Source organism: Exiguobacterium sp. s56, assembly GCF_018618255.1.
Classification (GTDB): Bacteria; Bacillota; Bacilli; order Exiguobacteriales; family Exiguobacteriaceae; genus Exiguobacterium; species Exiguobacterium chiriqhucha.
The window spans coordinates 57,378-115,048 of sequence record NZ_JACSLR010000007.1 but is presented as its reverse complement, the minus strand read 5'-3'; the positions used below and the strand labels follow the sequence as shown (position 1 = coordinate 115,048).

54 protein-coding genes (2 of these 54 cut by a window edge) are annotated in these 57,671 nt (G+C 52.8%); 38 read left to right on the top strand and 16 right to left on the bottom strand.

Going from position 1 to position 57,671, the window contains the following annotated elements:
- Window positions 1-1,770 carry the 3' portion of a glycogen/starch/alpha-glucan phosphorylase gene (locus tag KNP71_RS08640; protein ID WP_214830475.1) on the top strand. Its footprint begins 663 nt before the window's first position, so only the last 1,770 of its 2,433 coding nucleotides appear in the window; its start codon lies beyond the left edge, outside the window; the stop codon is at window positions 1,768-1,770.
- A gap of 17 nt (window positions 1,771-1,787) precedes the next feature.
- Here the strand turns inward: KNP71_RS08640 and KNP71_RS08635 are convergent, their stop codons facing one another.
- On the bottom strand, window positions 1,788-2,606 hold the full coding sequence (locus KNP71_RS08635; RefSeq protein ID WP_029595991.1) for a sulfurtransferase: 819 nt from the start codon (window positions 2,604-2,606) through the stop codon (window positions 1,788-1,790).
- Window positions 2,607-2,705: 99 nt separating this feature from the next.
- Between KNP71_RS08635 and KNP71_RS08630 the strand changes: the two genes are divergently transcribed.
- The 3 genes from KNP71_RS08630 to KNP71_RS08620 all read left to right on the top strand — a co-directional run bounded on the left by KNP71_RS08630 (window position 2,706) and on the right by KNP71_RS08620 (window position 5,964).
- Complete coding sequence (locus tag KNP71_RS08630; RefSeq protein WP_029595990.1) at window positions 2,706-4,433, top strand: phospho-sugar mutase; 1,728 nt, start codon at window positions 2,706-2,708, stop codon at window positions 4,431-4,433.
- A gap of 125 nt (window positions 4,434-4,558) precedes the next feature.
- Window positions 4,559-5,317, top strand: coding sequence for a transporter substrate-binding domain-containing protein (locus tag KNP71_RS08625; RefSeq protein ID WP_029595989.1), 759 nt, complete (start codon window positions 4,559-4,561; stop codon window positions 5,315-5,317).
- A complete protein-coding gene (locus KNP71_RS08620) occupies window positions 5,314-5,964 on the top strand; it encodes an amino acid ABC transporter permease (protein WP_021066728.1) in 651 nt (216 codons plus the stop codon). The genes KNP71_RS08625 and KNP71_RS08620 overlap by 4 nt, the downstream gene beginning before the upstream one ends.
- A 55-nt stretch (window positions 5,965-6,019) precedes the next feature.
- Here KNP71_RS08620 and KNP71_RS08615 read toward each other — a convergent pair whose 3' ends face one another.
- From KNP71_RS08615 to KNP71_RS08605, 3 genes are all read right to left on the bottom strand, one after another.
- Window positions 6,020-6,856 (bottom strand): DUF6671 family protein, encoded by an 837-nt coding sequence (locus KNP71_RS08615; RefSeq protein WP_029595988.1) that lies wholly within the window; start codon window positions 6,854-6,856, stop codon window positions 6,020-6,022.
- Between the two features lie 143 nt (window positions 6,857-6,999).
- Window positions 7,000-8,100, bottom strand: coding sequence for an ABC transporter ATP-binding protein (locus KNP71_RS08610; RefSeq protein WP_021066727.1), 1,101 nt, complete (start codon window positions 8,098-8,100; stop codon window positions 7,000-7,002).
- Between the two features lie 103 nt (window positions 8,101-8,203).
- A complete protein-coding gene (locus KNP71_RS08605; protein WP_058765777.1) occupies window positions 8,204-9,055 on the bottom strand; it encodes a PucR family transcriptional regulator in 852 nt (283 codons plus the stop codon).
- Between the two features lie 76 nt (window positions 9,056-9,131).
- On the opposite strand from KNP71_RS08605, the gene KNP71_RS08600 reads away from it, so the two are divergent.
- The 4 genes from KNP71_RS08600 to KNP71_RS08585 all read left to right on the top strand — a co-directional run bounded on the left by KNP71_RS08600 (window position 9,132) and on the right by KNP71_RS08585 (window position 13,072).
- Window positions 9,132-10,223, top strand: coding sequence for a DUF445 domain-containing protein (locus KNP71_RS08600; RefSeq protein ID WP_214755936.1), 1,092 nt, complete (start codon window positions 9,132-9,134; stop codon window positions 10,221-10,223).
- 35 nt (window positions 10,224-10,258) lie between these two features.
- Window positions 10,259-10,630 (top strand): YlbF/YmcA family competence regulator, encoded by a 372-nt coding sequence (locus tag KNP71_RS08595; RefSeq protein WP_021066724.1) that lies wholly within the window; start codon window positions 10,259-10,261, stop codon window positions 10,628-10,630.
- Window positions 10,631-10,760: 130 nt separating this feature from the next.
- A complete protein-coding gene (locus tag KNP71_RS08590; protein ID WP_251132789.1) occupies window positions 10,761-12,536 on the top strand; it encodes an SLC13 family permease in 1,776 nt (591 codons plus the stop codon).
- Between the two features lie 62 nt (window positions 12,537-12,598).
- Complete coding sequence (locus KNP71_RS08585) at window positions 12,599-13,072, top strand: hypothetical protein (protein ID WP_214830473.1); 474 nt, start codon at window positions 12,599-12,601, stop codon at window positions 13,070-13,072.
- Between the two features lie 32 nt (window positions 13,073-13,104).
- On the opposite strand, the gene KNP71_RS08580 is transcribed toward KNP71_RS08585, so the two are convergent.
- The 3 genes from KNP71_RS08580 to KNP71_RS08570 are packed head-to-tail and all read right to left on the bottom strand — an operon-like array spanning window position 13,105 to window position 15,425.
- The gene (locus KNP71_RS08580; RefSeq protein ID WP_251132785.1) at window positions 13,105-13,323 is read right to left on the bottom strand and encodes a YhzD family protein; all 219 of its coding nucleotides are present in this window, start codon (window positions 13,321-13,323) and stop codon (window positions 13,105-13,107) included.
- 39 nt (window positions 13,324-13,362) lie between these two features.
- The gene (dinB, locus tag KNP71_RS08575) at window positions 13,363-14,454 is read right to left on the bottom strand and encodes a DNA polymerase IV (protein ID WP_251132784.1); all 1,092 of its coding nucleotides are present in this window, start codon (window positions 14,452-14,454) and stop codon (window positions 13,363-13,365) included.
- Window positions 14,455-14,513: 59 nt separating this feature from the next.
- A complete protein-coding gene (locus KNP71_RS08570; RefSeq protein WP_214803320.1) occupies window positions 14,514-15,425 on the bottom strand; it encodes a magnesium transporter CorA family protein in 912 nt (303 codons plus the stop codon).
- 172 nt (window positions 15,426-15,597) lie between these two features.
- Here KNP71_RS08570 and KNP71_RS08565 point away from each other — a divergent pair, with 172 nt between their 5' ends.
- Both KNP71_RS08565 and KNP71_RS08560 read left to right on the top strand, forming a co-directional pair.
- Window positions 15,598-16,470, top strand: a complete 873-nt coding sequence (locus tag KNP71_RS08565; protein WP_214830483.1) for an HD domain-containing protein — start codon at window positions 15,598-15,600, stop codon at window positions 16,468-16,470.
- A 277-nt stretch (window positions 16,471-16,747) separates the two neighbouring features.
- Window positions 16,748-16,966: a hypothetical protein gene (locus KNP71_RS08560; RefSeq protein WP_214803325.1), complete on the top strand. Its 219-nt coding sequence runs from the start codon at window positions 16,748-16,750 to the stop codon at window positions 16,964-16,966.
- A 126-nt stretch (window positions 16,967-17,092) separates the two neighbouring features.
- Here the strand turns inward: KNP71_RS08560 and KNP71_RS08555 are convergent, their stop codons facing one another.
- Window positions 17,093-18,079, bottom strand: a complete 987-nt coding sequence (locus tag KNP71_RS08555) for a peptidylprolyl isomerase (protein WP_214803328.1) — start codon at window positions 18,077-18,079, stop codon at window positions 17,093-17,095.
- Window positions 18,080-18,230: 151 nt separating this feature from the next.
- On the opposite strand from KNP71_RS08555, the gene KNP71_RS08550 reads away from it, so the two are divergent.
- Window positions 18,231-18,569, top strand: a complete 339-nt coding sequence (locus tag KNP71_RS08550) for a DUF1878 family protein (RefSeq protein WP_236355805.1) — start codon at window positions 18,231-18,233, stop codon at window positions 18,567-18,569.
- Here KNP71_RS08550 and KNP71_RS08545 read toward each other — a convergent pair.
- Together KNP71_RS08545 and KNP71_RS08540 are read right to left on the bottom strand one after the other, a co-directional pair.
- Window positions 18,553-19,116 (bottom strand): HTH-type transcriptional regulator Hpr, encoded by a 564-nt coding sequence (locus KNP71_RS08545; protein WP_021066715.1) that lies wholly within the window; start codon window positions 19,114-19,116, stop codon window positions 18,553-18,555. The genes KNP71_RS08550 and KNP71_RS08545 overlap by 17 nt on opposite strands.
- Window positions 19,117-19,175: 59 nt before the next feature.
- Entirely contained in the window at window positions 19,176-19,532 is a 357-nt protein-coding gene (locus tag KNP71_RS08540; RefSeq protein WP_021066714.1) for a hypothetical protein, read from the bottom strand.
- Between the two features lie 174 nt (window positions 19,533-19,706).
- Between KNP71_RS08540 and KNP71_RS08535 the strand changes: the two genes are divergently transcribed.
- Window positions 19,707-20,036: a hypothetical protein gene (locus KNP71_RS08535; protein WP_235045179.1), complete on the top strand. Its 330-nt coding sequence runs from the start codon at window positions 19,707-19,709 to the stop codon at window positions 20,034-20,036.
- A gap of 54 nt (window positions 20,037-20,090) precedes the next feature.
- Here the strand turns inward: KNP71_RS08535 and KNP71_RS08530 are convergent, their stop codons facing one another.
- Window positions 20,091-20,519: an HIT family protein gene (locus KNP71_RS08530; RefSeq protein ID WP_214803330.1), complete on the bottom strand. Its 429-nt coding sequence runs from the start codon at window positions 20,517-20,519 to the stop codon at window positions 20,091-20,093.
- Window positions 20,520-20,651: 132 nt separating this feature from the next.
- Between KNP71_RS08530 and KNP71_RS08525 the strand changes: the two genes are divergently transcribed.
- On the top strand, window positions 20,652-21,701 hold the full coding sequence (locus KNP71_RS08525; protein WP_214803333.1) for a hypothetical protein: 1,050 nt from the start codon (window positions 20,652-20,654) through the stop codon (window positions 21,699-21,701).
- 47 nt (window positions 21,702-21,748) lie between these two features.
- Here the strand turns inward: KNP71_RS08525 and KNP71_RS08520 are convergent, their stop codons facing one another.
- On the bottom strand, window positions 21,749-22,003 hold the full coding sequence (locus tag KNP71_RS08520; RefSeq protein ID WP_021066710.1) for a GlsB/YeaQ/YmgE family stress response membrane protein: 255 nt from the start codon (window positions 22,001-22,003) through the stop codon (window positions 21,749-21,751).
- 167 nt (window positions 22,004-22,170) lie between these two features.
- Here KNP71_RS08520 and KNP71_RS08515 point away from each other — a divergent pair, with 167 nt between their 5' ends.
- Window positions 22,171-22,908 carry an ABC transporter ATP-binding protein gene (locus KNP71_RS08515; protein WP_214828008.1) on the top strand — a complete coding sequence of 246 codons (738 nt, stop codon included), beginning with the start codon at window positions 22,171-22,173 and terminating at the stop codon, window positions 22,906-22,908.
- Entirely contained in the window at window positions 22,905-24,035 is a 1,131-nt protein-coding gene (locus tag KNP71_RS08510; protein WP_029595972.1) for an ABC transporter permease, read from the top strand. Before KNP71_RS08515 ends, KNP71_RS08510 begins: the two co-directional genes overlap by 4 nt.
- A 39-nt stretch (window positions 24,036-24,074) precedes the next feature.
- On the opposite strand, the gene KNP71_RS08505 is transcribed toward KNP71_RS08510, so the two are convergent.
- Window positions 24,075-25,373 (bottom strand): ammonium transporter, encoded by a 1,299-nt coding sequence (locus KNP71_RS08505; RefSeq protein WP_035385685.1) that lies wholly within the window; start codon window positions 25,371-25,373, stop codon window positions 24,075-24,077.
- A 129-nt stretch (window positions 25,374-25,502) separates the two neighbouring features.
- On the opposite strand from KNP71_RS08505, the gene KNP71_RS08500 reads away from it, so the two are divergent.
- The 16 genes from KNP71_RS08500 (at window position 25,503) to KNP71_RS08425 (ending at window position 42,995) form a co-directional block, all read left to right on the top strand.
- Window positions 25,503-25,808: a MerR family transcriptional regulator gene (locus KNP71_RS08500; RefSeq protein WP_021066706.1), complete on the top strand. Its 306-nt coding sequence runs from the start codon at window positions 25,503-25,505 to the stop codon at window positions 25,806-25,808.
- A 116-nt stretch (window positions 25,809-25,924) separates the two neighbouring features.
- Complete coding sequence (gene hemE, locus KNP71_RS08495) at window positions 25,925-26,974, top strand: uroporphyrinogen decarboxylase (protein ID WP_021066705.1); 1,050 nt, start codon at window positions 25,925-25,927, stop codon at window positions 26,972-26,974.
- Window positions 26,971-27,900: a ferrochelatase gene (gene hemH, locus KNP71_RS08490; protein WP_021066704.1), complete on the top strand. Its 930-nt coding sequence runs from the start codon at window positions 26,971-26,973 to the stop codon at window positions 27,898-27,900. The genes hemE and hemH overlap by 4 nt, the downstream gene beginning before the upstream one ends.
- Window positions 27,893-29,278 (top strand): protoporphyrinogen oxidase, encoded by a 1,386-nt coding sequence (gene hemG, locus KNP71_RS08485; RefSeq protein ID WP_029595969.1) that lies wholly within the window; start codon window positions 27,893-27,895, stop codon window positions 29,276-29,278. Before hemH ends, hemG begins: the two co-directional genes overlap by 8 nt.
- Before the next feature lie 89 nt (window positions 29,279-29,367).
- Window positions 29,368-30,255 carry a Cof-type HAD-IIB family hydrolase gene (locus KNP71_RS08480; RefSeq protein ID WP_241764605.1) on the top strand — a complete coding sequence of 296 codons (888 nt, stop codon included), beginning with the start codon at window positions 29,368-29,370 and terminating at the stop codon, window positions 30,253-30,255.
- 68 nt (window positions 30,256-30,323) lie between these two features.
- A complete protein-coding gene (gene lplA / locus KNP71_RS08475; RefSeq protein WP_214830471.1) occupies window positions 30,324-31,313 on the top strand; it encodes a lipoate--protein ligase in 990 nt (329 codons plus the stop codon).
- A gap of 157 nt (window positions 31,314-31,470) precedes the next feature.
- Window positions 31,471-31,944 (top strand): PTS sugar transporter subunit IIA, encoded by a 474-nt coding sequence (locus tag KNP71_RS08470; RefSeq protein ID WP_214830470.1) that lies wholly within the window; start codon window positions 31,471-31,473, stop codon window positions 31,942-31,944.
- A 103-nt stretch (window positions 31,945-32,047) separates the two neighbouring features.
- The gene (locus KNP71_RS08465; protein ID WP_214830469.1) at window positions 32,048-33,595 is read left to right on the top strand and encodes a long-chain-fatty-acid--CoA ligase; all 1,548 of its coding nucleotides are present in this window, start codon (window positions 32,048-32,050) and stop codon (window positions 33,593-33,595) included.
- Between the two features lie 96 nt (window positions 33,596-33,691).
- Window positions 33,692-33,994, top strand: a complete 303-nt coding sequence (locus KNP71_RS08460) for a metal-sensitive transcriptional regulator (RefSeq protein ID WP_021066698.1) — start codon at window positions 33,692-33,694, stop codon at window positions 33,992-33,994.
- Between the two features lie 12 nt (window positions 33,995-34,006).
- Window positions 34,007-36,118 (top strand): heavy metal translocating P-type ATPase, encoded by a 2,112-nt coding sequence (locus tag KNP71_RS08455; RefSeq protein WP_214830467.1) that lies wholly within the window; start codon window positions 34,007-34,009, stop codon window positions 36,116-36,118.
- Complete coding sequence (gene copZ / locus KNP71_RS08450; protein ID WP_029595964.1) at window positions 36,115-36,321, top strand: copper chaperone CopZ; 207 nt, start codon at window positions 36,115-36,117, stop codon at window positions 36,319-36,321. Before KNP71_RS08455 ends, copZ begins: the two co-directional genes overlap by 4 nt.
- Before the next feature lie 345 nt (window positions 36,322-36,666).
- Window positions 36,667-37,329, top strand: coding sequence for a response regulator transcription factor (locus KNP71_RS08445; protein WP_029595963.1), 663 nt, complete (start codon window positions 36,667-36,669; stop codon window positions 37,327-37,329).
- A gap of 29 nt (window positions 37,330-37,358) precedes the next feature.
- On the top strand, window positions 37,359-38,705 hold the full coding sequence (locus KNP71_RS08440) for a sensor histidine kinase (RefSeq protein WP_241764604.1): 1,347 nt from the start codon (window positions 37,359-37,361) through the stop codon (window positions 38,703-38,705).
- 122 nt (window positions 38,706-38,827) lie between these two features.
- A complete protein-coding gene (locus KNP71_RS08435) occupies window positions 38,828-39,277 on the top strand; it encodes a competence protein ComK (protein ID WP_021066693.1) in 450 nt (149 codons plus the stop codon).
- A 108-nt stretch (window positions 39,278-39,385) separates the two neighbouring features.
- Entirely contained in the window at window positions 39,386-42,454 is a 3,069-nt protein-coding gene (locus KNP71_RS08430; protein WP_214830465.1) for an efflux RND transporter permease subunit, read from the top strand.
- A gap of 130 nt (window positions 42,455-42,584) precedes the next feature.
- On the top strand, window positions 42,585-42,995 hold the full coding sequence (locus KNP71_RS08425) for a hypothetical protein (protein WP_131472259.1): 411 nt from the start codon (window positions 42,585-42,587) through the stop codon (window positions 42,993-42,995).
- A 27-nt stretch (window positions 42,996-43,022) separates the two neighbouring features.
- Here the strand turns inward: KNP71_RS08425 and KNP71_RS08420 are convergent, their stop codons facing one another.
- Window positions 43,023-43,379, bottom strand: a complete 357-nt coding sequence (locus KNP71_RS08420) for a hypothetical protein (RefSeq protein ID WP_021066690.1) — start codon at window positions 43,377-43,379, stop codon at window positions 43,023-43,025.
- A 55-nt stretch (window positions 43,380-43,434) separates the two neighbouring features.
- Entirely contained in the window at window positions 43,435-43,815 is a 381-nt protein-coding gene (locus KNP71_RS08415) for a truncated hemoglobin (RefSeq protein WP_021066689.1), read from the bottom strand.
- Between the two features lie 159 nt (window positions 43,816-43,974).
- Between KNP71_RS08415 and addB the strand changes: the two genes are divergently transcribed.
- The 4 genes from addB to KNP71_RS08395 all read left to right on the top strand — a co-directional run bounded on the left by addB (window position 43,975) and on the right by KNP71_RS08395 (window position 54,034).
- A complete protein-coding gene (addB, locus tag KNP71_RS08410; RefSeq protein ID WP_029595959.1) occupies window positions 43,975-47,415 on the top strand; it encodes a helicase-exonuclease AddAB subunit AddB in 3,441 nt (1,146 codons plus the stop codon).
- Entirely contained in the window at window positions 47,399-51,001 is a 3,603-nt protein-coding gene (addA, locus tag KNP71_RS08405; protein ID WP_214830462.1) for a helicase-exonuclease AddAB subunit AddA, read from the top strand. The genes addB and addA overlap by 17 nt, the downstream gene beginning before the upstream one ends.
- A 115-nt stretch (window positions 51,002-51,116) precedes the next feature.
- Window positions 51,117-51,479 carry a response regulator gene (locus KNP71_RS08400; protein WP_021066686.1) on the top strand — a complete coding sequence of 121 codons (363 nt, stop codon included), beginning with the start codon at window positions 51,117-51,119 and terminating at the stop codon, window positions 51,477-51,479.
- Window positions 51,476-54,034 (top strand): sensor histidine kinase, encoded by a 2,559-nt coding sequence (locus KNP71_RS08395; RefSeq protein ID WP_214830460.1) that lies wholly within the window; start codon window positions 51,476-51,478, stop codon window positions 54,032-54,034. The genes KNP71_RS08400 and KNP71_RS08395 overlap by 4 nt, the downstream gene beginning before the upstream one ends.
- Before the next feature lie 79 nt (window positions 54,035-54,113).
- On the opposite strand, the gene KNP71_RS08390 is transcribed toward KNP71_RS08395, so the two are convergent.
- Window positions 54,114-55,684 (bottom strand): IS3 family transposase gene (locus KNP71_RS08390; protein ID WP_125317986.1). Its coding sequence is split into 2 segments (ribosomal slippage): window positions 54,114-55,045 and window positions 55,045-55,684, totalling 1,572 coding nucleotides; the frame shifts between segments, so codons are not numbered across the junction.
- Window positions 55,685-55,867: 183 nt separating this feature from the next.
- On the opposite strand from KNP71_RS08390, the gene KNP71_RS08385 reads away from it, so the two are divergent.
- From KNP71_RS08385 to KNP71_RS08375, 3 genes are all read left to right on the top strand, one after another.
- Window positions 55,868-56,248 carry a YisL family protein gene (locus KNP71_RS08385; protein WP_029595956.1) on the top strand — a complete coding sequence of 127 codons (381 nt, stop codon included), beginning with the start codon at window positions 55,868-55,870 and terminating at the stop codon, window positions 56,246-56,248.
- A gap of 102 nt (window positions 56,249-56,350) precedes the next feature.
- Window positions 56,351-57,352: a class I SAM-dependent methyltransferase gene (locus tag KNP71_RS08380; protein WP_214830458.1), complete on the top strand. Its 1,002-nt coding sequence runs from the start codon at window positions 56,351-56,353 to the stop codon at window positions 57,350-57,352.
- 73 nt (window positions 57,353-57,425) lie between these two features.
- Window positions 57,426-57,671 carry the 5' portion of a phytoene desaturase family protein gene (locus KNP71_RS08375; RefSeq protein WP_214830481.1) on the top strand. It continues 1,281 nt past the right edge of the window, so the window shows 246 of its 1,527 coding nt (coding positions 1-246); it begins with the start codon at window positions 57,426-57,428; its stop codon lies beyond the right edge, outside the window.

Below are 57,671 nucleotides of genomic sequence, written 5' to 3'. Positions count from 1 at the left end.
GTCGTCAACACGCTCCGACTTTGGAGCGCCGAGTCGCCGTTTGATGATGAGGAGTATATGGAACGGACGAAAGGGTCGTATAAAGATTTGTTGAAGTATAAGCAGTCGATTGCGACCATTTCTGAATTCCTGTATCCGGACGACACGACGTACGAAGGAAAAGTGCTTCGTTTGAAGCAGCAATACTTCTTCGTCTCGGCGGGCGTCCAGTCGATGATCGCGTCTTATTTACGTCATAATAAATCCTTGAAGCACTTAGGCGACCATTATGCGGTCCATATTAACGACACGCATCCGGTCGTGGCCATTCCTGAACTCATGCGGATCTTGATGGACGATCATGGTTACGGCTGGGACGAAGCGTGGCGTGTGACGAAGAGCGTCATGTCGTTCACGAACCACACACTCCTCGCCGAGGCGCTCGAGAAGTGGCCGGTCGAGATGTATGAACGGTTATTGCCACGCATTTATCAAATCATCACGGAAATCAATCGCCGTTTCTGTAAAGACGTCCTCGTCAACTATCCGCATCTCGAGCCACATATGGGCGAGATTGCAATCGTATCGAACGAACACATCAACATGGCAAACCTTGCCGTCGTCGGTTCGCACTCGACGAACGGGGTGGCCCGGATTCATACGGACATCTTGAAGCAACGCGAAATGCGTCATTTGTACGAGATGTTCCCGCTCCGGTTCAACAACAAGACGAACGGCATCACGCATCGACGCTGGCTCCTCAAGTCGAATCCACGCCTCTCGAATTTGATTACGGATGCAATTGGTCCATCATGGATTGAACATCCGAACGATCTCGAGAAGTTGATGGGTGTCTCGAAAGATGCGAGCTTCCAAGAACAGGTCATGAACGTGAAACAACAGAACAAACTGGATTTGGCAAGTTATATCCAAGCCGAGACGGGCATCGCCGTCGACCCGGACTCGATTTTCGATGTCCAAGTCAAGCGACTGCACGCCTATAAACGTCAATTGATGAACGCGATGCACATTCACGCGCTCTATCAAAAGATTCAAGCCGATCCGACGTTCACGATGGTCCCACGTACGTTCATCTTCGGGGCGAAGGCGGCACCAGGGTATTATTATGCCAAAGAAGTCATTCGCTATATCAACGCCCTTGCGTCGATGATCAACAATGACAAACGGGCGAGCCGCTTCATCAAAATCGTTTTTCTTGAGAACTATCGCGTCTCGATGGCCGAGCGCATCTTCCCAGGTTCGGACTTGAGTGAGCAAATCTCGACAGCGAGCTACGAGGCGTCAGGTACCGGCAACATGAAGTTCATGATGAACGGGGCGCTCACAATCGGGACGCTCGACGGCGCCAATATCGAGATTCGCGACGCGGTCGGCGACGACCACATCTTCATCTTCGGATTGACACCGCAAGAAGTCATGAACTATAAGAAGTTCGGCGGTTACCATGCGGCCGACATCTATCATGCGAACACGGACGTGCGCAACGTCGTCGACGGACTCGTCAACGGGACATTCGACAAGGTTGGAGAATACCAATTCCAAGCGATTTTCGATTCGCTTCTCGTCTATAATGACGACTTCCTCGTCTTGAAAGATTTCGCGTCATACATGCAGGCACAGCGTCGTGTCGATGAAGTATTCGCCGACAAGGCACGCTGGGCCGAGAGTTCGATCGTCAATACGGCCAAATCGGGTATCTTCTCGAGTGATCGGACGATCACAGAATATGCGAACGCCGTTTGGAACATTAAACCGACGAGCGTCAAATAAAAAAAGCGATCCACCCGTTACGGGTGGACCTTGTTTTCTGGATAACTAATCCAATCAGAGTAAGAGCCGGGGTACAGACGCACATCGTCTTTACCGAGGGCGTGTAGCGCCAAAATGTTGACGCAGGCGGTGACCCCGCTCCCGCAATAAAAGATGGGATTCGGGACATCGAGGACGTCGGCGTAATGCTCTTTCAAATCGTGGAAGTCTTGAAGCGTCCCTAAGTCGGTGACGGCCTCGGTATAGGGACAGAGCACGGCGTTCGGGATATGCCCGGGCTTGCGGTCAATCGGTTCATGGCTGCCGTCGTAACGGTCGGCCGTTCTTGAATCGTATAACCCACCAGTGACGGTGGCGGCGCGCACGTCTTCAATCGTCGCGATCATCTCGTCTTGGAAGACGGGTGTATAGTCGGAAACGGGATAGGACGGGACGTCTGTCGTCGTCTCCCCGCAGTAAGTGATGCCGGATTGGATGCCGCCTTCGAGCACGATGACGCGCTCATGGCCGGCCCACTTGAATAACCACCACGCACGAGCGGCGAACGGGAAGCCGTCGTCGTAGATGATGACCAAGTCATCGCGTTGAATCCCGATGCGGCGGAGCGTTTCGGTCCATGCCTGTTTAGACGGCAGCGGATGGCGTCCGCCGTGCTCGGACAACGGTCCGGACAAGTCTTCCATCAAATCAAGGAAGACGGCGTTAGGCAGATGTCCTTGTCGATACGCATACTTTCCGTATGAGGCGTCGTTTAATGAATAGCGGCAATCAATGAAGCGGATCGAGTCCGTATGGACGATGTGTTTCAATTCTTGGGCACGCATAGTTGGAAACATAGTATCACCTCGAAGTTTCGTTACTCCCATCGTATACAAGATGGAACAAATTGGCGAGTACTTCGATTGAATTTTTGAATGTCGAAAGGGGAACTGACCATGACATGGCAACAGACATATGACCGATGGAAACAACACGAGGCGCTCGAGCCGCATTTGCGCGCCGAACTCGAGGTGCTCGAGCAAGACGAGACATCACTCGAGGATGCCTTCTATAAGACGCTCGAATTCGGGACGGGCGGTATGCGCGGTGAAATCGGTCCAGGGGCAAACCGGATGAACATCTATACGATTCGCAAGGCATCGCAAGGCTTTGCCGATTTTATCGCCGCGTCAGGGGAAGAAGCGAAACGTCACGGCGTCGTCATCGCCCACGACTCGCGTCACTTCTCGCCAGAGTTTGCGCTCGAGGCGGCACGCACACTCGCTTCGAACGGGATTAAGACATACTTGTTCCCGAGTTTGCGGGCGACGCCAGAGTTGTCATTCGCCGTCCGTCATTTGAACGCCTTCGGCGGCATCGTCATCACGGCGAGCCACAACCCGCCGGAATATAACGGCTTCAAAGTGTATGGCGCCGACGGTGGACAATTGCCACCGGCCGAAGCCGATGAGCTCGTCTCGTACGTCAATGCCATCGAAGATGAATTGAAGATTGACGTTAAAGATGAGGCACCGCTTCGGTCCGAGGGCACACTCGTCACGGTCGATGCGTCGGTCGATGCGGCATACATGGAAGCTCTCCAATCGATTCGGATTCATACGGACGTCCAAGGCGATCCGCTCAAAATCGTCTATTCACCACTTCATGGGACGGGACGTCGCCCGGTCATGGAAGGATTGAAAGCATATGGGTTCGAACACGTCACCATCGTCGACGAACAGGCTGAGCCGGACGGGGCATTCCCGACGGTCAGTTATCCGAACCCGGAAGAACGAGCTGCCTTCGAGCTCGCGATGCAGTACGGCGACCGCGTCGGGGCCGACTTGCTCATGGCGACGGACCCAGACGCCGACCGTGTCGGCTTCACGGTCCGTGACCGCAATGGCGAATGGTTCGTCTTGACGGGGAACCAGACCGGGGCGCTTCTCATGGATTACATTTTGTCTCAAAAAGTGGAGACGGGGACGCTTCCGACGAACGGCTTCGTCGCGAAGACGATCGTCACATCAGAACTCGGGGCGGCCATCGCCAAGGCGTATGGGGTCCACCTCGAGAACACGCTCACCGGTTTCAAATTCATCGGCGAGAAAATCAAGCAGTATGAAGAGTCGGGCCAGTACCAGTTCTTATTCGGTTACGAAGAGAGCTACGGTTATTTGATTGGAGACTTCTGCCGTGACAAAGATGCCGTCCAGGCGTGCTTACTCGGCGCCGAGATGGCGGCTTTCCATAAACAGCACGGGCGCACGTTGTACGATGCCCTCCAAGCCGTCTATGAGAAGTATGGCTTCTACGAGGAGTCGCTCCAATCGATGACGTTGAAAGGGAAGGCCGGTCTCGAACAAATCGGTCGAATGATGGAGGCGTTCCGCGCCAATCCGCCACAAGAAGTCGGCGGCTACGAAGTCGTCCGCTTCGAGGATTACAAGCAACAAGTCGCGAAAAACTTGCAGCAAGGCGAGACGGAAGCGATCGAGTTGCCATCGTCGAACGTACTCAAATTCATCTTCGAGGACGGCTCATGGTTCTGCCTGCGTCCGTCTGGGACCGAACCGAAAATCAAATTCTATTTCAGTGTCCACGCCGATAGCGCGGAGAAAACGACAGTGAAACGGGAAGCGATTGAACGTGATGTTATGAAGCAAGCGAAAGCAATCGATTAATCGACGACACCGCCCTGACGAGGGTGGTGTCTTTTGTTTGACAAGATATGCCCCCCTCAGTATGATGAGTGTATTGTTCATAACCATGTAATCATATACGGATTATCAGGAAGGCGGAAATTACCATGAAAAAATCATTAACAGCAGTACTTGCAATCGGAGCATCGTTCGGGGTGCTCGCGGCTTGCGGGACAGAGACAGACAGCGGCTCAGAAGAAGCCGTCATCACAGTCGGGACAGAAGCGACGTACCCGCCATTCACGTACAAAGACAAAGGTGAAATCACAGGGTATGACATCGACGTATTGAACGAAGCGGCCGAGCGTGCCGGTTACACGGTCGAATACGAGCCGATGGACTTCAAAGGACTCGTACCGGCCCTCGACGCAGAACGCATCGACATGATTGCCAACCAAATGAGTATCACGCCAGAACGTGAAGAGAAATACGCGTTCTCAACTCCGTACGCGGTATCAGGTGCGCAAGTCATCGTCGCTTCGGACAACGAAGACATTCAAGGCATCGATGACCTCGACGGCAAAGTCGTCGGCTCGACACAAGGTTCAGTTTACGCTCAGCTCGCTGAAGAAGCCGGTGCTGAAGTGAAGTTCTACAAAGGCGCGAACCAAGTGCTCCAAGACCTTCAAGTCGGACGTCTCGATGCGGCACTCAACGACCGTCTCTTCATCTTGACGGAGCTTGAGAAGACAGGTTACGACGTGAAAGCGGTCGGAGACGTCTTCAATAAGAGTGAAGCGGGCTACATGACACGTCAAGACTCAGACGTGCTCGACAAGTTGGACGACGCGTTAGCTGAGATGCAAGAAGACGGCACGATGGCTGAGATCGGTGAGAAGTACTTCGGTGAGGACATCAGTCAATGAGTGAACTGATCACGACCGTCATCGAGAACCGTTCGGCCTATATCGAAGCCGTACAATTGACGTTGATCGCCAGTATCCTGTCGATTCTCCTCGCCTTGGTGCTCGGTCTGATCATCGCTGTCTTACACAGCAGCCCTGTCAAAGTCGTTCGTTTGTTCACTCGTACGTATATCTCGTTCTTCCGGGGCACACCGCTCCTCTTGCAACTTCTCATCCTGTACGTCGGTCTGACCGGTTTCGTCCAGTTGAGCGGGATGCAGGCGCTCATTTTCGGGTTAGGCCTTCACTTTGCGGCCTATATCTCGGAAGCGTTCCGCGCGGCCATCAATTCGGTCGATCGCGGGCAAGTCGAGGCGAGCGTCGCCCTTGGGATCCCGCGTGCGAAGCGCTTCAAGGATATCATCTTCCCACAGGCGCTATCGCGTGCAATCCCACCGGTGTCCAACTCGGTCATCGATATCATCAAATCGACGTCACTCGGTTCGGTCATCGCGGTGCAGGAGTTGACATACGTCTCGGACCAAATCGCAGCGACGACGTATCTCGTCATGCCGCTTCTCTTATTCTCGGCGTCGATCTATTGGATTTTATCGACGCTCATCCAAGCAGGACAGCATCGGCTTGAACGTCGCTACGCGATTCGTTAACCAAAAAAGCAGCCATGATTTCTCCTTATGGGGAGATAGCAGGCTGCTTTTTTTATTAGGGATTACACACATCACAATATCTTGGAGATGTGTATAAATCTCCAAGATATTCGGTTTGTTGATACTTACAAGTCGAGCAGGCATAAACATGTTGCATTATTTGTTTTGTGGGAGTATGACATTGCTCGCATAATTGACCAGGTACTTTGCGGACGATACGGAAGCCCGGTGTGCCACAGGATGGGCAGAGTGAGTTTGCCTGTTCAATGAGTTGCCTCGTCGCGCTCTCAATATTTTTCATTCGAGTTGGGTTGGCATACGCCCGCATGTCTGTCTCGATAAAGACCTGTCGATTCGTTGACTTATTAAAACAGTATGTAAAAGCTTCTTTTAATAGCGATTCACTGGTGATGTCTTTTAGCATAATGGATGAATGTTCATCATCTGATCGGAGAATCACATGATGATCTGGAAAACCAACTTTATTAACAAACTGCAGTGCAGAAGGGTAATCTTGAACTATTGTATGACTGAAGTTTGTGTCGAGTCCTTCATAATAACCATGTAATTCAAGCTCTAATTCGTCATCTTGCAGTAATACCAGTTCAGTATTCCAAGGAATGGGCGCGAGAGGATGGAATCCGAATGTGCCTTCGCTCGCTACCCCAACATGATGATTGGTCAGTTCCAGACCCCTAGTCGCTTTTTTTCTTGCTGTATCAAATTGAGATTGTTTTCGACTGATTTCCCGTGTGAATGTTCCGAATTGATCAGTGTCGAGCGGACTCACGTGTACGTTGCATCCGAATGCGTCCTCAAGGAGAGGTTTGATAACTTTTTCTTTTTGGTGAATTGTCACCAATAGCACATCTCGATCTTTTAAATAATTCATAAATGGTTTCCTTTCTAAGCAAATCAGAGTCCTTATAAAGACTATAAAGGAATAATTCACGCAGTGTAAACGCCTATGGAATAGTATGAAATAAAAAAGAAGTGAACCGTATGTATACGGTTCACTTCAACATATCGTAGTGCTTAACGGATGACGAGTTCTGTCTCCGTGTCGAAGAAGTGAGCTTTCGTCATATCGAGTGCGAGTGTGACATCGTCACCCATGTGGATGTTCGAACGTCCATCGATCCGTGCCGTGAACTGGTGGCCACCGAGTTCAGCGTACAAGTACGACTCAGCGCCCATGAGCTCGGCAACGTCGATGTGCGTGCGGAACGTGTGCGTCGTTGGCGAGTCGATGTAGATTGGCTCATCGTGAATCGATTCTGGACGGATTCCGAGCACGAGTTCTTTGCCGACGTAACCGCGGTCACGAAGACCTTTCATTTTGCCTTCAGGGACGTTGATTTCTTCGCCGCCGACGAGGAACTTCCCATCAGCCAATTTACCGCGGAAGAAGTTCATCGAAGGTGATCCGATGAAGCCGGCTACGAAGATGTTGTCTGGGTTTTCGTATACTTCTTTTGGCGAACCGACTTGTTGGATGATTCCGTCTTTCATGATGACGATCCGAGTCGCGAGTGTCATCGCTTCCGTTTGGTCATGGGTAACGTAAATCGTCGTCGTGTCGAGACGGTTGTGCAACTGGATGATTTCTTTACGCATTTGAACGCGAAGCTTGGCATCCAAGTTTGAGAGCGGCTCATCCATCAAGAACACTTTGGCATCACGAACAATGGCACGGCCGATGGCGACACGTTGACGCTGACCACCAGAGAGTGCTTTCGGTTTACGTTGAAGGTATTCTTCAAGTCCGAGGATACGGGCCGCATCTTGGACGCGACGGTCGATTTCATCTTTCGGGAACTTGCGAAGTTTCAAACCGAACGCCATGTTGTCATAGACACTCATGTGCGGGTAAAGTGCGTAGTTTTGGAAGACCATGGCGATGTCGCGGTCTTTCGGTGCGACGTCGTTCATGCGCTTGCCGTCGATGATGAAGTCGCCGCTCGAGATTTCTTCGAGTCCTGCGATCATACGGAGCGTCGTCGATTTACCACAACCTGAAGGTCCGACGAAGACGATGAATTCGCGGTCCTTGATGTGCAAGTTGAAATCGCTGACTGCCTTCGAGTCACCACCGTCGTATATTTTATCAATGTGATTTAATTGAATTTCTGCCATGTCGTTAGCCTCCTGGGAATCTGTTCTTGTATAATAGCGCTTACAAGACTGATTATACGATGAAACCGCTTGCATCGAATATGTACACGTTGCACAAAAACGATTACTCAGATTTGTGCAACGTGACAATCAATTGGAGCAGACTGGCATCGTAGAACTGCCTAGCGTCATAACCGGTCGCTTCGTAGAGCCGATCGAGCCGATAGTTGAGCGTATTTCGATGCATGAATAACGCCTTGGCCGTGTGCGATACGTTCAACGAGTTGGCGAACAACGCCTCCAATAAATCGATCGTCGTCTTATCGAGTGACGCGACGACAGGGGCCGTCAGACGGGGACGTACATCAAAAGTCTCATGGCGTTGTAGTAAATAATGGTATAATAATTGACTAGCAGGGTAAGCTTTAGTAGAGAGCTTGGCGAGTGGGAGTAGCGCCTGATGCTGGTGATAAAGTGGCGCAAGGTCACCGAGCGGACGTGCGCTATAGACGACATGCGCCTCGACGTAACAATCGCTCGCGATCGCCCGCAAGACGTCTTCGAACTCGGTCAGCTCGACGAACTGATCGGTCTCAATGATTTCAACGTGAGACCGGGTCATGAGAACAATCTCTGCTTCAGGCATAAAGTCAGCTAACACGTCTAAAAATTGTTCGAGTGCCTCAGGGTCTTGATAATGCAGGACGAGCGACATGAGACGGAACGGCCGGTCGAACCGGTACGCATCGGTGAGTAGACGGTCCTGCCATTTGGCTTGTCGTGGGTCGAGTCTTGTCAGGAGTGGGGTGGCGAACCATTCAAGCAGCTGTCGCTCACGCTCCGTCAGCTCCAGTTTAGGGAGACCGAAGACCGTGCCGTCCTGGGCTTGATACCAGCGAACGTCACTGGACGCTTCTTCGGACCGATGGACAGCCATCGGGAAAATCGATTTAATTCGTTCAAACGTAGTCAACACAATCACCTCTTCAATAAATGTATCATATTTCAGATCGGAGGCAGACAGTTTGGAGAGTCTAGTCAAAGTATTCATTATGATCGCCATCGGTGCGACAATCGGGGGAGTGACCAACTTCCTCGCCATCAAAATGTTATTCCGGCCCCATCACCCTAAATATATTGGGAACATGCGCGTCCCGTTCACGCCAGGCTTGATCCCGAAACGGCGCGATGAGTTGGCGACGAGCCTCGGTAAGACCGTCGTCAAACACTTGTTGACCCCGGAAGGGATGCGTAAGCGCCTGCTCGATGAACAGGTCGGTGGCCACATCACGTATTACGTCCAAGGTGAGGTGCGGACGATGCTGCGCTCGGATCAGACGATTCGATCGCTCATCGAACCACTTTATCCGGATGCCGAGACTCGTGTCTTGGCAGAAGCGGACACGAAGCTCCGCCAAGAGCTCCGGCTCGTCCTCGCAGATGTGAAGTCGCGTAAACTGTATGAGATTCTCGGTGAAGACGGCATGGACCGCGTCCGGGGCATCATTCCGGAGATTGTCGATACCTTGCTCGTCAAGTCGGAGGAGTATTTCTATTCCGTCGAGGGTGAGGCCCAACTTCGACACATGGTCGACTCGTTCGTCCAGCGTCGGCTTGGATTCATCGCCGGTTTCGTCCAGAACTTGAATTTTGTCGAGATGATTCGACCGGAGATTATCAATATCCTCCGCGGCGGCTCGACGCGATCGGGTATGGCGGAAATGATTACACGTGAGTTCGAACGGTTCAGCGAACGGTCGGTCGATACGTTGCTTGACGACCGTCTAGAGGAACGGTTGATTGACGGTGTGACGACGGAAGTCGTCTCGCGCTTGCCGGTCGGGGAGTTGCTCGATCGAACGGTCCACTCGTACACACGGGACATTGAAGACCGCGTCGTCGACGAGCTCGTCCCGGCTGGAGTACGACTCGTCATTACGCGCTTCACGGATCAAATGGAGACGATCATGGACCGCCTCAAAATCGACCAAATCGTGCAAGAGCAGGTGAGCTCGCTCGATACATCGTACCTCGAAGAGATTGTTCTCTCGATCTCGAAACGAGAGTTCCGGGCAATAACATGGCTTGGCGCCTTGTTAGGTGGTATGATTGGGTTGATTCAAGGGTTGATTGCCATCATTTAAGAGGCACGCCCTAATAGTATTTAGGAGGACGTCACATGTCACAAACAAACTTGTACGATCATGCTTACCAATTGGAAAAAGCACTTCGCGATTCTGAGGAGTTCACAAATCTCTCTTCACTATACGACCGTGTCAATGCGGATGCAGAAGCGAACCAGTTATTCGCTGACTTCCGTGACATCCAAATGACCCTTCAACAGAAGCAGATGCAAGGCGAAGAAATCTCTGAACAAGAGATGATGGACGCGCAAACGAAAATGATGGGCGTTCAACAGAACGAATTGATCATGGAGCTCATGCAAGAAGAGCAACGCATGCATCAACTCGTCACAGAAGTGACGAAAATTATCATGAAGCCACTTGAAGAGCTTTACGCTCCGATGGTCAATGATCACGAAGTTCAATAAGAAGTGATGCGGATGGCAATCGAGCCATCCGTTTTTTTGTTGCCAAGATTGTCACCCACCTTATGATAACGCTTACATGATGCGTGGTATAGTAAGCTTGTAGAAACTTTCACAAGGAAGGGTGGACGTGATGGTCACCTTGGTGATTTTAACGATCATGATTATCGGGTTTATTGGAGGCTGGCTCCGAGCCGACTTGGTCGCGCTCATTGGTCTCCTCTTGCTCGTTTTGACAAATCAACTGACACCGGTCGAAGCGATGGCCGGTTTTTCGAATTCGGTCGTGCTCATGATCGCCGGACTGTTCATTGTGGGGGCCGGCCTATTTCACACAGGGTTGGCCGAACGGTTAGGTGCTGCGCTTATCCCGTTCGCAAAAGGGAGTGAGGTGCGTCTTTTTCTCGTTTTGATGGTCACGGTGACCTTGTTGTCGAGTCTCATGTCGAATACAGGGACGGTCGCCTTATTGATTCCGGTCGTACTCGCCATGTCGAGACAGATGAGGACGAGTCCTGCCAAACTGTTGATGCCGCTCGCGTTCTTCTCGAGTATCGGCGGAACGATGACGCTGATCGGGACGCCGCCGAACCTGGTGGCGGCTGAGACGTTACGGAACACGTCCGCTGGCACGCTCGGTTTTTTCGCGCTCTTACCGATTGGGCTCGTCATGGCAGTCGTCGGGCTGTTCTATTTCTACGTCATCGGCAATCGATTGCTCGGTACGAGCGATGTGCGCACCGCGACGATGCCACGCTTGGCGGTGCCGCATGTGAGCCTATTCGCCTTATCCCTTTCGAAAGGGCACCCTTTAATCGGGCGGACGCTCCGCGACGTCAATTGGTCACGAGACGGTCTAATCGTCGTCGGTGAACAACAAAAAGGCATGACGCACCGCTTTGTCACAGCGCGTGCGGATACGCGTCTCACTGAAGGTCAAGTGTATGTCAGCGGAGCAGAGGCGGATGTCCGGCGAATTGCCGGAAGGGAAGGGGTGACGGTGGAACACGTCGACTTGAAGGCCGTCTACGGGAAAGCGGCCGGCGTAGCCGTCTTCACCATCCCAACGGATAGCCCGCTCGTCGGTCGTTGTTTATCGGATAGTCACTTGCGCAACGAATATCGGTTGAATGTGCTTCAAGTCATCCGTCCGAACGAAGAGATTGCCATCACACGATTGAAAGACGTTCCGCTCGAGCGCGGAGATATGCTCGTCGCGCAAGGGGAGTGGGGTGACTTAGAACGAGCTGGGGACGAGACGTCCCTGTTGCTCGCCAATGAGCGGGTGACCGATGTCGCGAACCGGGCCGTGTCCGAGCGTCATCAGCTGGCAGCGGGTCTCATCATGCTCATGATGGTCACGCTCCTCGTCTTCGAGTGGGTCGACCCGACCGTGGCGGTATGGCTCGCAGCACTGGCCATGGTGCTCACCGGAGCCGTGCGGCATATGGATGTCGCCTATGACTCGATTCAGTGGTCATCGTTGTTATTGATTGCCGCGATGATTCCCGTCGGTCAAGCACTCGACAATGCCGGGATTATGGCCTGGCTCGTCACGTGGATCAGCGACTCGTTCGGTCAAGCCGGACCGGTCTGGGTGCTCGTCGCCATCTTCCTCGCGACGATGGCGCTCAGTCAAATCATCTCGAATACGGCGACGGCCGTCTTGTTCGCACCGCTCGCCGTATCACTCGCCGCGGCACTTCAAGTGAGTCCGGTCCCATTCGTCGTCGCCGTCGCGATTGCAGCCTCGCTCGCGTTCATGACCCCGTTCGGTTCGCCGACGAATGCGATGGTGTTCGGCATCGGCGGCTACCGTTTCTTCGATTTTGTCAAAGTCGGCTTGCCGTTGCAAGTAGTGACGGCAGTCATCGCCATCTTCACGATTTTACTCCTCTTCCCATTTTGAAGGACATGTTGGTCAATCTGCCGAATATGTAAAAAAATGCTAAACGGTGAGGTGGAGAGACAATGTGGAAACGAGTTGGGATGATTTTGGCTGTGTTCTTGCTTGCGGCCTGCTCGAATGAGAGCGATCAACCGGCACCGACGCTCGGGGCGGACGCCAAAGTGGCCAAGGCGTACTTAGAGGAGCAAGGCTATGACGTCGTCTCTTATGAAGGGGATCGAACGTTAAGCTTTGAGAAGGCGGATTTGCTTGAGTTGCCGACGCGCAGTACGTGGGAGGTGCAGACGACGCCGCCGGATGACTATATCGGACGTGATATTCGGAAAGAGCGTTTTATCGTCCGCAACCATCCACTTGGTCAGGCGAACGTCTTTGTGATGATGGTGGACGGCGAGATCATCGGCGGGACGTCATATCCGGATTCGGCCGAGCCGCTTACCGGAGCGAGCTATTCACTCGATGGGAAGACGGCGGAAGAGCTGCATCCCGATTACATGGAGTGGCGCAGCGAGTGGGAAGCCAAATATAGTGAATGAACAAGCGCCTCGGGATTCCCGAGGCGCTTCTGTTATGAGGCCGTGCCTTTCAGTTTTCCTGGCAGTTTACAGCGCTCGAAGTAGATCAGTTGGCCGCGACGTGCGATGCGGGCCCCTTTATGGAGGTGCCCGGCTTCCTCGAGCATCGCGAGCCCTTTCGCTTTCGCCTCGTCATCGCTTGCCGCGGTAAAGGAATCGTTCAAGACGATTGTGCCGTCGTTCTCGAATGCCGTGATTGTATACTGTTCCATCCGTCTGCCCCCTTTTCTTTCATTGTACTGAATGGTCATTCATTCTTCAAGCGAAGGTTTTGTCAGCTCCTCGAACGTGAGCTGGCGCGCCGTCTCAGTCCGGGGGATCAAATCGGACACCGTCATCCCGATTAAGCGGACCGGTTCAGTGATCGCCATCTCGTCGAACAGGCGGCGGGCGAGCCGTTTAATCTCGTCGTGGTCGTGCGTCGGATGGTTCAGTTTGATTTGGTGGCTCCTGGCCTGGAACTCGCTCGTCTTGATTTTAATCGTCACCGTCTGGCAACTGAGTTCGCGTCGGTCGAGTTGATGGAGCACGTCTTCGATTTCCGGGACGACCCGTTCGTATACTTCCTCCGGGTCATCGAGGTCAAACGCGAACGTCGTCTCGGAGCCAATCGATTTTCGTTCCCGCGTCGGGACGACGGGACGGTTATCACGACCGGACGCGAGTTCATATAGTTGGCTCCCACGGTCGAATCCGAAAATGGCCTTCAGTTGTTCAGGTTGCGCACGCTGTAAATCGGCAATCGTATGGTAGCCGTGCTTGAACAGTGTTTGGGCCGTCACTTTACCGACCCCGTGCATCGTCGTGATCGGGAGCGGGGCGAGGAACGACTCGACATCGGCTGCTTCGACGACAGTCAGTCCGTTCGGTTTGTTGAATCCTGAGGCGATCTTGGCCACGAACTTCGACGGGGCGACTCCGGCCGAGGCCGTCAGTCCCGTCCGGCGTTTGATTTCCCCGAGGATATAGCGCGCGATATAAGGGCCGGACGTGCTCATGAGTGTGTTCTCGGTCACATCCAAATAGGCCTCGTCGAGCGAGAGCGGTTCGACGAGCGGCGTGATAGACTTGAAAATCGCCATCACTTGTTGGCTGACGTGCCGATAAACGTGAAAGCGCGGTTTGACGAATGTCGCCTGAGGACAGAGCGCAAACGCACGCCGTGACGACATGGCGCTGTGCACCCCGTATTTTCTCGCCTCATACGAACAGGTGGCGACCACACCACGGCTGTGGGGGGCGCCACCGACGATGACAGGCTTATCACGTAAATCAGGACGGTCCCGCTGTTCGACCGAGGCGTAAAACGCGTCCATATCAACGTGGATAATCAATCGTTCCATGTACATCACCTTTCTATGGCAGCTGCTCCTTTCAGTATACCGAACTTTTGTTCGTTTTTTTACTGTTTTCTCTTTTTCCGTTGTTTTTCTAGACGTTTTTGATTGTGGACTTGATTCGGGAACTGTAAGAGCGAGCCAATCCAATTCTTCCGTTTCAACCACGCATAGACCAAGCCTGTGAAGAGCATGATCATCATCCAGGCGAACAGATAACCGAGCGGCCACTTCAGTTCAGGCATCGCTTTGAAGTTCATTCCCCAGATGGCACCGAAGGCGACGACTGGTGTCGTCAAAGCCGTGAAGACGGTCAACGCCTTCATAATCTCGTTGCCGCGAAAGTTCGACAGCGTCGAGGCGAGGTCGGTTAACGCGATGACATCCTCTTGGTAATGTTCAATCAGCGTCAAGAGCCGGTCGACCCGATACGTGGCAAGGCGATAGGCTTTCAATTCATCTAAGTCGACATCGAGGAACGCCTCACGTCCGGCCATGAGCAATTCACGATATGGGACGACGGTGTCGGACCATCGTTCAATCTCGTTGCGGAGTCCGAAAATCTCATTCATAAATTCAGGCGGGACTTGGCCGCTCATCTCACGCTGGGTCATCATCAAGCGTTCTTCATACTCATCGATGCCATGAAAATAATAGTCCATTTTTTCAGAGAGCAGGTCATAGAACGCCTCGATTGGCGAGTCATACTGCTTCGCGGCCACCGTCTCGCAATACAGCTCATCAAACCCGATTGTCCATAAAAAGTCCCGGGTCACGAAATAGTGCCCGATTTTTTGTGGTTCGCGTTCCAACTGTTCATAATCGAGCGTGAGCGATCCGTACATATAATCGCGTTCGACGATGATTTTTGTCACTTTCGCCGTCGTCAATTGTTCGAGCCAATACGTGTACGCTTCCTCATAGTGATTGTCGACATGTACAATTTCTTCTGGTCGTGTATACCAATTCCAATTCATCTTCCATTCCCCCAATATGCTTCTCTCTCAAGTATTCCCGCTTTTCTTAGAAAGTTGGCATCTGACCTGAACTTTCGTTAAGATGTAGGTACTGACAAGAAGAGAGGTGCTTTTTTTGACGACTACTAAAATCGGTCAGCTCAAAGTGGGCGACACGTTGAACCAATATGTGATGATTAAACAATCGTATCGTGGACTCGCCGGCAACGGCAAACCATATTTGACGCTCATCCTATGCGATGAGAGCGGGGAGATTGAGACGAAAGTATGGGACAGTGCCGATACGGACAAATATGCGACGAAAAAGATTGTCCATGCTTCCGGGGAAGTGATGGACTACCGTGGCCGGACCCAGTTGAAGTTGAAACAAATCTCCATCATCGAAGGTGAGACGGACATCGCGCCATACGTGCGCTCGGCCCCAGTGCCGAAGTCAGAACTCGAGACGGGGATTCGCGGCTATATCGAGGCGATGGAGCACGTAGGGATGAAACAACTCGTGACGGCGCTCGTCGACCGGAACGAGGAAGCTTACTTCACGTATCCGGCAGCGGTGCGCCATCACCATGCGGTCTATTCAGGGCTTGCGTTCCACGTCCTGTCGATGCTGAAGCTGGCTGACACGATGTGCGACCTGTATCCGCAATTGAATCGGGACTTGCTCGTTGCAGGCGTCGTGCTCCACGACTTGGCGAAAGTAATCGAGTTGTCGGACGCAATCACACCGGAATATACGCTCGAAGGCAAACTGCTTGGGCACTTGTCGCTTATGGCATCAGAGATTGAAGTCATGGCACGCGAGCTCGGCACCGACCGTGAAGTCGTGACGTTGCTTCAACACCTCGTCCTCAGCCATCACGGGAAACCGGAGTGGGGGTCGGCGAACGCGCCGCAGCTCCCGGAAGCCGAGATGCTCTTCTTTATCGACAACATCGATGCCCGGATGAACATGTTCGATAAGGCGTTCGAAGGCGTCGAGCCAGGGACGTTCACAGAACGGGTCATGGCGCTCGATAACCGGGCATTTTATAAACCTAAACTGTAAGAAGCACCATAACTTCGGAATAGTTAAAGTTTATGATTCAAATTCAATTGAAGATGATTAGCATTCCTGTTCTATTCTGGTAAGTACTATGAAACGAATTTTTTTCAGTGAATTTCTCACAGGCTTGGTTTGGTTAATAGGAATGAAGCATTTAAGATTGGGGCAAAAATGAATGTCGATTTTTAGAAAAGTGATCGCTTTGCTGCTTATTGTTTTTCTTCTTCAAACATATATAGACTTAACTAAAGAAGATAGTTTCTTACAGAGGAAGTATCACATGTATCCAGCACACGAAATAACTTATTATAGCGAAGAGTATGGAGAGCTAACATTCAAAAGTTATAGTGAGAGAGACGCCTACTTTTGGCAAAACTACGAGCGTGAATTTTATACGCAGACGGGTGGAACGGTCATTATAAAATATGTTTCTATTTTAGGGTTTTATATAGATTTGACCAATGACGAACAGAACAGGAAAACATCAAATCCAAGATAATCATTCTTAGTTGTTAGTTGAATCACTGACCATATGCATGAAAAGAGGTCCCCTGGCGCAAACAAATCGCGGCAGGGGGCCTCTTTTTTACTCAGTTAGTGAGTGACGGTGCCACTCACTTGTTGCTTATTTCTCAGTCGATTCCTCGGCCGGAGCTTCTTCTTCCGCTTTAAGAGCGTCTTTCACAGCATCGAACTGTGTCGATGCTTTCGCATCTTTCACATCGACGTTATATTTCTCGATCAACTCGGCATAAATCTTATTCGCGTCGACAGAAGCGGCTTTTTCAGTCGCCAATGCTTCACGGATGCGATCTTTCTCGTCTTCGAGTTTAAGGTCTTTTTCTTTACGGTCCATGACTTTGATGACGTGGAAGCCGAACTGTGACTGAACCGGCTCAGAAACTTTGCCAACGACGTCTTCTTGGAACGCGTACTCTTCAAATTCAGGGACCATGGCGCCGGCTGAGAAGTAACCGAGGTCGCCACCTTTTTCACCAGAACCTGTGTCTGTCGATTTTTCTTTCGCGATGTCAGCGAAGTCGCCGCCGTCGTTCAATTCTTTAATGATCGCTTGTGCTTCTTCTTCTGTCTCGACAAGGATATGGCTCGCCTTGACTTCGACGTTTTCTTTCGCGAACTGTGCTTCGATATCTTCGTCTGTGACTTCGACGAGTTCTGATTTCGCAGCATCGACGAGCATTTGACCGCGGAGCGCTTCTTTGAACTCGTCCGTATTCGTCATGCCGGCTTGTTGAATCGCTTGCTCAAACTCTTCTTTCGAGTTGAACTGCTCTTCGGTCTTGCTGAACTCTTCGTCGACTTTTTCTTGCTCGACTTTATCGCCGTACTCTTTTTCAAGCAATTCGTTCATCGTTTCTTGGAACGCAAGTTGTGGGACCATGCGGTCGTAGCTCATGTCGGCGATTTCGCCGCGCGTCACTTCGCCGCCTTCAAATGAAACAACTGGAGAGTTGTCAGAAGACCCGCCGCTTGTCGCCGCGTACGTGCCGCCGACACCGATGAGAAGTGCAATCGCTGATGCGCCGACGAGGGCGCCTGTTGAAAACTTCTTATTCTGTTTGTTCGGTTCATTCGTCATTCCGTTTGACATATATTCCACCCCTATAAATCTATAAGTTTCTAAATCCGACTATACCACATTTTGTTAATGATAACAGCTGTTCTCTTACCTGTGTAGTATCATAGCACAGAAACGTGTCGTATAATGATGAAAGAGAATGTGAAATGATGGGGTGGAGAACGTGTCGTTAGAAGAGAAAATCAATCAATTATCGTTTCAAATGGAACTGTTGCTCGGGGCGGTCGATTGGTCGGAGCGGCCCTTTGAACATGAGGTGCTCAAGGCGAATCTGACACGGCAAGACGTCGTTGCGTTTTTCGCGTTGCTTGATGATATCCGAGAACGACAAAACGAGCAAATGCGCTACGGGCTGTCGTCCGTGGAGCCTTTGCTCGTTCATTTCGTCGGGATGCTTCATCCTCATTTAGAGGCCGAGACGATTCTCGCGGCGTGTGTGCGCCAAGGGATGGCGTTAGACGTCACGGAACCGCTGTATCGGCAGGTCAAGCTTCTTTACTGATCTCGTCGTCCTCAGGGCGACGTCCGGCTTCTTCCGTGATCATCTTCGACGTTTCTGCAAAGATGTCCATGAAGTTGTCGCCATACAAGCGGCGAACGATTGCGGTGATGTCCGTCAAGTCCGGGAATTTCCCGTACAATTCTTGGAGCGGGAGCGAGGCGCGGAAGACGCCGTTCTCTTCCGGATCGAACGCATGAATCGTCTCGAGCAAGAGCGCCTCACCTTCAGGCGTCAATTGGACGTACGTATTTCGTTTGTCCGTCTCCTTTTTCGAGAACGTGAGCAAACCGCGGTCTTCTAACTTCTTCGAGAAGTTGAACGCCGTCGATACGTGCATAACCCCATATTTGGCGATCTCTGAGATCGAGGCGCCGCCGAGGGCGTGAGCGATCCATAAAATATGGTGCTCGTTTATGTTCAAGTCGAACGGTTTAATCCAATTTTGCCAGTCTTTCTCGACCGTCTTCCACAGTGCCTTACTAAGTTGAATGATTTTATGACTATAGAGCATGGCCTCAGGGCCAGTGAATTCTTTTTCGTGTTCCATGTCGATCCATCCTTTCCGATACAATGTGACTAAAACGACGGGCGATGACGACAGACCGGTCAGTTGGCCTTTTCCGCTTTCGCTTCGGTCGCATCTGACTGTACGTTCGAAAGCTCGTTTAGGTTTCCTTGGATCCGCTCGATTGAAGGCTGAATGTCTTGTTGATAGCGTTCGACTTCGGCTTTCACTTGATCTGTCAATTCTTTTCCTTGTAACTTACCTGCCGCCGCAACTTGCGACGCATCTTTAGCGACTTTTTGGAATTGTTCTTTCAACGTAGTGATTGTAGACGCTCGGTGTTGATTGGCCGCCGCGTCATTCGCCGTTCCACGGGCGAGTTTTTTCACGGTCACAGCTCCTAGAAACGCTACGACAAAGCCGAAAGCAACCCAATCGCGACGATTGTGATTCGACAATACATTCCCCTCCTCGAGCACACTCATACTAGAATACATTCTTTTCATATTATTTTACCAAAAAAGAGAGATTAAAAACCTATATCTTAAATAAAATTTTTCAGAACATTCAATTTTGACCGAAAAATCATTTTATTTTAAACTGTAGGTAAAGGAAGGTGACCTCCAGTGAATATGCAAAAGCGTTGGGTTGATGACATGTTAGACCTGTATAACGCGGCCAAGCGACTGGGAGATGACCCTTGGGCACAGACAATAATGGAAGCACTCGAGGCGGGATATGAAGCGTCGGAACATAATGAACAGACGCGGAAACAAACTTTGCTTGAAAAGCGACTGATTGAAATAGACGCCCGTCTAAATTTGTTAAGAAAAGAATTCGAACAAGCGGAATCTGTCAAATCGCGGCAACAGTTATACGAGCAGGCGATTAAATTACAAGTCGAGCGTGCCCAAATCGAAGAGGAGCGGAAACGCCATCTCGATTCAATCAACTCGTCATGAGGCGCAAGACAAAAAATGGACCGGTCGCTCAACAGGCGGCGGTCCATTTGTTCGTTACAGGTTTGCTTTGATGCCGGCGGCGATCGCCTGCATGTCGTCAGATGAGTACGCGTCTTGATGCGTTTCCCACTTGGCACCAAACCCGTCCGCCTCGCCGTAGCGCGGCAAGAGGTGGATGTGGAAGTGATAGACGGTCTGTCCGGCAATCGCTTCGGCGTTAGACAACACGTTCATCCCGATCGCACCTGTTTCACGCTGAATCGCGTTCGCGACGGCAGGGACGGCTTGGAAGACGTCACGGGCCACGTCGGCCGGCAATTCATAGATGTTACGGGCATGATGTTTCGGAATGACGAGCGTATGCCCTTTCGTGACTTGAGAGATATCGAGGAACGCGACGACGGCGTCATCCTCGTATACCTTATACGACGGGATGTCGTTGTTGACGATTTTACAAAAGATACAGTTGTCCTCAGTGTGCATGCTGACTCCTCCATTCATGAATGACTAATCCATCTCATCATAACATGGAAATTCGGGCGGAAGAACGATTGTCCGGACAGACGATGCCCCTTACACTGAAACCAATAGCAAGTAGAGAGAGGAAGGGAACGGATGGCGTATGTACGATCGAAGAAACCGTCGCGGCGAAGAAATATCTACCTCGGGCTCCTCGTGACGCTCGGTGTCGGCCTCGCGGTCGGTGTTTTCTATCAATGGGGATATAAACCGGCTGCCGCCAACGACAAGATTCACGTTCGCTTCAAGGACGCCTTGTTGACCGAAGACGTCAGCTTCTTCCAGGAGAATGTCGAATATGAATCAGAACCGCTCACGCGAGCTGAGGCGCTCCGGTTCATGGGGTGGTTGAATGAAGAAAAGTCGATTCGCGGCGAGGCCATCTCGGAAGTGGCGCAGGACCGGTCGGACCGGGCACAAGGCATGGAGACGGATGGATTGTTCCGTCTCGTCGATACGGGCGAAGGGCGGTTCGGCTTTGCGGATTATCGGATTGAGTTGTTGCCAAAGACGTTGCGGACGTCTGCAGACGTTCCGCTGACAAATATTTGGATCGACGGGGTGCAGGAGGGACGGATTGATGAGGCCGGCGAAGCAGTTGAGATTGTTCGCATGCCAGGCCGCTACGACGTCAAAGCCGTCGCCGTCGTCGATGGGGAAACGGTGACCGAGACCGAGGCCGTGACGTTGACGGAAGATGCGCAACTGGCGTTTGGCTTGTTGCCGGACCAGGACGAGACGGTGGCCGGACAATTCGACCTCGAGAGGGCCGAATTGATTGAAATCGAGGTCGAAGCGCAAACCGGTCATTCGATCGAGACGCTTGAGGCGCTCATGAACAAACGGGAACAGACAGTCGTCGACGAGATTGGTGAACCGATGGAACGGGGCGACGTCTGGCGCTATGATGGGATGGAGCTCCGGTTTGTCGACGGCCGGGTCGATCGCATTGATATCGATTTACAGAAGCGGCCCGACGACCTGCTCGCGCTCTTGGGCGAACCGAATGAAAAAGTCGACACGGACCTCGGCCTCGAATGGCTCTACGACCGGACGTTGCTCGAGTCGATTTTCACGTTCTTGCGCTTACAGAGCGAGAAACGGTTCATCGAGCGGGATGAAGCCATCTATCTCATTTTGACATGACAAAAAAAGGGACCCTCGGCGAGGGTCCCTTTTACGTGAGCCGTAGATTAACGTTTACGGTTCATTGATTTCATAACGAACGATACGATCAAGATCAAGATAATCGCACCGAGAAGTGCTGGGATAATCGCGATGCCGCCAACTGCAGGACCGAAGTCTCCGAAGATGAGGCCACCGAGCCAAGCACCGATGATACCAGCAATGATGTTCCCGATGACGCCACCTGGTACATCCTTACCTAAAATAAGACCTGCTAACCAACCGATAATACCCCCGACGATTAAAGTGATAATCCAACCCATAAAAACATTCTCCTTTCTGTTTTGTCCATTGTTCTCACTAACAATTTTATGGAACAATGGAAGTAATGAATAAGTTTTAAAATGCCTTACAGTTCAGATTATTCCCATGTGACAGCTTTTAAAACATATATCACAAAAAAAAGTTGAAAATGAGGGGTGGATTTTTCATGTTGCACGTCGACCATTTGAATGGCGGTTATATAGGTAAACAAGTGTTGCACGATATTTCATTTGATGTAAAAAAAGGTGAGCTCGTCGGGCTGATAGGGCTAAACGGAGCCGGAAAATCGACAACAATCAAACATATTTTAGGATTGCTTGATCCGATTTCAGGATCGGTCGAAGTCGATAGTCAAACACTCAGCTCGTCAGAAAAGAATTATCGTAAGAAAATAAGCTATATACCCGAGACCCCTATTTTGTATGACACGCTGACGTTACGTGAACATTTGACGTTGATCGGAAAAGCGTATGACATTGATGCGGCAGATTTAACGAACCGGACCGAGCGATTGGCACGAGATATGCGGATGGAGAAGCAACTGGACTGGTTCCCGTCCGTCTTTTCGAAAGGAATGCGTCAAAAAGCGATGATTCTCTGTGCGCTCGTGACGAAGTCCCCGCTTCTCATCGTCGATGAACCGTTCGTCGGACTCGATCCACTCGCGATTCGTCAACTATTGCGATTGTTTGACGAGTATAAGGAAGATTGCGCCATCTTAATGTCGACACACATTCTAGAGACGGCCGAGCGCCACTGCGACCGTTTCGTCTTCTTGCACCAAGGGGCGGTCATCGCGACCGGGACGGCCGCGAAACTGCGCGAGACATACGGTCTGCGTCCGGACGCCACGCTCGATGACATCTATGTCGAGGCGATTGAGGCCGAGGAGCGGAAACGATGAACGTATTCAAACAACGATTTGGCGTCTGGGTGGAAGACGTCGTGAAATACAGCCGCTACGTCGCGAACGGTGGCTTGTTATTCACGCTTTATTTCACGCTCATCTACGGGGCGTTCGTGTATAACCAATTTTTGACGGATTTGGACCCGGCTTTTCCGAGTGAATGGATTGTGGCGCTGATTTGGTTGCTCCTTCCGCTCGGCCATCGTCCCCGAACGTTGATTCAAGAAGCGGATCAAGTCTTCCTATTGCCGCGTCTCGGTGAGATTCAAGCGTTCATGACAGGCATCCGCCTGTTCAATGTCGTCTTTGCCGCCGTCCGCGCCATCCTCGTCATGCTTGTCGTGTTGCCGCTGCTCGTCCGGACGCAAGCGCTCACGTCGGTCGAAGTCGGAGCCATCCTCGCCACGAGTGTACTCATTTCAGCCGCGGGTCGTCTCGCCAAGTTGGAGGGGATTAAATACGTCGTCTTGCCGAGCGCACTCGCCAGCGGCTTCCTCGTATTGTTCGGTGTGCCGTTGTTGACGCCAGTGCCCGCACTCGTCCCGTTTGTCCTGCTCCACGTGCGACGGAATCGGCGCATCCCGCTGCTTGACTGGCTCACGCTCGAAGAAAAGAGCAAAGCCCAGTTCAACCGGGTCGTCAGTTGGTTCGTCGATGTGCCGGCGATGCGGGAAGACGTGCGGGAACGGTCGTTCATCGTGAGCCTGCTCGAGCGGTCGGTGTTGAAACGGGCCGATGCCGCCCGATACGTGTACGGGCTCCGGGTCATGCGGTCGAACGATTCGCTCGATCTCGTGTTGCGTCTTTCCGCCGTCGCGCTCGTTGTCATGTGGCTCTCGGGTGGATGGTATGTCGGGTTGGTCGTCCCGCTTTTCGTCGGGTTGACGGCGCTCCAGCTCGTGCCATTATTTAAACGGCTCGACACCGTGTCGATGGCGTCGTGGTTGCCAATCACACGTACCGAGCGGCTTGTCGCCTATAAATGGTGGGCGACGCGGCTATTGTTCGCGCAACTGCTCGCCCTCGGCGTTGCCTCGCTCTTGTTTGGGGCGACGTGGGACGCGCTCGTCGGTCTCGGACTCGCGTACCTGGTCGTCCGATACTACTTGAGTCGATTGACATGAAACAGGGACACCCGCATTGGGTGTCCCTGACTGTTGTCGTTATTTTTTTGGTGACATGACCGATACGCTCGACCCGAGAATTTTCGGGAGACGTGCCGGAGTTTCAGGTTCTGTCTCGACTTCACCGTATGCGGATACACCGTGCTCGGCGATGTCGAGGCCGATTTCTTCTTGTTCTTCCGTGACACGAAGACCGATCGTGACGTCGAGGAGTTTCAAGAAGGCGTAGCTACCGCCACCGGCGATGACCATCGCAATCAAGACGCCGAGTGCTTGCACACCGAGTTGAGTCAAGCCGCCGCCGTAGAAGAGGCCGGCCGAACCGATGCCTGTGATCTCGACCAAGCGAGGCGAGGCGAAGAATCCGAGCGCGAGCGTCCCGATGATTCCCGCGACACCGTGCACCGAGAAGGCGCAGAGCGGATCGTCAATATATTTCGCCATGAGGATGCTCGTACCGTACGTGGCAATCGAAGCGAGGGCACCGATGACGATGGCGGCCCAAGGTTCGACGAAGGCGCAGGCAGCGGTGATGGCGACGAGTGCCCCGAGGACACCGTTGACGATTGTCGGGATGTCGGCCGTTTTCTTGTGAATCATGACGACGGCGAGAGCGCCGAGAGCGCCGGCAGCCGTGGCGAGCATCGTCGTAAGAGCGACGTAACCGAAGAAGCCGTCCGCGACCGACATCGTCGATCCGGCATTGAAACCGAACCAGCAGAGCCAGAGCACGAGTCCACCGACGACCGTCAAGACGTGGTTATGACCGGCGAGTGATTCCGTTTTACGACGTGGTTTTAAGATGATGGTGGCCATAAGGGCAGCCATTCCGCCTTGAAGGTGGACGACAGCCGAACCGGCGAAGTCTTGCATGCCCATTGTCCCGAGAAGTCCACCAGCCCATACAGAGCGGGCGACGATTGGATACAGGATGGCGACGAAGAAGACGCCGAACAAGACGTATGCAGACAGTTTAGCCCGTTCTGCGAACCCGCCCCAGGCGATGGCGAGCGCTACGGCGACGAATGACAACTGGAACAAGAATTTGATGTCGATTGAGACGTTGGCCCAATCGAGGCTCGTGAACGATCCGTTCATGAAGAATCCTTCCGTCCCGAACCAGCGGGTCCCGTCCCCGAATGAGAGGCCGAAGCCGACAGCCCAAAAGGCGAGTGCCGCCACAGAGAGGCTGATGATTTGTTTGACTGCGACGTGCCCGGCGTTTTTAGCCCGGAGCGTCCCCGTCTCGAGCAACCCAAATCCAAGTTGCATCGTCAGGACGAGCAAAGCGGCGATGAGTACGAACAGCGTGTCCATATAATATAAGATGTCTTCCATGTTGCGATTCCTCCTTTTTTTCGATTGGTGATTCAAAAGTTGTTTTCAGTGTAAGACGAAAAATTCGACTTGGATTGCAATTTGTCAGATTATCTGACATAGTTTTTTTGTGAGGGAGGAGGACGAGCGATGGACTATAAGTCGAAGAAAGTAATTGGAATGGGCGTCATTACTGAACTGACGGGACTTTCGGAGCGACAAGTCCGCTATTATGAGTCAAAAGGGCTCGTCTTTCCAGAACGGACAAAAGGCGGTTCACGTAAATATTCTTTCCATGATGTGGAACGATTAATTGATGTGGCCTCGAAGCTTGAAGACGGCTGGCGGATTCAAGACATTAAAGATCGCGAGAAGCGTTTGTCGACGAAACAGCGTGACGATTTGATTCGTGGTCAGCTCAATTCGGCATTCCGCACGTATCCGCCAAAGAAATGACACAAAGAAAACACAATGAAAATGCTTCACATTAGCATTATTCTAATTAATTTCTGTATAATGTTTTTGAGTTCACATACCTATAGAAGAAGAGTGTAGGAGAATTATAGAGGGGAATGACGCGACGTATGAACGATACTATTTTGAAGGCGTTTAAAGGAGAGGCGACAGACTATGTGCCCGTCTGGTACATGCGCCAAGCCGGACGCTACCAACCAGAATATCGTGAGATCAAAAAAACGAGGACATTATTCGAAATCACGCATGATGCCGAATTGTGTGCCTACGTGACAGAGCTCCCGGTAAAACAACTAGGAGTCGACGCGGCCATTCTGTATAAAGATATTATGACGCCACTCCCGTCGATGGGCGTGGATGTGGAAATCAAGAGCGGCATCGGTCCGGTCATTGATAACCCGTACCGGACGATGGAAGACGTGGAACGCTTAAAACCGCTCAACACGGACGACATCTCGTACGTGTTCGAGACGATCCGTTTGCTTCGGGAACGTTTGGAAGTCCCGCTCATCGGGTTCTCGGGCGCACCGTTCACACTCGCGAGTTATATGATTGAAGGCGGCCCATCGAAGAGTTACCATCGGACGAAAGCGCTCATGTACGCTGAGCCGGACGTATGGAACGCACTTATGGAGAAGCTTGGCGACATGGTCATCACGTATGCGACGGCGCAGGCGGAGGCTGGCATCCAAGCGTTCCAGTTGTTCGACTCATGGGTCGGGACGCTTAGCCGCAAAGATTATGTTCGTTATATTAAACCAACGACAGAACGGATCTTCACCGAGTTGCGCAAGCTCGACATTCCGCTCATCATGCACGGTGTTGGAGCGAGCCATCTCGTTGAAGAGTGGCAAGACCAGCCGCTCGACGTCGTCGGACTCGACTGGCGTCTGTCGATTCAAGAAGCGCGCGACCGCGGCATCACGAAAGCGGTCCAAGGTAACCTTGACCCGTCATTCTTGCTGGCTCCGTGGCCGATCATCGAAGCGAAAGTGAAAGAAATCCTCGATGAGGGGATGAAACAACCTGGATACGTCTTCAACTTGGGACATGGGGTGTTCCCGGAAGTCGATCCGTCTGTGCTCGTCAAATTGACAGCATTTATCCATGACTACTCACGTGAAAAAATGGGAGGCAAATCATTATGAAAACCGTCGGATTACTCGTAATGGCTTATGGGACACCGTACAAACCTGAAGATATCGAGCGCTACTATACGCACATTCGTTATGGCCGCAAGCCTTCACCGGAAGCACTCCAAGACTTGACGGAGCGCTATGAGGCCATCGGTGGCGTGTCGCCGCTCGCGAAAATCACAATCGATCAAGCGGAGACGCTCCGTGACATCTTGAACGAGCGCCACGTGGGCGAAATCGACTTCAAGCTCTATATCGGGCTCAAGCACATCGAACCGTTCGTAGAAGACGCGGTCGCGCAAATGGCGAACGACGGCATCAAAGAAGCGGTCTCGGTCGTATTGGCCCCGCACTACTCGTCATACAGCGTCAAGTCGTACAACGGACGGGCGCATGAAGAAGCCGCGAAATACGGCATCGAGATCCGTTCGGTCGAATCGTGGTACGATGAGCCGAAATTCATCAATTGGTGGGCGGAAGCCATCAAAACGACGTTCGCGAACTTGCCGGTGCCGGCTGAGAAGGCTTGCTTGATCGTCTCGGCGCACAGTCTGCCAGAGAAGATTTTGGCAGGTGGCGACCCGTATCCGGATCAATTGAAAGAAACGGCTGACAAAATCGCCCAAGCGGCGGGCGTACCGAACTATGAGGTCGGTTGGCAGTCGGAAGGCAACACGCCTGACCCGTGGATCGGGCCGGATGTCCAAGATTTGACGGCTGAACTTTATGAAAAGCATGGCTATGAAGCGTTCGTTTACACGCCGGTCGGATTTGTCGCGGATCACCTCGAGGTGCTCTTCGATAACGACGTGGAATGTAAAGTCGTCTGTGACCGCCTCGGCGTTCACTACGCGCGTCCTAACATGCCAAACGCGGAGCGGAGCTTCATTGAAGCCATCGCCGATCGCATGGAAAGCGTGATTGTACATCATGCGTAATGTAACGATTGTCGGTGGTGGGATCACAGGTCTCACCGCCGCTTTTTATGCCGAGCGCTATTTACCGAACGACGTCACGATCAAGCTCGTCGAGACGAGCGGACGGTTAGGCGGAAAAATCGATACGTTTGAAACGGGGGAATTTGCGGTCGAACGAGGGCCCGACTCGTACGTGTTCCGCAAGACAGCGATGACGGATTTGATTCATGACGTCGGTCTCGGTGATGAAATCGTCCGAAACGGGGTCGGTCAAGCGTACGTGCTCCATCATGACGGGCTGCATCCGATTCCGAAACAGACGGTCATGGGCATCCCGCTCGACGTCGATGCGTTCAAGGACACGACACTCTTATCGGACGAAGAACATGCCGCACTCCGGGCGATGCTCTTATCGCCACCGGACGTCGAAGCACCGGAAACGGACGTCTCCCTTGGCTTGTACTTGCGTGAACGGGTCGGGGACCCGATCGTCGACCGGCTGATCGAACCGCTTCTTTCCGGGATTTACGCGGGAGACATCGATCAGATGAGCGCCTTGTCGACGTTCCCACAGTTTATCGAAGGCGAGAAGAAACATGGGAACTTGTATGAAGGGATGCGTCACTTGCGCCCTGAACAACGGGTCGCGGAAGTCGGCGCCAAGAAAGTTGGACAGTTCGCTTCACTCAAACGAGGATTGAAGTCGCTCACTGATCGTCTTGCCGAGCGGCTAGAGCGCACCGAAATCATCTTGAACTGTTCGGTCGAACAAGTCGAGGAGATTGAAGGCGGCTATCGCCTGCTGACGAATCGAGGCGATATCGAGTCCGATCACCTCATCTTGACGGTCCCGCCCCGGCTCATCCGTCAGTTCTTACCGAAAGTCGACAGTAATTTTCTCGCGGATATGAAACCGCACGCGACGGCGACGTGTTCGCTCGTATTCAAAGAAGACGATATCGAGCTGCCGTTCGTCGGGACGGGCTTCGTCACGAGCCAGGAGGCGGATGTGACGATTACGGCGTGCACGTTCATCGACCAAAAATGGCCGCATGCTGTGCCGGAAGGGTATCACGTCCTGCGCGTCTTTCTCGGACGTCCGGGCGCCGATGAGATCGTAGATGCGTCCGATGAGGAGATTGTCGCGACGGCGTTACGTGACCTTGGCGGCTTGATGACGATTAAAGCAGCACCGCTCGAGACGGTCGTCAGCCGGCTCCGGGACGGGTTGCCACCTTACGCCGTCTTCCATTCCGATCGGGTCCGCGCGTTGCGCGCCGAGATGGGCCGCGTCTATCCAGGCATCTTGCTCGCAGGCATCGCCTATGACGGAATCGGCATGCCAGACTGCATCAAGAGCGTCCATGAACAAATCAAAGCGCTCGCAGAAGAAGGGTAAAGATTCGTGAAGGGAGGTGTCGGATTATTCCGATGGCCTCTCTTTTTGTTATAGTTATAAGCGAAACAGAAAAAGAGGAGTGGATGTTGATGACAACGTACAAATTGTTCGTATCCGATATGGATGGCACGATCCTGCACAACCACACGAAAATTGCACCCGAGACGGCAGAAATCGTCCGTGCGGCAGAAGCACAAGGGATTCGCTTTGCGATTGCGACGGGACGCAATTACTTCAACGCGAAAGAGATTCTCGACGAGGTGGGCCTCACGTGCCCGATCGTCTCTTCGAACGGCGGTCGCGTGCTGACGGAAACGGGTGAAGTGCTACATGAAATCGATTTGACGACAGAAGAGGCGCTCGAAGTCGTGTCGGTGTTGCATCAAGACCACAAATATTCGGACGTCTTCTATGAAATGTATTCAGAGGCGGGCCTCGTCGCGAGCCGACTCGATTTGATCGATGCGACGATGGAGAACTTGAAGCAGAACGGCGATGAGCGGTCGCTCGAGATGTATGAGTTCTTCCAAAAACGTTATTACGTCAACGAGGACGTCCGTCTCGTCGAAGACATCGAGGATTTCATCAAGAATGAGGCCGGACGCGTCTATAAATTCATCGCCTTTTCGAGTCATTTCGAGAAGATGTCCTCACTATGGACGGAAATCGATGAGCGCGTGGAAGGCGTTTACGTCACGTCTTCAGGCAATGACAATATCGAAGTCATGGCGAACGGGGCTGATAAAGGGCACGGCGTCAAAAAATTGGCCGAGCATTTCGGCGTCGATTTATCGGAAGTCGTCGTCATCGGGGACAACTTGAACGATGTCCCGATGTTTGAGGTGGCCGGTAAAGCGATCGCGATGGGCAATAGTCACGAAGACTTGATTGCCATTAGCCACCACGTCACAGAGCGTCATGACGAATACGGCGTCGCAAACGCATTGAAGCGCGTCATGAACGGGGAATGGAAGTAAACAAGTTGTAGCGCCGGGCCGCCGTCTCGTATAATACAATTAACGATTATCCTTAGGAGGAACCTACTGTGAAATTTATTTTCAACCCGGATATCCGGGACCCGAAACTCAACTTGGCGGTCGAGGAGTATATCCTCAAACATTTGAACGTCGAGCATGAGGATTATTTCTTGTTCTATATTAACGGCCCGTCGATCATCATCGGCAAGAACCAGAACACATCAGAAGAAGTTAACTTGAAGTATATCGAAGAGAACGGGATCGACGTCGTCCGTCGTTTGTCAGGCGGCGGTGCTGTCTATCATGATGAGGGCAACTTGAACTTCAGCTTCATCACAAAAGATGACGGCAACTCGTTCAACAACTATAAGAAGTTCACGCAACCGATTGTCGACGCCTTGAAGCAGCTCGGCGTCGAGGCAGAGTTGACGGGACGTAACGATATCCAAGTCGGCGAACGAAAAATCAGCGGGAACGCCCAGTTCACGACGCGCGGCCGTATGTTCAGCCACGGAACACTCATGTTCAACTCGAACATCGAGGAAGTCGTCAACTCGCTCAACGTCTCGGAAGAGAAGATGCGTTCAAAAGGCATCAAGTCGGTCCGTAGCCGTGTCGCCAACATCACGGAGTTCTTAGAAGAAGAGATGGCGATGGAGCACTTTGTCGAGGCGCTGCTCCATTCGATTTATGACGGACAGGAACCAGAACGTTACGTGCTTCGCGATGAGGACTGGGAAATCGTTCAGGATATCTCGAAAGAGCGCTATGCGAACTGGGACTGGAACTTCGGGAAATCGCCGAAGTTTGATGTCGAGTCGAAACGTCGATTCCCGATTGGTACGATCGACGTCCGCTTGAACGTCAACAAGGGTACAATCACGGAAGCGAAAATCTATGGGGACTTCTTCGGTGTCGGGGATATCCATGACGTCGAACAAGCCCTCGTCGGAACGCGGTTCGAACGCGTCGCGATTCGGGAACAATTGTCACAGCTTGACGTCAAACATTACTTCGGCAACGTCGAGCTCGAAGAACTCGTCGATCTCATTAGCTGAAGCGGGTTTTCATGCAGAAGGGCCTCCCTACAGAGGTCCTTCTTTTTGGCGTTTTCGTGACAGGTTGTCTGGACCGTTGCGTGTCGTTCCGGCGAGGCGTATCATAATCAGTGCAAGCGCTTTCGTGAGATGGAGTCAACCAATGGGAGGAAACGATATGTATCGATTTATCACTGAATGGATGGACACGAATTTGATGTGGGTGACGGAGCAACCGACATTTGATCTCGCCGTCCAAGCGATTGGACTTGAACTCGAAGGTCGAGGTATCGTCAATGACACGTTCGCGCGCGTCGTGACGGAGCAAGAGCGGACGATCCCGTCGGGCGTTACCGATGTCGCCGTACCGGTCGCTGTCGTCGATGTACCGCTTCACGTCGCAAAACAAGACGGCATCACCTTGTTGCATCTCAATCAACCGTTTGCGATGCAGACGATTGCGGGAGAGAGTATTCGGGCCGAAGCGATTTTCTTCATCACGGCGACGACGGAAGCGAAACAGTCGGCGCTCCATAAGTTGATGGACGACTTGCTCATGGACGATGAGACGTTACAGGCGCTCGTGCACGTACAGAGCCGGACCGGATTGTATCATTTGCAGACGATGGAATTGAAAGCGTTTTCTTATTGAGGCGTTTCATGTACAATGAAGATAACTGAAAAAGAGCGCGGCTGCCGTGCTCTTTTTTACGGCTCAAAAGTGAATAGTTATTCATTTTCAAAGGGGGATTATCATGGCAAACTTAGTCACGGCACTACAAGGCGTGGTGGCCGCGCATCCGAACAAGGCGGCCTACGTGTTTGGGGAAGACACGGTCAGCTACGGACAGTTCTATGGACAAGTCGAGGCGATGGCGGCGACGCTCGAGCAAAAAGGCATCGGTCAAGGCGACCACGTCGCGCTCGTCCTCGGCAACAGCCCCGCGTTCTTGGTTTTGTATTTCGCGGTGCTCGCCCGAGGTGGGGTCGTCATTCCGATCAACCCTACATACACACCGGATGAGATGGCCTACATCTTGCTCGATGGCGACGTGAAAGCGATTGTCGCGTTGTCGCCGCTCGTCGCGCAAGCGGAAGCCGCACTCACGAAATTACCGCAACTCCGACTCGTCATCTCGGTCCCGTATGCAGACGTACCGGCGTTGAAGCGGGATGGGGACATCGAGTTCTTACCGTTCAGCGAGGCGTTCGCGACGACGAAAGTTGAAGTAATCGAAGTCGATGAGGAAGAGGTCGCTGTCATCCTGTATACGAGCGGGACGACCGGGAAACCGAAAGGCGCCTTGTTGACACATCTCAACTTGTTCTCGAACGCCCATTCGATCGGGGAGTATTTGGAAATCACGCCGGAAGATAAAGCGCTCGCCGCCTTACCGATGTTCCACGTCTTCTGTTTGACGGTCATCGTCAACGCACCGCTCCTGCGCGGGGCGACGATTGTCATCTTGCCAAAATTCTCACCGCAGGACGTGTTCGACCTCGTCCCAAAACATCGCGTCAGCATTTTTGCCGGTGTCCCGACGATGTACAACTTCCTGTTGCAGACGGCGATGAAAGTTCCAGCATACGCTTCGGCGCTCAAGCACGTCCGCGTCTTCGTATCCGGTGGAGCGAGTCTGCCGGTACAGTTGCTCGAATCGTTCGAGCAAAAGTTCGAGTGTAAGATTCTCGAAGGATACGGTCTGTCCGAGGCGTCACCGGTCACGTGTTTCAATCCGCTCCACGGCGAGCGGAAAGCCGGATCGATCGGTCCGTCAATCGTCCACGTTGAGAACAAGGTCGTCGACGAACTCGGCGAAGAGGTCGGGATCGACGAGGTCGGTGAACTGATCGTCCGTGGACCGAACGTGATGAAAGGCTATTATAAACTACCGGAAGAGACGTCGATGACGCTTCGCGACGGGTGGCTCTATACAGGCGACTTGGCGAAACGTGACAAAGACGGTTACTTTTATATCGTCGACCGGAAGAAGGACATGGTCATCGTCGGTGGCTATAACGTCTATCCGCGCGAAGTCGAAGAAGTGCTCTATCAACATCCGGGCATCGTCGAAGCAGCCGTCATCGGGGTACCGGATGCCGAACAAGGGGAAGCGGTCAAAGCGTTCATCGTCACGCGAGACGAACAGGTGACGCTCGACGAGATCCGAGCGTTCGCGGCGACGAAACTGGCGAAGTACAAACAGCCGACGCACATCGAGATCATCGAGGAGCTGCCGCGGAACACGACCGGGAAGATTTTACGGACCGTCTTGAAGAGCGAGCAATTCCAACGCAATTGACGGGAGAGAAGGACGACGAAATCAGTCGTCCTTTTTTTGTTCAAAAGATTTGACACCGTTACCGGGTAGGGGTATATTGGTGGTGAGGTGATAATCATGGAAGAATTCATGCATGACCAACCAATCGTTCCGCGTGAAGACGCAGAACGTGAAGCGCTCAGCAAACGGCTGCGCCGGATCGAAGGACAAGTACGTGGGATTCAAAAGATGGTCGAGAGCGACCGCTACTGCGTCGACATTTTGACCCAGACGTCAGCCATTCAAGCGGCACTCAAACAAGTCGAGATGCAACTGCTCGAACGTCACATGCGTAAATGTTTAGTCCATGCGAGTGAAACGGAAGACATGGACCCGTACATTGACGAATTGATGACAATCGTCAGCCGCATCAAGAAGTAAGGAGGTGTTCCGATGAAAACCGTCGAACTGTCGATTCAAGGGATGACATGCGCCGCATGCTCGGCCCGCATCGAGAAAGTGTTAAATAAAATGGACGGTGTTGAAGCGACCGTCAACTTGCCGCTCGAGACGGCGACGATTCGCGTCGACGACGGCATCACCGAAGACGAACTGATCGCCCGCATCGAAAAAATCGGTTATGGCGCAGAACGAAAGGCGGAACTGACGCCAAAACACGACCTGCGCCCGCTCGAGCGAAAAGTGCTCATCTCGGCGCTGTTGTCGGCACCGCTTCTGCTCGTCATGATTACGCACATCCCGGGTGTGACGTTCCATGCCGATTGGCTCATGAATCCGTGGTGGCAATTCGCGCTCGCCACACCGGTCCAGTTCTGGATCGGGGCCCAGTTTTATAAAGGGGCGTATAAGAGCCTGAAGAGCGGCGCGGCCAACATGGATGTGCTCGTGGCGACAGGGACATCGGCGGCTTACTTTTATTCCGTCTTCGAGATGCTCGTGCATCCGATGCATCCGTCGCTCTATTTTGAGACGAGTGCCGTTTTGATTACGCTCGTATTGCTCGGGAAATGGTTAGAGGCCCGAGCGAAAGAAAAAACGACGGACGCGCTCAAGTCACTTTTATCGTTACAGGCGAAAGAAGCGATTTTACTTGTTGACGGTGTGGAACGGCCAGTCGCGATCGACTTGGTCAAAGCCGGTGACGTCATCGTCGTCCGCCCTGGCGAAAAAGTGCCGGTCGATGGAAAAATCGTCGAAGGTGAGACGGTCATCGATGAGTCGATGTTGACCGGGGAATCAATCCCATCTGAGAAAAGTGTCGGCGCCGATGTTGTCGGCGGAACGATTAACCGCTCGCACCGGGTCTTGATGGTCGCCGAACGTGTTGGCAGCGAGACGATGCTCGCTCAAATTGTTCGTGTTGTTGAACAGGCGCAGACGGACAAAGCCCCGATCCAACGACAAGCGGACCGGATTTCCGGTGTGTTCGTCCCGATCGTCGTCGCCATCAGCGCCTTGACGTTCGCCGTCTGGACGCTTGGCTTCAATGATTTGGACATGGCGATCCGGGCCTCGATCGCCGTTCTCGTTATCGCTTGTCCGTGTGCGCTCGGTCTCGCGACACCGACATCGATCATGGTCGGGACGGGCCGTGCCGCCGAACGTGGTGTCTTGTTCAAAGGTGGCGGTCAGCTCGAATCGTTGAATGGGGTCGATATCGTCGTCTTCGATAAGACGGGGACGCTCACGAAAGGTACGCCGGAAGTCGTGGCGACGTTCGGAGAGACGTCGTTCTTGAAACAAGCCGTCATGGCCGAACGTCAGTCGACGCACCCGCTCGCCGAGGCAATCGGTCGGGGCGAAGGGGACGGTCAGGTCGAACGCGTTGAAGAGTTGGCCGGTCGAGGATTGAAAGCGGTCGTGGATGGGAAACCTCTTCTTATCGGCTCGGTCCGCATGATGCAAGAAGCTGGATTGGCATTACCGAAGTGGGACATGCAGGCGATGACGCCGGTCTATGTGGCCGACGAGTCTGGGGTCGTTGCGGCGTTTGGTCTGCAAGATCGGTTGAAAGACCAAAGCCGTGCCGTCGTCCAACAACTTGCCAAGACGAGACAAGTCTACGTCTTGACCGGTGATCGGAAAGAAGTCGCATTCGACGTCGCCCGTCAACTCGGGATTCCGGAAACGAACGTCATCGCCGAGGTACTGCCCGTCGAGAAGGCGGATCATGTCGAGGCGCTGAAACGCCAGGGCCGTGTGGCCATGGTCGGGGACGGGATGAATGACGCGCCGGCACTTGCTGTCGCTGACGTCGGCATCGCCTTCGGAAGCGGGACGGATATCGCTCTTGAGGCGGCCGATGTCACCGTGATGGGGCAAGATATCGATGGGGTGAACCGTGCCATCGAGATGAGTGCGTTGACGATGCGTAACATTCGTCAAAATTTGTTCTGGGCGCTTGCCTATAACAGTCTCGGTATCCCGGTCGCAGCCGCCGGTTTGCTTGCCCCGTGGATTGCCGGGGCGGCCATGGCGTTCAGTTCGGTCTCGGTCGTCTTGAACGCGTTACGATTGAAAACACAAGGAGGAACATCAAAATGAATGAAACGACATTAAAAGTAGAAGGTATGACATGTAATCACTGCAAGGCGGCGGTCGAAGGCGCCTTGACAGAACTTGAAGGCGTCGAGTCAGCGATCGTCTCGTTACAGGACCATCGGGTCGATGTCATCCACAACGATAAAATTTCAGTGAAAACGATGATCGAAGCCATCGAAGAACAGGGTTACGACGTCAACGCATAATCGAGAGCTCCCGCCTAGCATGGCGGGAGTTTTTTTGTCATGTTCATGCTAAGAAAAGTATGCTATATTATAGGTGATAATGAGAATCGCTATCAGTAGGAAGGTGGAACATGATGGAACTCATGATGATCAGCGGTGTACTGGCCCTCCTTAGTGGCGGCACGGTATTCCTCGCACAACAGATGCGCACTCGGCCGACGCGGTAAGGAAGGGGGAACCCTTCTTTTTTTGTGGGCTTGTTTGCGTGTCGTGAACACATTGAGCGCGGAGGAAACGGCTGCATTCCCATCATTCATCCACAATTGTTTGATATGATAAATAAAAAACGTTGCAGAGGTGACTGGAATGTACACAATCTATTTAGTCGATGATGAAATCAATTTAAATAAGATGCTCGTCACGTATTTAGAGCAAGAAGGGTATCAGGTCCGTTCGTTCACCGACGGGACCTCGGCCCAGGCCGCAATCAAAGACGAACCAGACTTATGGGTGCTCGATATCATGCTCCCGGACCTCGATGGGTTCCAATTACTGAAAGAAATCAAAGCGAAAAACGCGTTCACGCCGACGATTTTCATTTCGGCGCGAGATGAGGATATCGATAAAATCATCGGGCTCGAGATGGGGTCTGACGATTACATCGCCAAACCGTTCTTGCCGCGCGAGCTTGTCATCCGGGTGAAGAAGTTGATTGACCGGGTATACGGCTCAAAATCGAACGAACATATCGAGTATGGGGAATATACGATTTATCCCGAGAAACGTCTCATCCGACACGAACAGGATGAAATCGATTTGACGTCGAAAGAGTTCGACTTATTGCTCCTCTTCCTCGAACACCCGGGTTCGGCATTGTCGCGTGAACAGATTCTCGAAGGCGTCTGGGGCCATGACTATTTCGGTTCGGACCGCGTCGTCGATGATTTGGTGCGGCGCCTGCGGAAGAAATTGCATCGCTTGGAGCTCGAGACGCTTTATGGCGTCGGTTATCGACTCGTTAAGCCATGAAGCTCGATCACCTTCAGCCGAAGCGGCTCATGTGGAAAATCTGGGTGTTGATTCTCCTCATCATCGTGACGCTCGCCTTGATGATTTTATTGACGATTCGTTCCTCAATCACGCAGTTCATCGATGAACAAGTGTATGAGACGTTACAAGATGTCGATTATTACCTGGGTAATACGAACGAGTTGGAAAATATCCCGCAAAATCCGATTGAATATGACCGTCGCCAACAAGAGTCCCGTTCGGTCAACCAGCTCATCTTTCTGCCGAACGGACGAATCATTTATGGGTCGGCCCCACTCGAACTGACGAACCGGATGTATCAAGAGGCGATCGAACAGACGAGCGAGGTCGCTAAATATCAGACGACGATTGACGGAGAAGATGTCTACTATATCATCCGTCAAAACGAATACGACGGGGAGCTCATCTATCAGGCATCTTATGCGTGGGACGCCTATCGCCGTGAACTCGTCTCGACGCTCTACTGGCGCATCTCGATTTTAATCGGGGTCATCAGCTTGCTGTCGTTGATTCCAGCCTTATGGATGTCGCGTGAGCTGACGAAGCCGATCGTCGAGATGGAACGGGCGGTCGAAAAAATCTCGAACCGTCAATGGGAGACGGTGCTCCCACTCGCCCGTCAAGACGAGCTCGGCCAATTGGCCCGCTCGATTGACGCGATGCGGCAAGAGTTGCAAGAGCAGGACGTGGCCCAACAGGCGTTGCTTCAAAACATCTCCCACGACTTGAAGACGCCGATCATGGTCATCCGTGGTTACGCCCAATCAATCGGGGACGGCATCTATCCGACCGGAGACTTGAAAGGGTCGGCCGAAGTCATTGATGAAGAGGCATCGCGTCTCGAGAAGAAAGTCGTCGATTTGTTGTACGTCACCAAGCTTGAATATTTCAAAGGCCAAGAGATGCGACTTGAACCAATCAATCTTGATAAATTGGTGGAGCTGCTCGTCAGCCGGTTCAAATTGCGTGGCAACTTGGACTGGACGGTCGAAGGACATGCCGGTGAGATGCTCGGTGATGGGGAACAGATTCGCGTCGCGTTCGAGAACGTGCTCGATAACGCCTTGCGCTACGCCGAATCGAGGATTCATATCCGTCTGTCTCACACTGAGGCAGGCGTCGAGATTACGATTGAGAACGATGGTCCACCGGTCGATGAGAACCTCGATTTGTTCCATCAATTCTCACGCGGAAAACAAGGAAAGTTTGGGCTCGGTCTCTTCATCGTTCAACGGATTGTGACGCTCCATGAGGGGACGGTCGCCTTGGGAAATACGAGTGACGGAGTTGCTGTACATTTTCACTTTCCGCCATCGAATTCGAATCCAAAACTAAAGTTAGATTATCGAAATTAAAAAATCAGCCACTCGTTGGCTGATTTTTTTAGTTGGAAATGTTTGAGCTCGATTTGTGGAAACGGTGACTCCTTGGTATGAATGAGAGGTAAGGCAATACATCCATGATGGAGGCAGATCAGATGACTCAGTTGACGAATGAAACAAGAGCTTTGATTCCGGTGTTTAATGAGTACGGGGAGGCGGAGACGCTCGTCTATCAATCCGATGGTGTCCGACGCTTGAAAGGCTCACCCCTTCACTTACTCGAATCCGCCTGTCTGTATTACGGTTCAAGTATCCAAGGACGGATTGAAGCGGCCCGTGACGTACTCGGACCGCACCGGAAAACGCCCGTCATCATGGATTGGCATGCAGATGCCGTATTTTTCCCGACCATTGCCAAAGAAAGCCCCGACTGTGCCTGGATCAACTTCTCTCAAGTCTATGATGCGGAGAAGAGCGGAAAAGGGAGCCGAATTATCTTTCATTCAGGTGAATCGGTCGAAGTGCCGGTGTCGAATCATACCGTCTATAAGCAGAAGCAGCGTTCCATCGAGTTATCGTATTCGTTTCAAAAACGCTTTCACTGAAACACATTCAATCAGGTTTAAAGATTGAAATCGATGACGAACCCCTCTATGATGAAGAAGAATAGTTCATATGTGTATTTGCACATCATCTGAAAGTGAGGGGTCAACATGTTTTTTCAAAAAATGATTGAACGAGGAAAACTGGTCATCGTGTTTTTACTCGTCGCAGTCGTTGTCGGGGTGCTCACGTTCTTCCAACTTCCGAAGCGTGAAATTCCGGAGACGAGTGTCAATATCGTCTTGATTCAGACGCCATATCCAGGCGCGACCGCAGAGACGGTCGAACGGAACGTCACGAATATTTTGGAGACTGAATTGAGAGGACTCGAAGGAATCGAGAATGTGTCATCATTATCCGCATCCGAGTTCTCAAACATCACAGTCGAGTATGAAGACGGCTTCGACCGAAGTGAGCTCCAGGCGAACGTGCGCCAAGCCATCTCGGATGCCGCACCGCGCTTGCCTGAGAATGCGCTGGCACCGACCGTCAATGATTCGATCGGACAATTGCCGGTCGCTTCATATTTGTTGACTTCGGACGACCGCGAAACGTTGCAAGCGGCTCGAGAAGATGTCGAGCGGTTGGAGGAACGATTGTTGCGGACCGAAGGCGTGACCGGTGTGACAATCAAAGGATTGCCAGAAACCGAATTCGTCGTCTCGCTCGACTCGGCCGAACTCGGGGAGCGTCAACTCGCCTTCCCGGACGTTTTGACGGCCATCAATGAAGAATATAAGACGACACCGCTCGGACGCCAGTCGACGGAAGAGGGCATCTATCAGTTGGCGATCGACAGTTTGACGAACGTCAATGATATGGGCCAAGTCGTCGTCGGATCGGTAGACGGGACGCCCGTTCTACTCGAAGACGTCGGTACGGTCGAAGAGACGGAAAAAGCGGTCACCGACCTCGTCTCGCTCGATGGGATGCCCGCCATTTCCTTGACGGTCACAATCGAGTCGGGACAAGATATCCCGACGCTGCAAGAACGCGTCGATGAAGTCGTCGCCGCAGAAGTCGGAGACGTCTCTGGCGTCGAGCTCGTCCCTTATTACGAGCAGGCCAAAGCGGTCGACGCGATCTTCTCGTCGTTGACAAAAGAGTTCATCGTCGCCATGATTGCCGTCATCGTCGTCACGACAATTGGATTGACGGTATCAGGATCCATCATCGTCAGCTTGGCGATTCCATTATCGTTCTTGCTCGCGTTAATCCCGCTTCGCTTCACGGGGGTCGACTTGAACCAAATCTCCATCATCGGTGCCATCATCGCCCTCGGGATTCTCGTCGATGACGCCATCGTCGTCAACGACAACATCCTGCGTCGTTACCGGAAAGGGGATACGGCGATGGGAGGTGCCGTACGCGGGACGAAAGAAGTGTGGGGCTCGATCGTCACTTCGACGCTTGCCGTCGTCTTCGCTTTCTTGCCATTGACCCTCTTGTCAGGTGCGAACGGGAACTTTATCCGCGCCTTGCCGACCGTATTGGCGTTATCGGTGCTCGCTTCGATGGTCATCAGTTTGACTCTCGTCCCGATTGCCCAATACTGGTTGAACCGGAAACAAGTCAAAGTCTCGAAACGAGAGCCGGGTTGGTTAGGGAAACCACTCAACCGTCTCAGTAATTTCTATGCGGACACGTTGTTGCCAAAAGTTGCGAAGCGTCCATGGACGTTCGGACTCGTCGGTTTCGTCATCACGACCGCCTTGTACGGATTGATTCTATTGACACCATTCGAATTTTTCCCGGCCGCGAACCGACCAGAAGTCGTGACGAGCGTCACATTACCGGTCCAGACCGACTTGGAAGAGACGGAACGGAGACTTCAAGCCATCGAGGAAGAGTTCCAAAGCATCGATGGCGTCACCGAGACGTCCATCTTTGCCGGGGGCGGGTTACCGAGCCTGTTCACGGGTGGTCTCGACCAAACAGGTGACAACACCGGCCAAATCGTCGTCCGTGTCGATAACGAGACAATCGATGCGATTCAATTGATTGATGAGTATACGACACAAATCCGGGAAAACAACCCGGACGCTGAAATCTTCTTGGATACGCAACAACAAGGACCGCCGACTTCGGCACCTGTCGAGTTCACGATGCGCGGCGAGACAATCGACGAGCTCGTGGCGGCACGGGATACCGTGAAAACAGACCTCGAAGAGATTGACGGCGCACTCGTCCTCGATAACATTAAAGAGCCGTTCCAAACACTCACGTATGAGCTCGACCGTGACGCGATGGCGGCCGCTGGCGTGACCGCGAAAGCGATCAGTGACCAGATTCGCCTCGTCACGGACGGGATTCCGATCGGAACGTTCGATGATGGTGTCGAACAGCGCGATGTGAAAATTGTCGTCGATGCGGAAGCAAACCGTGAGGCGCTCGCTTTAGACGATATTCTCGTCCCAGTCGAAACGGAAGCCGGCCCACCGGTCGCACCGCTCAGCACGTTCGTCACCGAAACGACGACGGAACAGATTCAACAGATTCCGCGTGAAAACGGAGAACGGACCGTGACGCTCCAAATCTTTGCGAGCGAAGGTATGGACGAGGAGGCGTTCAAACAAGACGTCGACCGCGTGCTCGCCGATGCGGAGTCTGCATTGACCGATGACGGGATTGCCTTTGATCAATCGGGGGCAAGTGACACACAAAACGAGTTCTTCCTTGAACTCGCCACGTTGTTCGTCGTCGTCTTGTTCTTAATCTTCTTGATTATCGCATTCCAGTTCAATTCATTGTCACTACCGATGCTCGTCCTGTTCACGATTTACTTGGCGATTGCCGGAGCTGTCGTCGGACTGTTCATCACACAGACGCCATTTAGCTTCATGGCTTCGATGGGGATTGTCTCGCTCGCCGGAATCGTCGTTCGGAACGCCGTCGTCTTGTTCGAGTTCATCGAGCAAGGGATTCGGGACGGCATGGCTGTCACAACCGCTGTCTATGAAGCTGGCCGGGCCCGGATTCGTCCGATCCTGTTGACGGCCTTGACCGCCGTCGTCGCCCTCTTGCCGGTCGCGTTCGGACAAGACCCACTCTTCAAACCACTTGCCATCTGTATCGTGTCAGGGATTCTGTTCTCGACGGTACTGACGCTCGTGCTCGTTCCGGCTTACTACTTGATTTTGGCGAAACGTCGCCACCGGGATAAACCGTTCACAGAGTAATTGCATGACGACAAAGGATGGCCCGAGGTGGGCCATCCTTTGTTCGTTTACGTCGGGAGACGTATGTTTTTGTAAGATGCTCTATGGGTATAATAAGAGAAGGACTTCACAATATTGGAGGGAATCAACGATGAATGATTCATACACATGGTTAAACCGCCGGACGATTCGCCCGGCTTACAGTGCGACAGGGGGCCGGGCGTGGACGAGCGAACGCGTCGTCCGTCCGTATGCAGCGCGGGGGAAGACGGTTCGCGGTGTCAAACGCGTACGTCGTCCGTATACGGATGAGCATGGAAATCGCCGTTATACGACGGGGCGCGTCGTCATCACCGATGCGGCACGCAAAGCGCGGGCCAACGGTCATGGTGAGTCGGCCGTTCAACTCGAGTTGTCGGTGCCGACACCGTACGAGCGGGTCAAAGAGATGATTCCGACGAAGAAAATCCTCGTGCCTGCCATGGCCGGGATTGCCGTCGCTGGTGGGATTGCCGGAGTCATTTATGCACTGCGCAAGAAAAAGCGGAACAAAGGAAAATAAAAAAATCGCCCAACTCGGGCGATTTTTTTATTTGAGACGATCCGCAAGAATCCGTTCGAGCTGTTGCTCCCCGAGTTCGCGCATCTCTGCTTCATTCTCTTCATCGTATGCCTCGTCAGTGAAACGTCCGACGAATTCGACTTTCCCGTTGCCGAGTTCACGGAAGACGAGGTTTTTGCGGTCCTGATAAAAGACGACGCGGTACTCTCGTCCGTTCTCGTGCATATAGTTGAACACACCTTTAATGTGGTCCATGTTCTTTTCTTCGGGTTGGTCTTCTTCCTCTTCGTCCTCTTCGAGGGCGTCGGCGAGGACTGCCGTCGGTTCTACTTCTTCCGTTTCTTCTTCAGACGAAACGGCCTCTTTCTTTTCTTCTTCTGTCATGAAAAACGACCTCCTTTACTTACTTTCTTATCATACCCGCTTTTCGAAAGGCTGACTACTCAAAATGGTGCGAGCAGACGCGGACGACGTTCGAGGATGACATGATCAAGCGATGGAACAGCTGTTGTTTGATCGACTCGGGCGCATCGACCGTTTTGAGCGCTTGCTCCATGCAGCCGAGCCAATGTCCGGCATGAGTCTCAGAGATGGGGTGGTCACGATGGATCATCGCCAAGTTACCGCCACCACGACGTTCTGTATACAGTTTCGGTCCCCCGAGCAACTGTGTTAAAAATTCGAATTGATGCGCTTTGACCCGCTCTTTGTCGTCCGGAAACAATGGCAACAAGACCGGGTCGGCGTAGACGAGATCATAAAAGGCGTCTACGAGCTGTTGGACTCCACGCTCGCCGCCGAATTGTTCATATGCACTCATGTTTATTTCCCCCTCATACGTCCAGTCTAATCGATTTTCGCTGAAATTGGGAAGGATGCGGGCTGGTCAATTTTCTTGCTGGGGTCTCGAAGGATTTCCCTCTACAAACTGCGCGGAATGGGTCATAATAAAGAAAAAAGGGAAGGGGTGTTCGCCTAAATGACGGTCACTTTTCACGTCGGGCGTTCCGGGAGCGGAAAAAGCGAATGGATGACGAAACAAGTCATCGAAGAGCTGAAGCGTGACCCGAGCGGACCGACCATCTATATGCTCGTCCCAGACCAAATGTCGTTTGAAATGGAACGGAAGATGGCGATGACCGACGGCTTGAACGGGTCGACCCGGATTCAAGTCTTATCGATGCGCCGTCTCGCCTTTTTGATGATGCGCGACCGTGGCGTCGCGACCGAACAGTTTTTGGACCAGACGGGGACACATTTGCTGTTGCGCCGTGTCGTCGAGATGAACGAGGAACGCTTGACCTTGTTCCGCCGGACGATGAATCAGTTCGGTTTCTATGAGGAATTGAATGCGTTGATCACGCTACTCAAACGAGGACTCGTCGATCCGGAGCAGTTGCTCCGCTTGAGCGAACAAGACCAACACCGTTCGCTGAAACTGCAGGACCTGTCCATCCTGTATGAAGGTTTCTTGACGATGACAGCGGGGAAATCGCTGCACGCCGAAGATTACTTTAACGTGCTGCTGCAACTGTTACCGGACATCGACTTGACCGGGACCCGGTTTTACGTCGATGGGTTCAATGAATTTTCCGAGCAGGAGCTGGCAGTGCTGGTCGCTTTGGCGGAGAAGGCGCCGCTCGATGTCCTGTTGACGATCGACCCGGATTCGCTCTACCGGCCCCATCCGTCGTTCGGACCGACACAGCGTACGCTCATGCGCTTCAAAGAGCTGGTATCCGAACGGGGTATCTCGTCGAGTGACACGCCTCATACGGGTGCGCCTCGCTTCCAACATCCGAGCTTGGCCTATCTCGAGGCCACGTTCGGGCAAGTGACGGCAGCCCCGTATACCCGTCCCGATTCGAACGTCGTGTTACACGCGGCCGTCGACCGGTCGGTGGAAGTCGAGGCCGCCGTCCGTGAAGTCGTGCGTCTCGTTCGTGAGGAAGGCTTCCGTTACCGCGATATCGCGTTCGTGTCCCGTTCGCTTGAAGCGTACGGCGATTTGGCGACGCAGGCGCTACAAAAAATGAACTTGCCGTTCTTCCTCGATGAGCGACAACCGATGCTCGATCATCCGGTCGTCGAATTACTGAAGGCGACGATTGAAGTCGCACTCCGTGGATACCGGGAAGAGCCGGTGTTTCGCGCACTGAAGACGGAATTGATTCTGCTCGATGAGGAGCATCGACGCACATCGGTCGACCGGCTCGAGGCGTTCGTGATTGAACGGGGGATTAAACATTACCATTGGCATGACGCGTGGTACTTGAAACGTCGTGCCGAGGAAGAGGCACGGTTGACCGGGGAAGAACTCGACGTAGAGACGGCGCTCAATCGCTATCGGCAAACCGTCGTCGACACGTTCGACCCGTTGTTGGATGACTTGAAGGCAGCGAAGACGATGCAGGCTTACACGCATGCCATCTACGCATTCTTGGAACGAGTCGGCGTGGCGTCCTGTCTTGCCCATTGGCGAGATGAGGCGCTCGAAGAGGCACGCTTGCTCGAGGCGCGCGAACATACGCAAGTATGGGACGCGGTGTTGCACTTGCTCGAACAGCTAGAGGCGGCCGCACCGGACGAGACGCTTTCGACCGAGCTGTTCCTCCAAATGATGGACACCGGGCTCGATAGTCTGCGCTATGCGCTCGTCCCGCCTTCTTTGGATCAATTGACGGTCACCGATTATGTCCGGGGCCGGTTGCTTGATAAGAAAGTCGTCTTCCTGCTCGGAGCGAACGAAGATCAAATCCCGCTCGTCTCGACCCAGTCGAAACTATTGACCGACCAGGACCTCGACTTCATGCACGAGAACGGCGTCCGGGCCGGGAAAGCGACCGAGCACTTGTTTGACGATGAGACGTACTATTTGTATAAGGCGCTCACTGCACCGAGTCATCGGCTGTTCGTCAGCTACGCCCTCGTCGACCGCGCCGGCAAGGCGATTCAGCCGGCCAGCTTCATCGCGGACCTGAAGGCGCGGCTTGGCGGTGGCAAGGTCGTGACGACCCACTTCGCAGAAGCCGGGGAACATCGCCCGAGCGACCAGTTGTCGTTCATCACGAACGTGAATCAGACGGCAGCGGTCACGGCGCTCGAATTACAGCGGCTCAGTCGCCACTACCCGATTCAAGACACGTGGTTCACGGTATATAACGAGCTGTTGAAACATCCGGAAGGCCGCGAGCGGATCCGGTTATTGACGAGCGCGCTCTTCTATCAAAACGTGCCCAAGCCGTTACCGGAAGACGTCGCCAAGTCGCTGTACACGAACTCGATTCGGGCGAGCGTCTCGCGGCTGGAGACGTTCCAAGCCTGTCCGTACCGTCACTTCGCCAGTTACGGCCTTCGTTTAAAAGAGCGCCGTTTGTATCGCTTAGAGGCGCCAGATATCGGCAACTTGTATCATCGCACCATCGAGCACATGTCGCAGACCGTGCAGATGGAAGGGAAAGAATGGCGTGATGTGAGCCGGGAGGAATGTTCTTCTCTCGCTGAGGCGGCCGTCGAGCTCGTCACACCAGAGATTCAAAACGCGATTTTGATGAGTTCGAACCGGTATGGCTATTTGAAGAAGAAATTGACCGACGTCGTCAGCAAGACGGCGGAAGTGTTAATCGAGCAGTCGAAACGAGACGGGTTCGATCCGGTCGCCTTTGAGCTCGCTTTCGGCAGCGGCAATTTCCCGCCGGTATCGTTCACGCTCAGTAACGGGGCGACGTGCGAACTCGTCGGTCGGATTGACCGGGTCGATACGGCTTCGATTCACGACCAATTGTATGTTCGGATCGTCGATTACAAGTCGAGTAAACGAGAGATCGACTTCGCCGAGATTTATTACGGGCTCGCGATGCAGATGCTCATCTATTTGAAAGTGTTGATTGAGCAGGCGAACGCCTGGACGCAAGAGAACGTCGCCCCAGCGGCCGCGCTCTATTTCCACGTCCATCGCCCGCTCGTCGCTCCGGCCGAGACGGATACCGACACCGAACGCAAGGTGCTCGAGTCGTATCAGATGCAAGGGTTGCTCGTCGATGATCCGGCCATTTTAGAGATGATGGACCGGACGGCGAAACTCGACCAGAAAAAATCAATCGTCATCCCGGTCAAGTACAAGAAAGACGGGACGCTCGATGCGAACACGACGAAAAAAGTCGTCTCGCCACCGCAACTCGAACAGTTGATGGACCATGCCATCGATTTGGCCCAATCGAGCGCCGAGGCGATGTATGACGGTGAAATCGGGGTCGAACCGTATGAGTATAAAGAACGCCGGCCATGCCAGACGTGCCCGTTCCAAAGTGTCTGTCACTTTGATGAGGCGTTGTCCAACGAGGCACGGCAATTGAAAAAGCTAGAAAAAGATGACGTCTTGTCAAGATTAGGAGGTGACGTCGATGCAGTGGACGAATGACCAACAAGCGGCCATTGATGCCAGAGGATCGCACGTGCTCGTCTCGGCGGCAGCCGGTTCCGGCAAGACGGCAGTCCTCGTGGAACGACTTGCGAGCCGTCTCTTGGATGAGACGGACGAACTGACGGCCGACCGCATGCTCGTGGTCACATTCACGAATGCGGCCGCGGCCGAGATGAAGCGGCGAATCGCCAAAGCGCTCGATCAAGCGCTTCGTGACGACCCGGAGAACGCATATATTCGCAAACAACGCCAAATGCTCAACCGAGCACTCATCACGACGATTCACTCGTTCTGTCTCGAGGTGATTCGAGAGAATTACTATTTGCTCGACCTCGACCCGGCGTTCAAAATCGCTGAAGAGCGTGATTTGGTGCTCTTGCAGGACGATGTGCTCGAAGACGTGCTCGAAGACGCTTATGGCGCACAAGACCAAGCGTTCTTCGCCTTGATTGACGCCTATACGTCCGACCGCGGGGACAGTGAGATTGAGGAGTTGATTCTCGGACTTTATCACTATGCGCGAACACTGCCTGACCCGGAAGCCTATCTGGATGAGCTCGTCTCGTTATATCAATTTGACGGGGACCCGGACGATGAGCAATTGCTGATCGAATTCGGTCACCTGCTTTGGGTAGACATCGAGAAAGCGTTGCGTCAACTTCGTCGCGTCGCCATCGAGCTTCGGCTCGCCGGTTATGAGGCGCAATCCGAGAACGTGCAACAGGCGATTTTGCCGTTCGCGAACCTTGATCCGGACTCGTTCAAGTGGAGCGAGCTCGAGACGGCTTCCCGCGCCGTCAAATTCGGGACGATGAAATCCGTCCAAAAGAAAGACGAACATCATGTCTACCACACGGTGTTGAAACCGGCCTACGACCAGGCGAAGAAGAAGTTGAGCGAAGCGACCGCACAGGCCGGCACGAGCGGAGCGGACTATTTAGAGGTCTTGATGACGCAACGTCCGCTCGTCGAGACGCTCGTCAAGACCGTCCGGACGTTCGGTGCTGCCTATGAGCAGGCGAAGCGGGACCGCGCTTTCGTCGATTTCAGCGACCTTGAACATTATGCGCTCGCGATTTTGCGCGACGGGGACGGACCGTCCTCGGTCGCATCGCTCTATAAACAGCGCTTCGCCGAAGTGTTGATCGATGAGTATCAAGATACGAACGAGATCCAAGAAACGATTATCGGACTCGTCAGCCACGAAGCCGAACACGTCGGCAACTTGTTCATGGTCGGCGATATCAAACAATCGATTTATCGGTTCCGCCATGCCGAGCCGCGTCTGTTCATCGAAAAGGCGACCCGGTTCAAACAAGGTGGTTCGGGACAACGGATCGACCTGTCCCAAAACTTCAGGAGCCGGGCCGAAGTGCTCCATGGCATCAACGACTTGTTCGTCCGGTTGATGGACGAGGAAGTAAGTGAGATCGAATACGATGAGGCGGCCCGACTCGTGCCAGGCCGGGCGTATGAGGAGCTCGAGGCGAGACCTGAGCTGATTCTCGTCAATGGTGAGAGTCGTGATCTCTCGAAACAAGAGCTCGAAGGACGCGCCATCGCGACCCGGATTTTAGAACTTGTCTCGGGCGAGGAACCGTTCAAAGTGACCGATGAGGCGACCGGCTTGCTGCGGTCGTGCGAATATCGCGATATCGTCATCTTGGTCCGCTCAAAAAAAGAGCGCGTCGAACAGCTGATGGATATTTTGACACAGTACAACATCCCGGCCTATACCGATTCAGACGGCGGCTATTTCCAGGCGACCGAGATTCGCATGATGCTCGCCGTGTTGAAACTGATTGACAATCCGCTTCAAGACATCCCGCTCGCGGGAGCGCTCCGTTCACCGATGTTCGGCTTCAGTGACCAAGAACTGGCCAAGATTCGTCTTGAATCGGAGGACTCGTTCTTCGAGGCGCTCAAAGCGAAAGCGGACGATGAGGATGACCTCGGTCTGAAGTGCGGCGATGTGCTCGACGCGTTGTCAGCGTGGCGCACGTTCGCACGGAACCATAGTTTGTCGGAGCTGATTCAACAAGTGTTCAACGACACCGGCTTCTACGATTTCGCCGGTGGCTTGCCAGGTGGGAAAGGACGCCAAGAAAACTTGAAGGCGCTCTATGATCGGGCCCTGTCCTATGAACGGAGCGGATACCGCGGTTTGTATCGCTTCCTCCGCGTGATGGACCGACTGCAAGATAACGGTGAGGATTTGTCAGAGGCGCGTTCGCTCGGCGAAGAAGAGAACGTCGTCCGAATCATGACGGTCCATAAGTCGAAAGGACTGGAATTCCCGGTCACGATCGTCGCCCAGCTTGGAAAGCAGTTCAATAAACGCGACCAAATGCAGCGCGTCATCTTCCATAAACGGTATGGCATCTCGCTCGACGCCATCGATGTCGTCACCCGGACGAAGACGGAGACGTTCGTCAAAGAGATGATTCGCCGCGATCTCGATGCCACGATGAAAGCCGAAGAGATGCGCGTCCTGTATGTCGCCCTCACCCGTGCCAAAGAGAAATTGATTTTGGTCGGGACGATTAAAGAACCGGGGAAACAGATTCAGCAGTGGCTGCACGTCGAGCAGACCGGGACGACGTTATCGGCCGAGTCGCGTCGTGACGCGAAGACATATCTCGATTGGGTCGCTCCGGCACTCCTGAAACTTGAAGGGGCTGCCTCGTTCTTAGAACAACAGGGCTTGCCGGTTATCGCTCCGCAACAAGAAGCGACACCGTGGACGTATCGCATCATCGGTGAGGGAGATTTGGCAGAAGTCGCCACGCTCCAAGAGATGATGGCGCAGCTCCATCACGTCAAACAGTTCGAGGCGATCGATTTTCCGGTGAAAGACGAAGCGAACGTCAGTGAGTTCGTCCACAAGGCGTTCGCCTACGCCTATCCGGCACAGGCTGCGACGGAGACAGCGGCCAAACAAACGGTGACCGAATTGAAGCGGGCGCTCCAACTTGAACAGGCGGCGTTCGAAGAGACGTACCGGGCGACGGACACTCCGTATCGAGAACCAAAATGGAAGCAATCTCAGCAGACAGGAGCCGAACGGGGGACAACGCTACATCTCGTCTTCCAATTGATCGACCCGTCCGAGCCGCTCGATGTCCAAATCGACCGCTGGGAAGCGGAAAGCATGCTCAGCCCGGTCGAGGCCGAAACGGCACGGCTTGCGAGTCCTGAAATCGAGGCGTTCTTTGCCTCGGAAACGGGACGCGCGTTGACAGCAGCGCTTCAAACTGGGACAGGTTGGCGTGAGCTACCATTCACGTACACGGTCCCGGCCGAGCGAGTCAATCCAACGGGGATGTTCACCGACGAGCACGTGCTGATCCAAGGGATTATCGATTGTCTGTTTTATGACGGAGAGACGTATGTACTTCTCGATTATAAATCGGACTCTGTGCTTTTCTCGAGCGGTTCCCGTGACGCGGCAAAACAAATGTTACGTGACCGCTATCACGTCCAACTCTCGCTTTATCGTGAGGCGATTGAGGCGATTTGGGGAATCACGGTCGGGCAGATGCTCATTTATTCGCTCGAATTGCAGGAAATTGTTGTATTATAATGTAGACGTTGTGTAGAAAAAGGGGTACGGTTATACACCGTACACCCTTATTTTTTGTGATTACGAACTGAATCCGTTAAAATAATGGAATGGGATAAAAAATGGAGGAATCGTCATGGTAAAAATTTTACTAGCAGAAGATGAAGAAGTATTACGCATGCTTGTTTTAGATACATTAGAAGATGAAGGATATGACATTGATGAAGCGCCAGACGGCCTTGAAGCCTATCGGCTAATCGAACAGAACGAGTACGACCTCGTGATTGTCGACCATATGATGCCAGGCATGACCGGTCTTGAGGTCATTGAGAAAGTACGAAAACTGCCAGGACGCCAACATACGAAAGTGATGATGCTCACGGCGAAGAGCCAACAATCTGATCGTGATTGCGCGAATGAGATTGGCGTCGACTACTTTATTTCGAAGCCGTTCAGTCCACTTGAATTGGTGAAGATTATAGGAGGCATCGTGAATTGAACAGATGGTTTAAACAAAAACTCGGGCGCGACCTCATGGTCGTCCTCTACTCGTTCCTCGCGCTCGCGCTCGTCGGCTCGATTTTCATGTATATGTACATGGAAGAACGTGTCGCGGAGAGCGAACGACGGCTACAAGACGTCGATCAACGCATCGAACGTCTGAATACGCTTTGGGACGACTGGCAAGGCGTCCAATATGAGGCTCGAGGTTATCTCGTCTTTGGTGATACGGAGGCGCTCGAGCGGGCTAAAGAGAAAGAGAACGAGTTCCAACAAGAAATAAACTGGTTCAAGAGCGTCGTCCAGACGAAGCAAGGTGAGATTTTCGCGGAGGACTTGCAAGAGTTTCATGACTTCTATTTCGGTGTCATCCTTCCGGTGACGACGGAGTACGGTCAATTGCGGGCAGAAGGTGAAATCACCGAGAAGACCATCGACCCAGAGACGGTGTTGGCGTTGCCGACAGCCCAGCGTTTGATTGAACAGGGCGTCGTCCCGTACAGCCCAGAGCGCGGGATTGATACGCTCGGACCGATTCAACAGATTGAGACATCATTGTCAGATTATAAATCTTTGATGAATAGCGAGAAACAAAAAGTGTACGATGCTTGGAAGTTGAATAACGACATTCTTCAGTTCTTGTGGATTGCGAGCATTTTGTCGTTCGCGGCCTTGATTTTATTGTTCATCCAACCGTTCTTGCGCCGTCAAACGCGTTTGATTTCACGTCTCTCGATCGCATCGGACCGTCTGCTTAAAGGCGAGATCGTCGATTTGAGCGACCAGATGGAGCGTGAAGATGAGATTGGGACGATGTCACGGTCGTTCAACAAAATGGCCGAGACGCTTCGTGACAACGAACGTCACTTGATTGAGAAGAACCACGAGTTGCAAGCGCAACAAGAAGAGTTGATTGCTCAACAAGAAGAGCTTCAAGCGCAACAGCAAGAGCTTGAAGAGATCTTGGAGCAGACGCAACAGAACGAGCAACACTTGGCTTATCGTAACGAATTGACCGAGACGCTCGCGGCCCGCGATTCGCTCACGGCCTATCCAGAAATTATCGAGAAGCTCGTCGCCATCACCGACTCAGAAGTCGGCGCGCTCGTCTTCGTCGATGCGACAGGTTCATTCTCGATCACGAGCCACGGCTTGAACGAGACGCTCACGCGTCAATTGCTCGATAGCGAGAATTCGGTCTTGACGCGGGCGATGACACTGCGGACGACCGTCCATTCGTCGAAACAAGTCGCGAGCGACCATCCGCTCCCGTATCCATACTATATGTATGAGACGGCCGTGCCGGTCCATGATCCGACGGATGACTCGATTATCGCGTTCATCTATCTCGTTCGTTATAAAGACCGCTTCACGCAGACACAGATGGGCGACATCATGTCGTTCGCCCGTCAGTTGTCGCTCTCACTTCTCCGGATGCGTCTGTTTGAAGAGATGACCCGTGAGAAAGGGAAGACGGAACGGATTCTCGACTCGATTCGCGAGGCGGTCATTTACGTCGAACACTCGACCGATGACGTCTTCGTCAACCGTCCGCTCTATGAGATGTTCCCTGAGCTTGACGACATCACGTCGAGCGAACTCGCGGAACTATCATGGAACGAATGGCGCGAGACGATTTCAACGACAGTCGATCAAGAAGACGATTTCTTGAAGTATACCGATCGTTTGTTCACGGACGACTTCCCGCATGACAGCGTGAGTTTCTCGATTCGTAAAGGGGAGATGAACCTACAGATGTATGCGGAACGCATCGTCGTCGGCGGGTTATCGAAAGGAACGTTACTCGTCTTCCGTGACATCACGAGCGAGACCGAGGCGGAGCGCTTGAAGAGCGAGTTCATCTCGACCATCTCCCATGAATTACGGACCCCGCTCTCTTCGATTTATGGGTTCACCGAGCTCATGGTCAAGAAGCAGTTGCCGAACGAGAAGCAAGCGAAATACTTGCAGACGATTCATGCCGAGACGGAGCGCTTGACGCATCTCGTCAACGACTTCCTTGACGTACAACGGATGGAAGCCGGCAGTCAAATGTATGACCGCGAACAGCTCGACGTCGAGCCGGTCATTCGCGATATGATGACGTTCTATGAGGCGTCATCGTTGAAACATCAGTTCGAACTCGTCACAGCCGATGATCGCCCGTATGAACTGTTCGCCGACTGTCAGAAGTTCAAACAGTTGATGAGTAACTTGCTCTCGAACGCCGTGAAGTATTCGCCGCGTGGCGGGAAAATCACAGTCGAACTGGCCCATCACGACCAATCCATTTCGATTAAAGTGAAAGACCAAGGAATCGGGATTCCGAGCGATGCGCTCGACCGACTCTTCGACAAATTCTATCGTGTCGACAATTCGGACAGCCGTGAAATCGGCGGTACCGGACTCGGCCTTCCGATCTGTCAGGAGATCGTCCGCGGTCACGCCGGTCAGATTCATGTCGAGTCGGTGCAGCATCAAGGCTCGACGTTCACGGTCGTCATTCCAAGTTATGAATACGCCGTCCGTGAACAAGAAACGACGACAGCTTAATCACGTCAGCAACGCAAGGCGCCTATCGATCATTGAACTGCTCCCCGTCAAGTAGACAGTGTAAATAATGAAAACCAACCTAGGCGGCTTGAGACCTGTATTCGACAGGGCTCAGGCCGTTTAGTCGTTTCTGGAAACGGTCGTGGTTGTAGAACGCTATGTAGTTCTCGATTGCCTTCGTCAGTTCGCTATAGGCCTGGAACTCACGCAAATAGTACATCTCCACTTTCAGGGTGCCCCAGAAACTCTCGATTGGGGCGTTGTCGATACAGCGTCCCACGCGGGACATGCTGTGGGTCAGTCCCGCGTCCTCTACCATGCGTTTGAACCCTCTCGAGGTGTATTGGCACCCTCGGTCGCTATGGATCATCAGACTCGCTCCTGTACGTAGACCCGCGATGGCTGGCATCATCGTTTTAAAGACGAGCCCGTTGTTGTTGGACTTCCCGACACGATAGGCGACGATCGAGCCGTCGTACAGGTCGATAATCGCGCTAAGGTACGCCTTCTTCCCGGCACCGTATTTGAACTCGGTGACGTCGGTGCACCATTTCTCGTCCGGCCGGGCCGCGCTGAACTCTCGGTTCATCAAGTTCTCGGCCACATGCTGTGGCGTTGACTTCTTATGTTTCCTCCGCTTCCGGCGGATGATCGATTGAATCCCATGGCTATGCATCAAACGATAGATTCGCTTTTCATTGAACGGGGACAAGCTTTGTTGCCGGCGCAGCCGATTGATGGTCATCGTGATCCGACGGTACCCGTATGTCCCGTTCGCCTGATCATAGAGTAGACGGATGTCCTCCAGGAGCTTCTCGTTCTCTTCTTGACGCACCGATATGGTGCGATTCAACCATTTGTAATAGGCCGCCCGTGAGATGCCGGCGACCCGGCAGAGGAGCACAATCGAGAGGGCTTCCTCTTCGTTCAATTCTTTGATGGCGATATATCTTTGCTGTAGCCGTACCTGGCTGATCACGACCTCCTCTCGATCTCCTCTAACTTTTTTAGGAACAGGTTGTCCGCACGAAGAAGTTCGTTCTCAAGCTCCATTTGCTGGATACGACGTTTCAGCTTCTCTTCTTCACTTAGTTCATCCTCTGGTTTCGTACGCCCACGGCGGTCTAGGAGCGCTTCTGCCCCGGTCGTGTCATACTTCTTGACCCAGCCATAGACCTGGGCATAGGATACCTGATATTGTTCCGCGGTCTGCTGGTAGTTGCGACCATTCTCCAAACAGTATTTCACGATCTCAAAGCGCTCTTCAAATGTAGTTTTTCTTCCTTTTGTCATAGCTAGACCCATCCCTTTTCTCGAATCTGTTAACTCGCTATGACTAGTATACTTCCTAATCCATCTGTGAAGAACAGACCAGTGACTGATTTGATGTTTGGAGAGTGTCTCTAGTTTAGTGAGACCACCGAGATAGTCACGGACCGCCGCAATCTTCTGTTCCTTGGTGTAGGGCTTCCATGTCCTCGATTGCTTCAACGCGTCAATACCGCCGGTATCGAATTTTACTTTCCATAACTGAAGGGTGTCCATAGAGACGTCATGTGCCTCCCTGATTTCCTTCCAGGTATATGTGCCTTGATCCATCATGCGCAGCGCGCTCAGTTTTTGTTCGATCGTATGTCGACTTCTCGTCATAAAAAAACACTCCCCAATCAGATAAACAGATTTGTTATTTCATCTGTCTACTTATTGGGGAGCATATCACATCGATGGGGCGCCTTTTTGGTGGAAGCGAAGATTTTTCAATCACCCGCTTGACCGTAAAGCGAGCGACTCGTGTACAATAGAGATTGTACATAATGGAAAGGGGGACTTTGAATGCCATTGACTGCATTCCTACACACGCACGTCACGAGCTGGATTTTACTACTCGTCTTGTTCGCTGTCGCCTACGTCGGCTACAAGAACGCGAACAAGAGCGGGAAGATTGCCCACATGGTGTTTCGACTCATGTTGCTCGTCGCGTTCGGCACAGGACTTTATTTGTATTTACAATTGAACGGTGGCGGCATGTTCTACCACGTGAAAATCACGGTCGGACTGCTCACGCTCATCTTCGGTGAGATGACGCTCATTCGTGTGAAGAAGAAAAAACCAGCGAACGCGATGTTCGGCGGTTTCGTCGTTCTTGCACTCGTGACGATTTTCATCGGCTATGCGTTGCCATACGGACAGTCGTTCTTCAGCAACTTTATTTAAGGTTGATTCCCATTCCGCACATCGGAGTGGGATTTTTTTGTTTGTCCGTAAATTATTAGGGGAAAATAAAAAAATCAGTGATAACGACGATGAGGTGAAATGATGGAACAACAAATGAATGAATGGTCACGCGTCTTGCACGCGCGAAGATGGATGAAACAAACGGAATCATTCCTGCCACTTTGGCACGGGTATATCGGCTATAAATATGGATTGTTCGATGCGCTTCAAGGCGGGGCCAGCTTTGCGGAGATGACGCTTCGCTTGAAGCAACCGTTGACGAAGCTCGCGCTCGAGCGTTGGCTCGACGTAGGGGTCGCCGTTCGTCATTTGAAGAAGAAAGGGTGGCGCTACTTCCCGACACGCAGTTTGAAATATCAATTGTCGCATGAGGATGAGCGCAGTATCGGTTTCATGTTGCAAGAGATGATGGAGCTGCATATCCCGGCGCTCATCGCGTACCCTGACTTTTTAGAGTCGGGCAAGCAGAAGACGTTCGATGGGGCGACCCATGGACAAGTCGTCGCCCAGACGTCGACGCTCGTCGAGACGGTCGCGTTCCCGGTCGTCCAACAGTTGTTGCGTCAAGCCGACGTCAAGACGATGCTCGATATCGGATGCGGACACGGCGGGTACTTACGAAAACTGCATGGCCTCGAACCGGGATGGAAGTTGACCGGGATCGACCTAGAAGAGGACGTCATCGCTGAAGCCCGTGAGCAGGACGAGTCGGGTGACATTCGTTACGAAGTGGCCGATTTCATGGAATGGGATCATGATGACCGGTTTGATGCCGTCATGATGAACAACATGCTCTATTACTTCTCGCCAGAAAAACGAATCGAATTGCTCGAACGGATGCTCGAGAACCTCGAGGCGTCCGGTGTCGCCGTCCTCGTCACTCCGCTCGCAGAGACGCCGCTCGGCTCTCGGTTTGCCTCGGCGTTCAATGCGTTCATGACCCTCCACGACAACTTGCATCCGTTACCGACAATTCGAGAGTTGCGCCGTCAAATGCAGCAAGTCGGCTTTGAAAATATTCGCTTTATCCCATTCATCCCGGAAGGATCATGGTATATCGTCATTGCCGAGCGCGGCAATTGACACATGGCGGACACACGACGAGCCGATTCAAATTTGAACTTGTCTCCAGTCATTTCTATAATGAGATAGAAGCATAAGAGACTATTCACATAGGGAGTTGTTCAACGTGTCGGAAAAAAGAGTCGCCGTGATCGGTGCCGGACCAGGAGGACTTGCGGCTGCGATGCTGCTCGCAAGCCGTGGTGTGAAGGTAACAGTATTTGAGAAGCAGGCGTTCGTCGGTGGACGAACGTCTCGTCTTCAAGTCGGAGAATTCGCGTTCGATCGTGGCCCGACTTTTTTAAATATGCCGTATATTTTAGAAGAGATTTTCGAAGAG

Bases quoted from the DNA above. Each gene is read 5' to 3' on its own strand.
- hemE (WP_021066705.1), top strand. From the start codon at position 25,925: ATGACGCGACGTATGAACGATACTATTTTGAAGGCGTTTAAAGGAGAG.
- KNP71_RS08470 (WP_214830470.1), top strand. From the start codon at position 31,471: ATGTATCGATTTATCACTGAATGGATGGACACGAATTTGATGTGGGTG.
- KNP71_RS08585 (WP_214830473.1), top strand. From the start codon at position 12,599: ATGTGGAAACGAGTTGGGATGATTTTGGCTGTGTTCTTGCTTGCGGCC.
- KNP71_RS08525 (WP_214803333.1), top strand. From the start codon at position 20,652: ATGGCGTATGTACGATCGAAGAAACCGTCGCGGCGAAGAAATATCTAC.
- KNP71_RS08445 (WP_029595963.1), top strand. From the start codon at position 36,667: ATGTACACAATCTATTTAGTCGATGATGAAATCAATTTAAATAAGATG.
- KNP71_RS08595 (WP_021066724.1), top strand. From the start codon at position 10,259: ATGTCACAAACAAACTTGTACGATCATGCTTACCAATTGGAAAAAGCA.
- KNP71_RS08600 (WP_214755936.1), top strand. From the start codon at position 9,132: ATGATCGCCATCGGTGCGACAATCGGGGGAGTGACCAACTTCCTCGCC.
- KNP71_RS08415 (WP_021066689.1), bottom strand. From the start codon at position 43,815: ATGAGTGCATATGAACAATTCGGCGGCGAGCGTGGAGTCCAACAGCTC.
- KNP71_RS08630 (WP_029595990.1), top strand. From the start codon at position 2,706: ATGACATGGCAACAGACATATGACCGATGGAAACAACACGAGGCGCTC.
- KNP71_RS08635 (WP_029595991.1), bottom strand. From the start codon at position 2,606: ATGTTTCCAACTATGCGTGCCCAAGAATTGAAACACATCGTCCATACG.
- addB (WP_029595959.1), top strand. From the start codon at position 43,975: ATGACGGTCACTTTTCACGTCGGGCGTTCCGGGAGCGGAAAAAGCGAA.
- KNP71_RS08520 (WP_021066710.1), bottom strand. From the start codon at position 22,003: ATGGGTTGGATTATCACTTTAATCGTCGGGGGTATTATCGGTTGGTTA.
- KNP71_RS08555 (WP_214803328.1), bottom strand. From the start codon at position 18,079: ATGTCAAACGGAATGACGAATGAACCGAACAAACAGAATAAGAAGTTT.
- KNP71_RS08560 (WP_214803325.1), top strand. From the start codon at position 16,748: ATGTATCCAGCACACGAAATAACTTATTATAGCGAAGAGTATGGAGAG.
- KNP71_RS08625 (WP_029595989.1), top strand. From the start codon at position 4,559: ATGAAAAAATCATTAACAGCAGTACTTGCAATCGGAGCATCGTTCGGG.
- KNP71_RS08465 (WP_214830469.1), top strand. From the start codon at position 32,048: ATGGCAAACTTAGTCACGGCACTACAAGGCGTGGTGGCCGCGCATCCG.
- KNP71_RS08500 (WP_021066706.1), top strand. From the start codon at position 25,503: ATGGACTATAAGTCGAAGAAAGTAATTGGAATGGGCGTCATTACTGAA.
- KNP71_RS08425 (WP_131472259.1), top strand. From the start codon at position 42,585: ATGAATGATTCATACACATGGTTAAACCGCCGGACGATTCGCCCGGCT.
- KNP71_RS08620 (WP_021066728.1), top strand. From the start codon at position 5,314: ATGAGTGAACTGATCACGACCGTCATCGAGAACCGTTCGGCCTATATC.
- KNP71_RS08400 (WP_021066686.1), top strand. From the start codon at position 51,117: ATGGTAAAAATTTTACTAGCAGAAGATGAAGAAGTATTACGCATGCTT.
- KNP71_RS08545 (WP_021066715.1), bottom strand. From the start codon at position 19,116: ATGGAACACGAAAAAGAATTCACTGGCCCTGAGGCCATGCTCTATAGT.
- KNP71_RS08385 (WP_029595956.1), top strand. From the start codon at position 55,868: ATGCCATTGACTGCATTCCTACACACGCACGTCACGAGCTGGATTTTA.
- hemH (WP_021066704.1), top strand. From the start codon at position 26,971: ATGAAAACCGTCGGATTACTCGTAATGGCTTATGGGACACCGTACAAA.
- KNP71_RS08460 (WP_021066698.1), top strand. From the start codon at position 33,692: ATGGAAGAATTCATGCATGACCAACCAATCGTTCCGCGTGAAGACGCA.
- KNP71_RS08440 (WP_241764604.1), top strand. From the start codon at position 37,359: ATGTGGAAAATCTGGGTGTTGATTCTCCTCATCATCGTGACGCTCGCC.
- copZ (WP_029595964.1), top strand. From the start codon at position 36,115: ATGAATGAAACGACATTAAAAGTAGAAGGTATGACATGTAATCACTGC.
- KNP71_RS08565 (WP_214830483.1), top strand. From the start codon at position 15,598: ATGATTAAACAATCGTATCGTGGACTCGCCGGCAACGGCAAACCATAT.
- KNP71_RS08480 (WP_241764605.1), top strand. From the start codon at position 29,368: ATGACAACGTACAAATTGTTCGTATCCGATATGGATGGCACGATCCTG.
- addA (WP_214830462.1), top strand. From the start codon at position 47,399: ATGCAGTGGACGAATGACCAACAAGCGGCCATTGATGCCAGAGGATCG.
- hemG (WP_029595969.1), top strand. From the start codon at position 27,893: ATGCGTAATGTAACGATTGTCGGTGGTGGGATCACAGGTCTCACCGCC.
- KNP71_RS08535 (WP_235045179.1), top strand. From the start codon at position 19,707: ATGCAAAAGCGTTGGGTTGATGACATGTTAGACCTGTATAACGCGGCC.
- dinB (WP_251132784.1), bottom strand. From the start codon at position 14,454: ATGGAACGATTGATTATCCACGTTGATATGGACGCGTTTTACGCCTCG.
- KNP71_RS08455 (WP_214830467.1), top strand. From the start codon at position 34,007: ATGAAAACCGTCGAACTGTCGATTCAAGGGATGACATGCGCCGCATGC.
- KNP71_RS08590 (WP_251132789.1), top strand. From the start codon at position 10,761: ATGGTCACCTTGGTGATTTTAACGATCATGATTATCGGGTTTATTGGA.
- KNP71_RS08420 (WP_021066690.1), bottom strand. From the start codon at position 43,379: ATGACAGAAGAAGAAAAGAAAGAGGCCGTTTCGTCTGAAGAAGAAACG.
- KNP71_RS08580 (WP_251132785.1), bottom strand. From the start codon at position 13,323: ATGGAACAGTATACAATCACGGCATTCGAGAACGACGGCACAATCGTC.
- KNP71_RS08430 (WP_214830465.1), top strand. From the start codon at position 39,386: ATGTTTTTTCAAAAAATGATTGAACGAGGAAAACTGGTCATCGTGTTT.
- KNP71_RS08530 (WP_214803330.1), bottom strand. From the start codon at position 20,519: ATGCACACTGAGGACAACTGTATCTTTTGTAAAATCGTCAACAACGAC.
- KNP71_RS08615 (WP_029595988.1), bottom strand. From the start codon at position 6,856: ATGAATTATTTAAAAGATCGAGATGTGCTATTGGTGACAATTCACCAA.
- KNP71_RS08515 (WP_214828008.1), top strand. From the start codon at position 22,171: ATGTTGCACGTCGACCATTTGAATGGCGGTTATATAGGTAAACAAGTG.
- KNP71_RS08570 (WP_214803320.1), bottom strand. From the start codon at position 15,425: ATGAATTGGAATTGGTATACACGACCAGAAGAAATTGTACATGTCGAC.
- KNP71_RS08380 (WP_214830458.1), top strand. From the start codon at position 56,351: ATGGAACAACAAATGAATGAATGGTCACGCGTCTTGCACGCGCGAAGA.
- KNP71_RS08505 (WP_035385685.1), bottom strand. From the start codon at position 25,373: ATGGAAGACATCTTATATTATATGGACACGCTGTTCGTACTCATCGCC.
- KNP71_RS08435 (WP_021066693.1), top strand. From the start codon at position 38,828: ATGACTCAGTTGACGAATGAAACAAGAGCTTTGATTCCGGTGTTTAAT.
- KNP71_RS08610 (WP_021066727.1), bottom strand. From the start codon at position 8,100: ATGGCAGAAATTCAATTAAATCACATTGATAAAATATACGACGGTGGT.
- KNP71_RS08510 (WP_029595972.1), top strand. From the start codon at position 22,905: ATGAACGTATTCAAACAACGATTTGGCGTCTGGGTGGAAGACGTCGTG.